The 57,671-nt window shown below is 45.7% G+C and carries 58 protein-coding genes and 2 pseudogenes (2 of these 60 cut by a window edge); 48 read left to right on the forward strand and 12 right to left on the reverse strand.

The window, feature by feature from the left end; all coding sequences use genetic code 11:
* The 4 genes from rpoC to CIK93_RS05325 all read left to right on the forward strand — a co-directional run.
* A protein-coding gene (rpoC, locus tag CIK93_RS05305; RefSeq protein ID WP_094446788.1) for a DNA-directed RNA polymerase subunit beta' crosses the window boundary here: on the forward strand, positions 1–1,476 show its end. The gene continues 2,853 nt to the left of window position 1, outside the view; 1,476 of the gene's 4,329 nt are visible here — the last part of the coding sequence; its start codon lies beyond the left edge, outside the window; it ends in the stop codon at positions 1,474–1,476.
* A 354-nt stretch (positions 1,477–1,830) separates the two neighbouring features.
* Positions 1,831–2,343 (forward strand): nitroreductase family protein, encoded by a 513-nt coding sequence (locus tag CIK93_RS05310; protein WP_094391138.1) that lies wholly within the window; start codon positions 1,831–1,833, stop codon positions 2,341–2,343.
* Between the two features lie 1,013 nt (positions 2,344–3,356).
* The gene (locus CIK93_RS05320) at positions 3,357–3,614 is read left to right on the forward strand and encodes a hypothetical protein (protein WP_094446790.1); all 258 of its coding nucleotides are present in this window, start codon (positions 3,357–3,359) and stop codon (positions 3,612–3,614) included.
* Between the two features lie 27 nt (positions 3,615–3,641).
* The gene (locus tag CIK93_RS05325; protein ID WP_256387575.1) at positions 3,642–4,259 is read left to right on the forward strand and encodes a fimbrillin family protein; all 618 of its coding nucleotides are present in this window, start codon (positions 3,642–3,644) and stop codon (positions 4,257–4,259) included.
* Positions 4,260–4,762: 503 nt separating this feature from the next.
* On the opposite strand, the gene CIK93_RS05330 is transcribed toward CIK93_RS05325, so the two are convergent.
* A complete protein-coding gene (locus tag CIK93_RS05330) occupies positions 4,763–5,413 on the reverse strand; it encodes a hemolysin III family protein (protein ID WP_094446792.1) in 651 nt (216 codons plus the stop codon).
* A 681-nt stretch (positions 5,414–6,094) separates the two neighbouring features.
* On the opposite strand from CIK93_RS05330, the gene rpsL reads away from it, so the two are divergent.
* The 36 genes from rpsL (at position 6,095) to CIK93_RS13625 (ending at position 27,974) form a co-directional block, all read left to right on the forward strand.
* Positions 6,095–6,475: a 30S ribosomal protein S12 gene (rpsL, locus tag CIK93_RS05335; RefSeq protein ID WP_094391143.1), complete on the forward strand. Its 381-nt coding sequence runs from the start codon at positions 6,095–6,097 to the stop codon at positions 6,473–6,475.
* A 150-nt stretch (positions 6,476–6,625) separates the two neighbouring features.
* Complete coding sequence (rpsG, locus tag CIK93_RS05340; protein WP_094446817.1) at positions 6,626–7,102, forward strand: 30S ribosomal protein S7; 477 nt, start codon at positions 6,626–6,628, stop codon at positions 7,100–7,102.
* Positions 7,103–7,126: 24 nt separating this feature from the next.
* Positions 7,127–9,253, forward strand: a complete 2,127-nt coding sequence (gene fusA, locus CIK93_RS05345; RefSeq protein ID WP_094434388.1) for an elongation factor G — start codon at positions 7,127–7,129, stop codon at positions 9,251–9,253.
* Between the two features lie 85 nt (positions 9,254–9,338).
* Complete coding sequence (rpsJ, locus tag CIK93_RS05350) at positions 9,339–9,644, forward strand: 30S ribosomal protein S10 (RefSeq protein ID WP_027448969.1); 306 nt, start codon at positions 9,339–9,341, stop codon at positions 9,642–9,644.
* 58 nt (positions 9,645–9,702) lie between these two features.
* Positions 9,703–10,317 carry a 50S ribosomal protein L3 gene (gene rplC, locus CIK93_RS05355; RefSeq protein WP_094391145.1) on the forward strand — a complete coding sequence of 205 codons (615 nt, stop codon included), beginning with the start codon at positions 9,703–9,705 and terminating at the stop codon, positions 10,315–10,317.
* A gap of 3 nt (positions 10,318–10,320) precedes the next feature.
* A complete protein-coding gene (gene rplD / locus CIK93_RS05360; protein ID WP_094446793.1) occupies positions 10,321–10,950 on the forward strand; it encodes a 50S ribosomal protein L4 in 630 nt (209 codons plus the stop codon).
* 14 nt (positions 10,951–10,964) lie between these two features.
* A complete protein-coding gene (gene rplW, locus CIK93_RS05365) occupies positions 10,965–11,324 on the forward strand; it encodes a 50S ribosomal protein L23 (protein WP_094391147.1) in 360 nt (119 codons plus the stop codon).
* 8 nt (positions 11,325–11,332) lie between these two features.
* Positions 11,333–12,160, forward strand: coding sequence for a 50S ribosomal protein L2 (gene rplB / locus CIK93_RS05370; RefSeq protein WP_094391148.1), 828 nt, complete (start codon positions 11,333–11,335; stop codon positions 12,158–12,160).
* Positions 12,161–12,184: 24 nt separating this feature from the next.
* The gene (gene rpsS / locus CIK93_RS05375; protein ID WP_094391149.1) at positions 12,185–12,451 is read left to right on the forward strand and encodes a 30S ribosomal protein S19; all 267 of its coding nucleotides are present in this window, start codon (positions 12,185–12,187) and stop codon (positions 12,449–12,451) included.
* A 35-nt stretch (positions 12,452–12,486) separates the two neighbouring features.
* Positions 12,487–12,888 (forward strand): 50S ribosomal protein L22, encoded by a 402-nt coding sequence (gene rplV / locus CIK93_RS05380; protein WP_094391150.1) that lies wholly within the window; start codon positions 12,487–12,489, stop codon positions 12,886–12,888.
* A 5-nt stretch (positions 12,889–12,893) separates the two neighbouring features.
* A complete protein-coding gene (gene rpsC, locus CIK93_RS05385; RefSeq protein WP_094391151.1) occupies positions 12,894–13,616 on the forward strand; it encodes a 30S ribosomal protein S3 in 723 nt (240 codons plus the stop codon).
* A gap of 24 nt (positions 13,617–13,640) precedes the next feature.
* Positions 13,641–14,069, forward strand: coding sequence for a 50S ribosomal protein L16 (rplP, locus tag CIK93_RS05390; RefSeq protein WP_091960123.1), 429 nt, complete (start codon positions 13,641–13,643; stop codon positions 14,067–14,069).
* A gap of 3 nt (positions 14,070–14,072) precedes the next feature.
* The gene (gene rpmC / locus CIK93_RS05395; protein WP_094391152.1) at positions 14,073–14,267 is read left to right on the forward strand and encodes a 50S ribosomal protein L29; all 195 of its coding nucleotides are present in this window, start codon (positions 14,073–14,075) and stop codon (positions 14,265–14,267) included.
* Positions 14,268–14,269: 2 nt separating this feature from the next.
* On the forward strand, positions 14,270–14,536 hold the full coding sequence (gene rpsQ / locus CIK93_RS05400; protein ID WP_094391153.1) for a 30S ribosomal protein S17: 267 nt from the start codon (positions 14,270–14,272) through the stop codon (positions 14,534–14,536).
* Between the two features lie 2 nt (positions 14,537–14,538).
* Positions 14,539–14,904 carry a 50S ribosomal protein L14 gene (rplN, locus tag CIK93_RS05405; protein WP_094391154.1) on the forward strand — a complete coding sequence of 122 codons (366 nt, stop codon included), beginning with the start codon at positions 14,539–14,541 and terminating at the stop codon, positions 14,902–14,904.
* 20 nt (positions 14,905–14,924) lie between these two features.
* Positions 14,925–15,242 (forward strand): 50S ribosomal protein L24, encoded by a 318-nt coding sequence (gene rplX, locus CIK93_RS05410; protein WP_094391155.1) that lies wholly within the window; start codon positions 14,925–14,927, stop codon positions 15,240–15,242.
* Positions 15,242–15,796, forward strand: coding sequence for a 50S ribosomal protein L5 (gene rplE, locus CIK93_RS05415; RefSeq protein ID WP_094391156.1), 555 nt, complete (start codon positions 15,242–15,244; stop codon positions 15,794–15,796). Before rplX ends, rplE begins: the two co-directional genes overlap by 1 nt.
* A 5-nt stretch (positions 15,797–15,801) precedes the next feature.
* Complete coding sequence (gene rpsN, locus CIK93_RS05420) at positions 15,802–16,104, forward strand: 30S ribosomal protein S14 (protein ID WP_094391157.1); 303 nt, start codon at positions 15,802–15,804, stop codon at positions 16,102–16,104.
* Between the two features lie 74 nt (positions 16,105–16,178).
* Positions 16,179–16,574: a 30S ribosomal protein S8 gene (rpsH, locus tag CIK93_RS05425; RefSeq protein WP_094391158.1), complete on the forward strand. Its 396-nt coding sequence runs from the start codon at positions 16,179–16,181 to the stop codon at positions 16,572–16,574.
* A 16-nt stretch (positions 16,575–16,590) separates the two neighbouring features.
* Positions 16,591–17,160, forward strand: coding sequence for a 50S ribosomal protein L6 (gene rplF, locus CIK93_RS05430; RefSeq protein ID WP_094391159.1), 570 nt, complete (start codon positions 16,591–16,593; stop codon positions 17,158–17,160).
* A 24-nt stretch (positions 17,161–17,184) separates the two neighbouring features.
* Positions 17,185–17,529, forward strand: coding sequence for a 50S ribosomal protein L18 (gene rplR / locus CIK93_RS05435; RefSeq protein ID WP_094434390.1), 345 nt, complete (start codon positions 17,185–17,187; stop codon positions 17,527–17,529).
* Positions 17,530–17,535: 6 nt separating this feature from the next.
* A complete protein-coding gene (gene rpsE / locus CIK93_RS05440) occupies positions 17,536–18,048 on the forward strand; it encodes a 30S ribosomal protein S5 (RefSeq protein ID WP_094391161.1) in 513 nt (170 codons plus the stop codon).
* Positions 18,049–18,064: 16 nt separating this feature from the next.
* Positions 18,065–18,241, forward strand: coding sequence for a 50S ribosomal protein L30 (rpmD, locus tag CIK93_RS05445; RefSeq protein WP_094391162.1), 177 nt, complete (start codon positions 18,065–18,067; stop codon positions 18,239–18,241).
* A gap of 26 nt (positions 18,242–18,267) precedes the next feature.
* Positions 18,268–18,714, forward strand: a complete 447-nt coding sequence (gene rplO, locus CIK93_RS05450; RefSeq protein WP_094391163.1) for a 50S ribosomal protein L15 — start codon at positions 18,268–18,270, stop codon at positions 18,712–18,714.
* Between the two features lie 5 nt (positions 18,715–18,719).
* Positions 18,720–20,063 (forward strand): preprotein translocase subunit SecY, encoded by a 1,344-nt coding sequence (secY, locus tag CIK93_RS05455; protein WP_094434392.1) that lies wholly within the window; start codon positions 18,720–18,722, stop codon positions 20,061–20,063.
* A gap of 5 nt (positions 20,064–20,068) precedes the next feature.
* Complete coding sequence (map, locus tag CIK93_RS05460) at positions 20,069–20,869, forward strand: type I methionyl aminopeptidase (protein ID WP_094446794.1); 801 nt, start codon at positions 20,069–20,071, stop codon at positions 20,867–20,869.
* Position 20,870: 1 nt separating this feature from the next.
* Complete coding sequence (gene infA, locus CIK93_RS05465; protein ID WP_094391166.1) at positions 20,871–21,089, forward strand: translation initiation factor IF-1; 219 nt, start codon at positions 20,871–20,873, stop codon at positions 21,087–21,089.
* Positions 21,090–21,106: 17 nt separating this feature from the next.
* The gene (gene rpmJ / locus CIK93_RS05470; RefSeq protein WP_094391167.1) at positions 21,107–21,223 is read left to right on the forward strand and encodes a 50S ribosomal protein L36; all 117 of its coding nucleotides are present in this window, start codon (positions 21,107–21,109) and stop codon (positions 21,221–21,223) included.
* A 103-nt stretch (positions 21,224–21,326) separates the two neighbouring features.
* On the forward strand, positions 21,327–21,707 hold the full coding sequence (rpsM, locus tag CIK93_RS05475) for a 30S ribosomal protein S13 (protein ID WP_092067126.1): 381 nt from the start codon (positions 21,327–21,329) through the stop codon (positions 21,705–21,707).
* A 43-nt stretch (positions 21,708–21,750) separates the two neighbouring features.
* Positions 21,751–22,140 carry a 30S ribosomal protein S11 gene (gene rpsK, locus CIK93_RS05480; protein ID WP_094391169.1) on the forward strand — a complete coding sequence of 130 codons (390 nt, stop codon included), beginning with the start codon at positions 21,751–21,753 and terminating at the stop codon, positions 22,138–22,140.
* Positions 22,141–22,184: 44 nt separating this feature from the next.
* Entirely contained in the window at positions 22,185–22,790 is a 606-nt protein-coding gene (rpsD, locus tag CIK93_RS05485; RefSeq protein WP_094446795.1) for a 30S ribosomal protein S4, read from the forward strand.
* A gap of 12 nt (positions 22,791–22,802) precedes the next feature.
* A complete protein-coding gene (locus tag CIK93_RS05490; RefSeq protein WP_094391171.1) occupies positions 22,803–23,795 on the forward strand; it encodes a DNA-directed RNA polymerase subunit alpha in 993 nt (330 codons plus the stop codon).
* Between the two features lie 33 nt (positions 23,796–23,828).
* The gene (rplQ, locus tag CIK93_RS05495; protein WP_094391172.1) at positions 23,829–24,338 is read left to right on the forward strand and encodes a 50S ribosomal protein L17; all 510 of its coding nucleotides are present in this window, start codon (positions 23,829–23,831) and stop codon (positions 24,336–24,338) included.
* 714 nt (positions 24,339–25,052) lie between these two features.
* Complete coding sequence (locus tag CIK93_RS05500; protein ID WP_094391173.1) at positions 25,053–25,964, forward strand: AEC family transporter; 912 nt, start codon at positions 25,053–25,055, stop codon at positions 25,962–25,964.
* A gap of 355 nt (positions 25,965–26,319) precedes the next feature.
* On the forward strand, positions 26,320–27,657 hold the full coding sequence (gdhA, locus tag CIK93_RS05505; protein WP_094391174.1) for an NADP-specific glutamate dehydrogenase: 1,338 nt from the start codon (positions 26,320–26,322) through the stop codon (positions 27,655–27,657).
* Positions 27,658–27,800: 143 nt separating this feature from the next.
* The gene (locus tag CIK93_RS13625) at positions 27,801–27,974 is read left to right on the forward strand and encodes a hypothetical protein (RefSeq protein WP_158215012.1); all 174 of its coding nucleotides are present in this window, start codon (positions 27,801–27,803) and stop codon (positions 27,972–27,974) included.
* Positions 27,975–27,981: 7 nt separating this feature from the next.
* Here the strand turns inward: CIK93_RS13625 and CIK93_RS05510 are convergent, their stop codons facing one another.
* The 9 genes and pseudogenes from CIK93_RS05510 to CIK93_RS05550 form a co-directional block, all read right to left on the reverse strand.
* Complete coding sequence (locus CIK93_RS05510; RefSeq protein WP_094446796.1) at positions 27,982–30,462, reverse strand: glycoside hydrolase N-terminal domain-containing protein; 2,481 nt, start codon at positions 30,460–30,462, stop codon at positions 27,982–27,984.
* 37 nt (positions 30,463–30,499) lie between these two features.
* Entirely contained in the window at positions 30,500–31,267 is a 768-nt protein-coding gene (locus CIK93_RS05515) for a hypothetical protein (RefSeq protein ID WP_094446797.1), read from the reverse strand.
* A gap of 140 nt (positions 31,268–31,407) precedes the next feature.
* Entirely contained in the window at positions 31,408–33,954 is a 2,547-nt protein-coding gene (locus CIK93_RS05520; protein WP_094446798.1) for a glycoside hydrolase family 9 protein, read from the reverse strand.
* 608 nt (positions 33,955–34,562) lie between these two features.
* Positions 34,563–36,455 carry a glycoside hydrolase family 13 protein gene (locus CIK93_RS05525; protein ID WP_371597641.1) on the reverse strand — a complete coding sequence of 631 codons (1,893 nt, stop codon included), beginning with the start codon at positions 36,453–36,455 and terminating at the stop codon, positions 34,563–34,565.
* A 64-nt stretch (positions 36,456–36,519) separates the two neighbouring features.
* Positions 36,520–37,346 (reverse strand): annotated as a pseudogene (locus CIK93_RS05530) (alpha-1,6-glucosidase domain-containing protein); the annotation flags it as partial.
* A gap of 51 nt (positions 37,347–37,397) precedes the next feature.
* Complete coding sequence (locus CIK93_RS05535; RefSeq protein ID WP_094446800.1) at positions 37,398–39,533, reverse strand: glycoside hydrolase family 97 protein; 2,136 nt, start codon at positions 39,531–39,533, stop codon at positions 37,398–37,400.
* 48 nt (positions 39,534–39,581) lie between these two features.
* Entirely contained in the window at positions 39,582–42,254 is a 2,673-nt protein-coding gene (locus CIK93_RS05540; protein WP_094446801.1) for a 4-alpha-glucanotransferase, read from the reverse strand.
* Between the two features lie 141 nt (positions 42,255–42,395).
* Positions 42,396–42,623 (reverse strand): annotated as a pseudogene (locus CIK93_RS05545) (MFS transporter); the annotation flags it as partial.
* A 91-nt stretch (positions 42,624–42,714) separates the two neighbouring features.
* Positions 42,715–43,746 carry a LacI family DNA-binding transcriptional regulator gene (locus tag CIK93_RS05550; RefSeq protein ID WP_094434408.1) on the reverse strand — a complete coding sequence of 344 codons (1,032 nt, stop codon included), beginning with the start codon at positions 43,744–43,746 and terminating at the stop codon, positions 42,715–42,717.
* Positions 43,747–44,612: 866 nt separating this feature from the next.
* Here CIK93_RS05550 and CIK93_RS05555 point away from each other — a divergent pair.
* On the forward strand, positions 44,613–47,621 hold the full coding sequence (locus tag CIK93_RS05555; RefSeq protein WP_094391185.1) for a PEP/pyruvate-binding domain-containing protein: 3,009 nt from the start codon (positions 44,613–44,615) through the stop codon (positions 47,619–47,621).
* 33 nt (positions 47,622–47,654) lie between these two features.
* Here CIK93_RS05555 and CIK93_RS05560 read toward each other — a convergent pair whose 3' ends face one another.
* On the reverse strand, positions 47,655–48,650 hold the full coding sequence (locus CIK93_RS05560) for a YqiA/YcfP family alpha/beta fold hydrolase (RefSeq protein ID WP_094446802.1): 996 nt from the start codon (positions 48,648–48,650) through the stop codon (positions 47,655–47,657).
* Between the two features lie 84 nt (positions 48,651–48,734).
* On the opposite strand from CIK93_RS05560, the gene CIK93_RS05565 reads away from it, so the two are divergent.
* From CIK93_RS05565 to CIK93_RS05590, 6 genes are all read left to right on the forward strand, one after another.
* On the forward strand, positions 48,735–50,273 hold the full coding sequence (locus CIK93_RS05565; RefSeq protein WP_094446803.1) for a glycoside hydrolase family 43 protein: 1,539 nt from the start codon (positions 48,735–48,737) through the stop codon (positions 50,271–50,273).
* 35 nt (positions 50,274–50,308) lie between these two features.
* Positions 50,309–50,986: an MIP/aquaporin family protein gene (locus CIK93_RS05570; RefSeq protein WP_094391188.1), complete on the forward strand. Its 678-nt coding sequence runs from the start codon at positions 50,309–50,311 to the stop codon at positions 50,984–50,986.
* 223 nt (positions 50,987–51,209) lie between these two features.
* Positions 51,210–51,755, forward strand: a complete 546-nt coding sequence (locus CIK93_RS05575) for a hypothetical protein (protein WP_094434418.1) — start codon at positions 51,210–51,212, stop codon at positions 51,753–51,755.
* A 232-nt stretch (positions 51,756–51,987) separates the two neighbouring features.
* Positions 51,988–52,989 (forward strand): class II fructose-bisphosphate aldolase, encoded by a 1,002-nt coding sequence (locus CIK93_RS05580; protein WP_094446804.1) that lies wholly within the window; start codon positions 51,988–51,990, stop codon positions 52,987–52,989.
* A gap of 275 nt (positions 52,990–53,264) precedes the next feature.
* A complete protein-coding gene (locus tag CIK93_RS05585) occupies positions 53,265–53,777 on the forward strand; it encodes a hypothetical protein (RefSeq protein WP_094446805.1) in 513 nt (170 codons plus the stop codon).
* 336 nt (positions 53,778–54,113) lie between these two features.
* Entirely contained in the window at positions 54,114–55,343 is a 1,230-nt protein-coding gene (locus CIK93_RS05590; RefSeq protein ID WP_094446806.1) for an L-serine ammonia-lyase, read from the forward strand.
* 15 nt (positions 55,344–55,358) lie between these two features.
* Here the strand turns inward: CIK93_RS05590 and CIK93_RS05595 are convergent, their stop codons facing one another.
* The gene (locus tag CIK93_RS05595; RefSeq protein WP_144007566.1) at positions 55,359–56,711 is read right to left on the reverse strand and encodes a tetratricopeptide repeat protein; all 1,353 of its coding nucleotides are present in this window, start codon (positions 56,709–56,711) and stop codon (positions 55,359–55,361) included.
* Positions 56,712–57,283: 572 nt separating this feature from the next.
* Here CIK93_RS05595 and CIK93_RS05600 point away from each other — a divergent pair.
* On the forward strand, positions 57,284–57,671 hold the start of the coding sequence (locus CIK93_RS05600; RefSeq protein ID WP_094446808.1) for a hypothetical protein. The gene runs 554 nt beyond the window's last position; the window shows 388 of its 942 coding nt (coding positions 1–388); it begins with the start codon at positions 57,284–57,286; its stop codon lies beyond the right edge, outside the window.

Below are 57,671 nucleotides of genomic sequence, written 5' to 3' on the forward strand. Positions count from 1 at the left end.
GTGGCTGCCAATGCTGCTGCCAATGCCAGCATCGTGGTGAAAAACGACTCTCGTATCGAATTTGAGGAAGTACGTACCGTACCATTTGATGAAGATGGTCGCGAATGTGAGATGGTTGTCAGCCGTCTGGGTGAAGTACGTTTCGTAGATCCCAATACCAATATCGTTCTTTCTTCGATGAACGTACCTTACGGTTCTTCTCTCTATTTCAAGCATGGAGCTTTGGTTAAGAAGGGCGACAAACTTGCACAGTGGGATCCGTTTAACGCCGTCATCGTTTCTGAATACGCAGGAACCTTGAAGTTCCACGATGTAATTGAAGGTATTACTTACCGTGCCGAGACCGACGAAACCACAGGTCTTACTGAAAAGATTGTCACCGAGTCGAAAGACAAGTCTAAGGTACCTACCTGTGATATTATTGACGCTAACGGTGAGGTTGCTGGAACATACAACTTCCCTGTGGGTGGTCACGTAGTAGTTGAAGATGGTCAGACTATTAAAACGGGTGAGACCCTCGTTAAGATTCCTCGTGCAGCTGCCAAGGGTGGTGACATTACGGGTGGTCTGCCTCGAGTAACAGAGTTGTTCGAGGCACGTAACCCAAGTAACCCAGCCATTGTATCTGAAATTGATGGTGAGGTAACCATGGGTAAGGTGAAGCGCGGTAACCGTGAAATCATCGTTACATCAAAGACTGGTGAGCAGCGCAAGTATCTCGTATCGTTGTCTAAGCAGATTCTGGTACAGGAACACGATGCCGTACGTGCAGGAACTCCGCTGTCAGATGGTGTTATTACTCCAGCAGACATCCTTGCTATCAAGGGTCCCACGGCTGTACAGGAATATATCGTGAATGAAGTACAGGATGTGTATCGTCTGCAGGGTGTGAAGATTAACGATAAGCACTTCGAGATTATCGTACGCCAGATGATGCGTAAGGTACAGATCAACGATCCAGGCGATACCTCATTCCTTGAGCAGGAGATTGTTGATAAACTCGACTTTGCAGAAGAGAACGATCGTATCTGGGGCAAGAAAGTTGTTGTAGATGCTGGTGACTCAGAGAACCTTCAGAAAGGTCAAATTGTTACCGCACGCAAACTGCGCGACGAGAACTCAATGCTGAAGCGTCGCGACCTTAAATTGGTTCAGGTACGTGATGCTGTTGCTGCTACCTCTACCCAGATTCTGCAGGGTATCACCCGTGCCGCTCTTCAGACCAAGTCGTTCATGTCGGCTGCATCGTTCCAGGAAACCACTAAGGTGCTCAACGAAGCTGCTATCCGTGGTAAGGTTGATTACCTTGAGGGCATGAAGGAGAATGTGATTACTGGTCACTTGATTCCAGCCGGAACTGGTCTTCGCGAATTTGAAAAGATTATCGTAGGCTCGAAAGAAGAGTATGAGCGCATGCAAGCTAATAAGAAAAATGTGCTTGACTTTGCCAACGAACCTGCAATGGACGAGAAATAATTCTCGCTCCTGACTAATATATCAAAGTGCTGCTATTGTCTGAAAGGACGGTAGCAGCGTTTTTTTGTATGTTATTTCTATATAGGCATGTTATTTCTATATAGGCATGTTATTTCTATATAGGCATCATGCTTAGTTGGATTTGGCTTCTCTGCAAAGTTCCTTTCAATTTGGTCCTGTCGATAGCATTGTTATCCCTTCGGATCATTCCTGGGTATTGAGTAAACTATTAAGAACGCATACATGATGCCTACTATAAATACTTGAATTATTCCTTTGTTATTAGCACGATTATTCGTAAATTCGCACATGAAAACTAATTCATGAAATGTTAAAAGTATAAATGAATTGAATATGGAGAATATGTTAAACTTGTGCCGAGAACGTTTCTCGGTTCGTAAATTTACTTCCGAGACAGTATCTCATGAGGATTTAGAATATGTGATGGAATGTGTGCGTATGGCCCCATCTGCTGTCAATAAACAGCCTTGGCATTGGATCGCGGTGAGGAGCGACGAAGGCAAAAGCAAGTTGCAGGAGTGTTATGATCGTGAATGGTTCAAGACTGCTCCGATGTATATTATCGGCATGAAGAATGTTGAGGAAAACTGGGTTCGCAAGTATGATGGTAAACCACATGGTGACGTTGATGTTGCCATTGCTGCAGAGCATTTATGTCTGGCTGCTACAGAGCGTGGACTTGGTACATGTTGGGTGTGCAATTATGATACAGATAAGATGCAACAATATTTTGGTCGTGACGGTTTTGAAGTTGTGGTGGTAGTTCCTATAGGACATGTTGCTCCTGACTGTCCGAAAGCGGAGAAAAAGCGCAAGCCATTAACGGATATTATGGATGTGATATAAAAATATCTGGTTTATCTGGGAAATGGAGTAATCAAATCAATATAGAACAAAACAAAACTGCTGAACATTTTTGTATATTTGAACAACCACAAACGAATATATGATAATGGACAGCAGTTTTCTTTTGTCATGCATGGGCTTTATAGTCTTGAACGTATAAAAAGACTTGTATAGTAGGTAGCCTCATATCAATCCAGAATTTGAGTTTTCGGAAATAAATCGAACATCGAACACTTGTCATGCCGTAATCTGTTGTATGATAGCGGTTTTAGATGGTGTTCGGCGTTCGTATTTTGAGGTTTTCCGAACACCAATCGAACACCAAAGAACACCCGCAAAACCTTCATGTCAACATTCCTATCATCTAAATGCAAGTTAATCAAAAGTGCGCTTTTATTATAAATAAGGTATAGCCCGATATTTTGCCAAAGCATTTCAATATTAGGCAAAAGTATTGCCCAACGTTTGGCAAGAGTGTTTTCAACGTTTGTTAAAGGTATTATCCAATGTTTGGCAAGAGTGTTTTCAACGTTTGATAAAGGTGTTATCCAACGTTTGATAAAAGTGTTATCCGACGTTTGATAAAGGTGTTATCCAACGTTTGATAAAAGTGTTATCCAACGTTTGGCAAGGTGTTGATAAATATCAAGCCGTTCATCATCAAGCAGGAACAACCAATTTCTCCAGAGATGCGATGGCTTACCAACAGATGATAGAAGGGTGGTCGATAATGCCGTTATAAGATTTTCGACCACCCACTTAATCGTATATCTTACAATGTGTTATCCCATATCGGTGGTCGATGGTCGATTATTTGCTACGTCGCGTGTGCGTGCATACGTGTGTGCGCACGCATACCTTATTATATGGATGTTATACCAAATATCATTTCATGGATGTATAATTTGTGGATAAAGAAAATAATGTATAACCTTGCATCCGGAAACGCTTATGTATTGGTGAAATGAGAAGAAATCAAAGAAAAAGTAGAATCTAACTCTTATTATTTTTATATGAAACAAAAATTAAACTGTTGCAAATTTGTTGCCATGCTCTTGGCTTTTACCGCCATCTCCTGCTCTGAGATCGATGGGTTGCAGAACAACGGTATGTCTGACAAGAAGATTTGCTTTACTGCTATGTTGCAGAAAGGATGGAACGAAGGTGAAAAAACTCGTGGGGCTGTGTCTGAGCCGGCAGCACTTGCCCAAGAGCAGATGGTGCTAGAGGCAGAAGACCAACTCGACACCCTCTCTATCGCATGCTATTGAAGCAGACAATGAAGAATTGAGGGGTTAATTACCCTCCCCTGTACACAAACCCGTTGCGCATTCAATGATGCCGCTGAGGTAGGGGATTTCGGCGTGAGTGCCGTTTACACCAAAGGTTCTACTATTTCTTCCTTGTATCATGATCAGCAAGTCACCAAGAGCGGTAACAACTGGTTTACCGCAGGCAACGAGATGTGGCCTACCGAAGGATCTCTGTCGTTTTATGCTTATGCACTTTATCAGCGTGCCGCCTTGTCTTATATATCTACAGCTGCTGATTTCGCCAAGAATAAAGTCATCCGCTACGTGGCAGATACGGATATAGACCATCACCCCGATTTTATTGTAGCCAAAAACGAAGCTATTGCTTATAACATTTCTACTGCCAGCAAACCTGTGGAGCTTGCTTTCAGCCATGCCCTTACTGCCCTTACCTTTGCCGTAGATGCAGAAATGATACCAGGAAAGGCGAAACGTATCACTATAAAAGGAGTGAATGGACAGGTTGACTATGATTTTGCTCCCATTCTCGTTAGGTTTGAACGGTTCCTCGTCGTGTCTTCGATAGTTTCTTGTTCGACTCTCGATCCTCTTTCGTTCGGTCTTCGACATATCCTCGTTCGGTTCTCGATCGGTCTTCGATAGACTAACGAATGACGAATGAGAAGCAATCGTGTGTTAAGCGAAAAAGCATGGTTCTTCTGTTGTATCCAGTTGGGGGCGTTGGAAGTGATGCCTGTTAATATAATTGCGTTGTTTTATATTGTACGATAAATGGCTTGTTGCAAAGGTATCTTTTTGTTTTGGAAATCATCCTTAGGTACGGTTGCAAAGATACAACATCACATAATCCAAATGTCCGTCCTTGTCCGTCTTTGAGATTATTTTTAGGTTCTATTAACTTTTCTACGGATTTTTTATAAGTTCTGCGCATTGAATAGCAAAACGCTTTTGATAAAGATCAGTAGTCAATCAATAAGTTGCCATATCGTTTATTGATAACAATCCTTAACCGGTTGTCTGATGGTCTGTGAGTATCATTTATCGCAGTTTGCAATCTTTAGTTCTTTATAATGCAATTCTGTTGGTGCAGGTATTGATGGCTTTATGGGAGTATATATAATGAAAATGGTCTTTTCTGCTTGACGTTAGAGATATTCCATCAGTACGTCCCATACGGCGATGATGTGGCAGATGCTGCCAGCTAAGACGAAGAAGTGGAAAACGCTGTGCATATATCGTTTCTTGTTGAGCGAATAGAATACTGCACCGGTAATATAGGCTACTCCTTCAGCAATAATCCATGCCACAGCAGCAGTAGATACGGAGTCGATCAATGGCTTGAATGCCACAAGAACAGAAAGGCCCATGCCTACGAAACAAAATGTCTCAAGATTAGAATGCTCCTTGAGCTTGATGAAACTGATGGCGGTGCCGACTATGGCACAAAGCCACACAAAGGTGAACAGCGACCATCCCCAGTAGCCTTGGCTGCGTAGCGCAATAAGTGTAAGAGGGGAGTAGCTGCCTGCTATGTGCCAGTAGATGGCAGCGTGGTCCCATTTGCGCAACCGTTCTTTCCACTTTGAATGTCTGGGGAGTGCATGGTATGCTGTGGATGCCATATATGATCCTAACATGCCAAAGAGATAGAGACACACGCCGAGGCGTGCCCAAGGGTTGTCACCTTTGAATACCATGACGAGAAACACAATGCCGAACGCCAAGCCTAATAGTATGCCGCCAGCGTGTGACCATGTGTTCCAAAGTTCTTCTTTATGTGTGTATCTTATAGCCATCGTTTGCAAAGATACGAAATATTTTTGGTTTATTAGGAAAATGAAGTGATAAAGTCTGAATAATAATATTTTGTTTCGTATATATTATATGGATCGCATGCTTCTATACGCGCGTACATTATATTATCGTGATATTATCGTGTATTCATTTGATAGAGTTTGAACTTACCTAAGGTTTACGTTGGACTTGCTTGGGACTTGCTTGGGACTTGCTTGGGACTTGCTTTGTACGTCTTCAGAAGTTTCGTGTGTAGAAAAGTAGTGACGACCCGAATGCATCCCGAATGCATCCCGAAGCCCGATGACGCTTGTGCGAGAAAAGGCGGTAAGGATTTCCTTCTTGTGCGAGATTGGCAAGTGCGGCTTGCTTTACTTGGAATGATGTGAGGACTGTGTTGCTGTGGGCGGAAACAGATTTGTGGTTGAGTTGACAAAAGCTTGCTGATGAGTTATGGTAATCCTCTCTTTCTCTGTTTTTATAGAACTTTTATCTGTTAAATATTGCAAAAACACTTATAAAATGTTAAATAATAAAAATGCAGGTGGTATTTGTCTCTTATATATTAGGTAGTTAGGCAAAAAGTTAGTACCTTTGCACCCCAAAAGCGCCTAATATCAATGGGGTAGCTATGTCAAGTTGAGTAATAACAAACAATATAATAAATTAAAAAACAAACAATTATGCCTACAATTTCACAATTGGTAAGAAAAGGCAGAAAGGTGCTCGTTGAGAAGAGCAAATCTCCCGCTTTGGATTCATGTCCTCAGCGTCGTGGAGTTTGCGTTCGTGTATATACAACGACTCCTAAGAAGCCTAATTCGGCTATGCGTAAGGTAGCCCGTGTACGTCTGACAAACCAGAAAGAGGTAAACTCTTACATTCCTGGAGAAGGACACAACTTGCAGGAGCACTCAATCGTTCTCGTTCGCGGTGGACGTGTGAAGGACCTTCCTGGTGTACGTTATCACATCGTTCGTGGTACTCTTGATACCGCAGGTGTTGCAAGCCGTACACAGCGTCGTTCTAAGTATGGTGCTAAGCGTCCTAAGGCCAAGAAATAATAGCCGGTGAGGGTTATTTGGCTCGAAAAATCAAAAGTAAAACGTTTTGCTGGAGAATTGTTATAGACAGGTTGAGTAAATGCTCATGTGAGAGCGTTGAAGAACAAGCAAGAACAGCCCCACGCAGACAACAAAACAAAAAAACAAAAAATGAGAAAAGCAAAACCAAAGAAGCGTGTGATCCTTCCAGATCCAGTCTTCAATGACAAAAAAGTGTCTAAGTTCGTTAACCATCTGATGTATGATGGCAAGAAATCAATCTCTTATGAGATTTTCTACAATGCTCTTGAAACCGTAAAGGATAAGATGCAGAATGAAGAGAAATCTGCTCTTGAGATTTGGAAGCAGGCTCTCGACAACATCACTCCTCAGGTTGAGGTTAAGAGTCGTCGTATCGGTGGTGCAACCTTTCAGGTTCCTACTGAAATCCGTCCCGATCGCAAGGAGAGTATCTCTATGAAGAATATGATTTCTTTTGCACGCAAGCGTAGCGGTAAGTCAATGGCTGACAAGCTTGCTGCTGAGATTATGGACGCATTTAACAATCAGGGTGGTGCCTACAAGCGCAAGGAGGACATGCATCGCATGGCTGAGGCTAACCGTGCTTTTGCCCACTTCAGATTCTAATTATAATACAAGGAGAAGAAAGAAATGGCAAATCGCGACTTACATTTGACTCGTAATATCGGTATTATGGCTCACATCGATGCCGGTAAAACCACTACTTCTGAGCGTATCCTTTTCTATACAGGAAAGACTCATAAGATTGGTGAGGTGCACGATGGCGCTGCTACCATGGACTGGATGGCTCAGGAGCAGGAGCGTGGTATCACTATTACCTCTGCTGCTACTACCTGTAACTGGACTTGGCAGGGTAAATCATTCAAAATCAACTTGATTGACACTCCAGGACACGTTGACTTCACTGCTGAGGTTGAGCGTTCACTGCGTGTTCTTGACGGAGCTGTTGCTACTTATAGTGCTGCTGACGGTGTACAGCCTCAGTCAGAAACTGTTTGGCGTCAGGCAGATAAGTACAATGTTCCACGTATCGGTTATGTAAACAAGATGGACCGTTCTGGTGCTGACTTCTTTGAGACTGTACAGCAGATGCGCGACATTCTTGGTGCTAACCCTGTAGTTATCCAGGTGCCCATTGGTGCTGAGGAGAACTTTAAAGGTGTGGTTGACCTTATCAAGATGAAGGCTATCCTGTGGCACGACGAGACCATGGGTGCTGAATATGATTTAGAGGAAATTCCTGCTGATCTTCAGGATGAGTGCGACGAGTGGCGTAATAAGCTGCTTGAAGCTGCCGCTGAATATGATGAGGCCTTGATGGAGAAATACTTTGATGATCCTAACTCAATCACTGAGGATGAGGTTATCGCCGCTATCCGTAAGGGTTGTGTAAGCATGGCCTGCACTCCTATGGTTTGTGGTTCTTCATATAAGAACAAGGGCGTACAGCCTCTGCTCGACTATGTTTGTGCATTCCTCCCATCTCCTATCGACATTGAGGTAGTTAAGGGTACTAACCCTGATACTGATGAGGAAGAAGATCGTAAGCCCAGCGAGACAGAGCCTACTTCAGCTCTTGCGTTCAAGATTGCTACCGACCCATACATGGGCCGTCTGGTATTCTTCCGCGTTTACTCAGGTAGCGTAAAAGCTGGTTCTTACGTTTACAATCCACGTTCAGGTAAGAAAGAGCGTATCAGCCGTCTGTTCCAGATGAACTCAAACAAGGAAATTCCTATGGAGTCTATCGACGCTGGTGATATCGGTGCGGGTGTTGGTTTCAAGGATATCCGTACTGGTGATACTCTCTGTGATGAAGATCATCCTATCGTACTTGAGTCTATGAGTTTCCCTGATACTGTGATTTCTATTGCCGTAGAACCTAAGTCACAGGCCGACATTGCTAAGCTTGACAATGGTCTTGCTAAGCTTGCCGAGGAAGACCCAACCTTTACTGTCCGTACTGATGAGCAGAGTGGTCAGACTATTATCTCAGGTATGGGTGAGCTTCACCTCGATATTATCATCGACCGTCTGAAGCGCGAATTCAAAGTAGAATGTAACCAGGGTAAGCCTCAGGTTAACTACAAAGAAGCCATCACCAAGACGGTTAACCTCCGTGAGGTTTATAAGAAGCAGTCAGGTGGTCGCGGTAAGTTCGCTGACATCATTGTTAATGTTGGACCAGTTGATGACGATTGGGATATCAAGGAGAATGGTGGACTTCAGTTCGTCAACGAAGTTAAGGGTGGTAACATTCCTAAGGAATTCATTCCATCAATCCAGAAAGGATTTGAGACAGCCATGAAGAACGGTATCCTCGGTGGTTACCCCGTTGATTCACTTAAGGTAGTTGTTGTTGACGGTTCGTTCCACCCAGTTGACTCTGACCAGCTCTCATTCGAAATCGCCGCTCAAATGGCTTATAAGGAAGCTTGTGCACAGGCTAAGCCCGTACTTATGGAGCCTATCATGAAACTCGAAGTTGTTACTCCAGAGGAGAACATGGGTGACGTGATCGGTGACTTGAACAAGCGTCGTGGCCAGGTAGAAGGAATGGAAGAAGGTCGCAGCGGTGCTCGCATCGTTAAGGCTCAGGTACCTCTGTCAGAGATGTTCGGTTATGTAACCGCTCTCCGTACCATTACTTCTGGTCGTGCAACCAGTTCTATGGAATATGATCACCACGCTCCTCTGTCAAGCACATTGGCTAAGGCTGTGCTCGAGGAAGTTAAGGGACGTGCCGATCTCGTATAATGCAATTTAGGAGTGCCGCTGAGCAAATGACTCTTTAGCGGCCTCCTTTCAATATTTTTATTCATCAATTTATAATTCAAGACAAATGAGTCAGAAAATTCGTATCAAGCTGAAGTCTTATGATCACAAGTTGGTTGACAAGTCTGCAGAGAAAATCGTGAAAGCTGTTAAGGCTACAGGCGCTATCATCAGCGGTCCTATCCCCTTGCCAACCCACAAGCGCATCTTCACTGTTAACCGTTCAACCTTCGTTAACAAGAAATCTCGCGAGCAGTTCCAGCTCTCAGATTACAAACGTCTGATTGACATCTATAGCTCTACAGCAAAAACTGTTGATGCTTTGATGAAGCTCGAACTCCCCAGCGGTGTTGAAGTTGAGATCAAGGTCTAGTAACGATTAAGTAAGATACAAAAACGAATTTATTTATTATTATTAAAAAGTAATTGAAATGCCAGGATTAATTGGAAAGAAAATCGGAATGACATCCGTATTCAGTGCCGACGGTAAGAATGTACCGTGCACTGTTATCGAAGCCGGTCCTTGTGTTGTTACTCAAGTAAAGACCGTCGAGAAAGACGGTTATGCTGCCCTTCAGCTGGCCTTTGGTGACAAGAAAGAAAAGAACACCACTAAGGCTATGCAAGGTGTATTCAAGAAAGCAGGTACAACACCTAAGGCTCACTTGGCCGAGTTCAAATTTGACGAAGAGCATAATCTCGGTGATGTTATCACTGTAGAGTTGTTTAGCGACAATGACTTCGTTGACGTTGTAGGAACTTCTAAGGGTAAGGGCTTCCAGGGCGTTATGAAGCGTCATGGCTTCGGTGGTGTTGGTCAGGCTACCCACGGTCAGGATGACCGCGCACGTAAGCCAGGTTCTATCGGTGCTTGTTCGTACCCCGCTAAGGTGTTTAAGGGAATGCGCATGGGCGGTCACATGGGTAGTGAGCGCGTAACCACGCAGAATCTCAAAGTATTGAAAGTAATACCGGAACACAATCTTATCCTTGTCAAAGGTAGTGTTGCTGGTTGTAATGGTTCAACCGTTTTAATTCAGAAGTAAGCAATGGAAATTAACGTATTAGATATCAATGGTCAGGAGACCGGAAGAAAGGTTACGTTAAACGAATCTATCTTCGGAATTGAACCAAATGACCACGTTCTTTATTTGGACGTAAAGCAGTATCTCGCTAACCAGCGTCAGGGTACACATAAGGCTAAGGAAAGAAGTGAGCATGCAGGTTCAACCCGTAAGCTCGGTCGTCAGAAAGGTGGCGGCGGTGCACGTCATGGTGATATTAACTCTCCTCTGTTGCGTGGTGGTGGTCGCGTATTCGGTCCCCGTCCGCGTGACTATCGTTTCAAACTCAACAAAAAAGTAAAGGTTCTTGCACGTAAGTCTGCTCTGTCTTACAAGGCACAGGAGAATGCAATCATTGTTGTTGAAGACTTCAATTTTGAGGCTCCAAAAACTAAAGATTTCATAAAAGTTGCTAAAAATCTTAAAGTTGAGGGCAAAAAACTGCTGATGGTTTTGCCAGAAGCAAATAAAAATGTATATTTGTCAGCTCGTAATTTGCAGCGCTCTGAAATTGCCCTTGCAGCACAGCTCAATACATACAAAGTTTTGAATGCTGATGTGATGGTGATCACTGAGAATTCGCTCAAGGCTATCGAGGCTGTTTTAAACAAATAAAGGAGACATAGAATATGACATATATCATCAAGCCTCTGATTTCAGAGAAAATGAATAATATCACAGAGAAGTCTTCTGCTGACAGAACTTTCAAGGCTAAGACCGGTGCCCACAAGGGTGAGATGGTTACTAAGAAGGCTCAGGCTAAATACGGTTTTATCGTAAAGCCTGAAGCCAAAAAGCTTGAGATTAAGTCAGAGATCGAAGCTCTGTATAATGTTACAGTAGAGAATGTGAACACACTTCGCTATGCCGGCAAGCGCTCTCAGCGTTACACCAAGGCAGGACTCGTGAGAGGCCAGAAGAATGCGTTCAAGAAGGCAATCGTTACTCTTAAGGAGGGCGACACTATTGATTTTTATAGCAATATTTAAAATAAAAAATGGCAGTACGTAAATTTAAACCCGTTACTCCGGGTCAAAGACACAAGATTATTGGCACGTTCGAGGATATTACTGCATCCGTGCCAGAGAAGTCTCTCGTTTACGGTAAGCGTTCTACCGGTGGTCGAAACAACACCGGTAAGATGACCGTTCGTTATATGGGCGGTGGTCACAAGAAGAAGTATCGTTTGGTCGACTTCAAGCGAGAGAAAGATGGTGTTCCAGCCGTAGTAAAGACAATTGAATACGATCCGAACCGTTCGGCTCGTATTGCATTGCTTTTCTATGCTGATGGTGAAAAACGTTATATCATTGCTCCTAACGGACTGCAGGTTGGTGCAACCTTGATGTCAGGAGAGGATGCAGCGCCTGAGGTAGGTAATGCACTCCCATTGGCTAACATTCCCGTTGGTACCGTCATCCACAACATTGAGATGCGTCCCGGTCAAGGTGCTAAGCTCGTTCGTTCGGCTGGTAATTTCGCTCAGTTGACTTCTCGTGAGGGCAGTTATTGTGTAATTAAGCTTCCTTCAGGAGAGACTCGTCAGATTCTCTCTGCTTGTAAGGCTACAGTAGGTAGTGTAGGAAACTCTGACCACGCACTTGAGCAGTCTGGTAAGGCTGGTCGCTCACGCTGGTTGGGCCGTCGTCCTCACAACCGTGGTGTTGTTATGAACCCGCATGATCACCCAATGGGTGGTGGTGAAGGACGTCAGTCTGGAGGTCACCCACGTTCACGCAAGGGCTTGTACGCTAAGGGTCTCAAGACTCGTGCACCTAAGAAGCTTTCAAACAAGTATATTATTGAAAGAGCTAACAAGAAGTAATCACGAAGTTAATTAGAGTAAATTATGAGTCGTTCATTAAAAAAAGGCCCTTACATCAACGTATCTCTCGAGAAGAAAGTTCTTGCCATGAATGAGAGTGGCAAAAAGAGTGTCGTTAAGACATGGGCTAGAGCTTCAATGATTTCCCCCGATTTCGTGGGACATACAGTTGCAGTTCACAACGGAAATAAGTTCATTCCTGTTTACATTACTGAAAACATGGTTGGTCACAAGCTCGGAGAGTTTGCCCCCACTCGTCGCTTCGGCGGACATGCTGGTAATAAGAAATAACAGGCTAATCCACCAGAAATAAAAAGAATAAAATAATGGGAGCAAGAAAAAAAATTGCGGCTAATAAAAGACAAGAAGCCAAAAAGACACAGTATTTTGCAAAGCTGAAAGGTGTTCCTTCTTCTCCACGCAAGATGCGCTATGTCGTTGATATGATTCGAGGCATGGAAGTTAATCGTGCACTTGGCGTACTGAGATTCTCGAAGAAGGCCGCTTCGGCTGACGTTGAGAAACTTTTGCGTTCAGCTATTGCCAACTGGGAAGCCAAAAACGATCGCAAGGCTGAAGATGGCGAACTTTACGTAACACGCGTCTTCGTTGATGAAGGTGTTACAATGAAACGTATGAGACCGGCACCTCAGGGTCGTGGATACCGCATTCGTAAGCGTTCTAACCACGTTACTCTGTTTGTTGATGCTAAAACTAATGATAAATAATAAGTATGGGACAGAAAATAAATCCAATTAGCAACCGTCTTGGAATTATCAAAGGTTGGGATTCAAATTGGTTCGGAGGCAAGGACTTCGGAGATAACTTGGTAGAGGATCAGAAAATCCGCAAGTACCTCAACGAACGTCTGGCTAAAGCTAGCGTATCAAAAATTGTCATCGAACGTACATTGAAGCTCGTTACCATTACTATTTGTACCGCTCGCCCCGGTATTGTCATTGGTAAAGGTGGACAGGATGTCGATAAATTGAAAGAGGAACTGAAGAAGCTCTATGATAAAGAGATTCAAATCAATATCTTCGAAGTGAAGAGACCTGAGCTCGATGCAACAATCGTTGCCAACAACATCGCTCGCCAGATAGAAGGCAAAATCGCTTACCGCCGTGCTATCAAGATGGCTGTTGCCAACACCATGCGTGCAGGAGCAGAAGGTATTAAAGTACAGATCTCCGGTCGTTTGAACGGTGCTGAAATTGCACGCAGCGAAATGATCAAAGAAGGTCGTACTCCACTCCACACTTTCCGTGCTGATATTGACTACTGCCAGGCAGAGGCTCTTACAAAAGTTGGACTGCTGGGATTGAAGGTTTGGATTTGCCGTGGAGAAGTTTACGGTAAGGTTGATCTGGCTCCAAACTTCACTCAGGAGAAAGGCATGGGTCGCTCTAATGGTGGTAACAATGGTGGCAGAAAGTTCCGTAATAGAAAAAAGTAATTAACGTTAAAGTAAGAAGCTAACATGTTACAGCCTAAGAGAGTAAGATATAGAAGACCTCAAGATGGACGTGGCAATAAAGGCAACGCTCACAGAGGTACGCAACTGGCCTTCGGTTCTTTCGGTATCAAGACACTTGACGCCAAGTGGATTGACAGCCGTCAGATTGAGGCAGCCCGTGTTGCTATCAACCGTTATATGAACCGTGAAGGTCAGGTATGGATCCGCATCTTCCCCGACAAACCTATCACCCGCAAGCCTGCTGATGTACGTATGGGTAAAGGTAAAGGTGACCCCGCAGGATGGGTTGCTCCGGTAACTCCCGGACGCATCCTCTTCGAGGTTGAAGGTGTTCCTTTTGAGACAGCCAAAGAGGCTCTTCGCCTCGGCGCTCAGAAGTTGCCTGTTAAGACTAAGTTTGTTGTTCGACGTGATTACGATAAAAACGCTTAATTTATGAAGACAAAGGAAATCAAAGAGCTCGAGACCAAAGAATTGGCCGAGAAATTGGAGACTGAAGTTGCCAAGTACAACATGATGAAGATTAATCATGCAGTAACTCCTGTGGAAAATCCATCTCAGATTAAAGCAGCACGTCGTGATATCGCGCGTATGAAGACGGAGCTCCGTCAAAGAGAACTTAACAAATAATAATGGTTCAGATGGAAACAAGAAATTTAAGAAAGACAAGACAGGGTGTTGTCATCAGCAACAAAATGGATAAAACCATTGTTATTGCCGCTAAGTTCAAAGAGAAGCACCCTATTTATGGTAAGTTTGTCCAGAAGACAAAGAAGTACCATGCTCATGATGAGAATAACGAGTGCAACGTAGGTGACACCGTTCTTGTTATGGAGACCCGTCCCTTGTCGAAGACAAAGAGATGGAGATTAGTACAAATCGTAGAAAAAGCTAAGTAATTATGATACAAGCAGAATCAAGACTGACAGTAGCAGACAACAGCGGCGCTCGCGAGGCCCTTTGCATTCGTGTATTGGGTGGTACACGCCGTCGTTATGCAAGTGTAGGTGATGTGATCGTTGTTGCTATCAAGAACGCCATCCCTACTAGTGATGTTAAAAAGGGTGCAGTATCAAAGGCTTTGGTTGTTCGCACAAAGAAAGAGATTCGTCGTGCTGATGGTTCTTATATCCGTTTCGACGATAATGCTTGTGTGCTTTTGAACAATGCTGGTGAGCTCCGCGGAAGCCGTATTTTCGGTCCTGTTGCACGTGAGTTGCGTGCTGTAAATATGAAGGTCGTTTCACTGGCACCTGAGGTTCTTTAACATTATAAAGTATTAAAGAAATGAGTAAGTTACATATTAAAAAAGGTGATGAGGTAATCGTCCTCGCTGGTAAGAATAAAAACAGCAAGGGAAAGGTGCTCAAAGTCTTGGTAAAGGAAGAAAAGGCTATTGTTGAAGGAGTCAATATGGTTTCTAAAAGCACTAAGCCTAATGCCCAGAACCCTCAGGGAGGTATTATCAAGCAAGAAGCTCCTATTCATATCTCAAATATTAGTCTGATTGACCCGAAGAGCGGTAAGCCTACTCGTGTTTCTATCAAACATGATGGCAAAAACGTAATCCGTGTCTCTAAAAAGTCAGGGGAGGAAATTAAGTAATGGATACAGCACAGTTAAAGAAAGAGTATAAGGAGAAAATTGCTCCAGCTCTCCAGAAGCAGTTCAACTACACTTCAGCCATGCAGATTCCTGTCCTGAAGAAAATTGTTATCAACCAGGGTTTGGGTGATGCAACTCAGGATAAGAAAATCATTGATGTTGCTATCAATGAAATTTCTACTATCGCTGGACAGAAGGCCGTTGCAACCTATTCCAAGAAGGATATTGCTAACTTCAAACTTCGTAAGAAGATGCCTATCGGTGTTATGGTAACTTTGCGTCGTGAGCGTATGTATGAGTTCCTTGAGAGACTCGTACGTGTTGCTTTGCCTCGTATCCGTGACTTCAAGGGTATCGAAAGCAAGTTTGATGGTCGTGGTAACTATACTCTTGGTGTTCAGGAGCAGATTATCTTCCCTGAAATCAACATTGACTCAGTGGACCGCATCCAGGGTATGAACATTACCTTCGTTACTTCGGCTACTACCGACGAAGAAGGTTATGCTCTCCTCAAAGCTTTCGGTCTGCCATTCAAAAACGCTAAAAAAGATTAATAGATATGGCAAAAGAATCTATGAAGGCTCGCGAGGTAAAGCGTGCTAAGATGGTTGCTCAATACGCCGAGAAACGTGCTGCCCTGAAGAAAATCATCGCAACAACAGAGGATCCCGCAGAAGCTTACGAGGCAGCTCGTAAACTTCAAAGCATTCCTAAGAATGCTAATCCTATCCGTCTGCACAACCGTTGCAAGATTACAGGACGCCCCAAAGGTTATATGCGTCAGTTTGGACTGTCGCGTATTCAGTTCCGTGAGATGGCCTCAAACGGTCTGATTCCAGGCGTAAAGAAAGCAAGTTGGTAATCAACATTTGAATCGAAAGAGATTATTTATTTAATATTGTCGGGGTTGTCCCGATTAATTAAACATTTTATTTTATGACAGATCCAATAGCAGATTATCTGACAAGACTCAGAAACGCAATTATGGCTCATCACCGTGTTGTTGAAGTTCCTGCGTCTAACTTGAAGAAGGAAATCACTAAGATCCTCTTCGAGAAGGGTTACATCTTGAACTACAAGTTCGTAGAAGATGGACCTCAGGGAAGTATCAAAGTTGCTTTGAAGTATGACCCTGCAACAAAGGCAAATGCCATTAAGTGTTTGAAACGCGTATCGACTCCAGGTCTTCGCAAATACACTGGCTACAAAGACATGCCGAGAGTTATTAACGGATTAGGTATTGCAATCTTATCTACATCCCAAGGTGTAATGACAGACAAAGAAGCTTCTGATTTGAAGATTGGTGGCGAAATACTTTGTTATGTATATTAAATTGGAGGAATAGCATATGTCAAGAATAGGTAAATTGCCAATTAGTATTCCTGCTGGTGTTACTGTAGCTCAGGGTCAGGATGGAATTGTAACCGTTAAGGGTCCCAAGGGTGAACTCTCTCAAAAGGTTGATTCTTCTATCAAGGTGACTATTGCTGATGGTCACGTTTCTTTCGAAATTGACGAGAATAGTCCTGTTAATCTCAAACAGAAACAGGCTTTCCATGGTCTTTACCGTGCCCTTGTACACAACATGGTTGTTGGTGTAAGTGAAGGTTATAAGAAGGAAATGGAACTGATCGGTGTAGGTTATCGTGTTTCAAACCAGGGTAATCTTATCGAGTTCTCTCTCGGTTATACTCACCCCATTTTCCTTCAGCTTCCAAGTGAAGTAAAGGTTGAGACTAAGTCTGAGCGCAACCAGAATCCTCAGATTGTACTTGAGTCTTGCGACAAACAGTTGCTCGGACTCATCTGTGCTAAGATTCGTTCTTTCCGTATGCCTGAACCTTATAAAGGAAAGGGTATCTTGTTCAAGGGCGAGGTTATCCGTCGTAAATCGGGTAAGTCAGCTTCAGCTAAGTAATAATCATTAAACGAATTGAAGATTATGACAACAAAGAAAGTAGAAAGACGAATTAAGATCAAATACAGAATTCGTAAGAACGTTTTCGGCACAGCCGAGCGTCCCCGCTTGAGCGTTTTCCGTAGTAACAAGCAGATTTATGCTCAGGTGATAAATGATTTGGAAGGTAAAACTCTTGCATCTGCATCTTCTCTCGGTCTTGAGGCTATGCCTAAGATCGAACAGGCTGAGAAGGTTGGCGAATTGGTAGCCCAGAAGGCCAAGGAGGCTGGCGTTGAAAGCGTGGTCTTTGACCGTAACGGTTATCTCTATCATGGCCGAGTAAAGTCTTTGGCTGATGCAGCTCGTAAAGGTGGACTTAATTTCTAAACGATTATGGCAATAAATAAAGTTAAAGTAAATAGTGACGTTGAGTTGAAAGACAGATTGGTTGCCATCAACCGTGTTACCAAAGTAACTAAGGGAGGTCGCACCTTTACTTTCGCAGCCATTGTTGTTGTCGGTGACGGCAACGGTATCATTGGTTGGGGTCTTGGCAAAGCTGGTGAAGTTACCGCAGCTATCGCCAAGGGTGTAGAAGCAGCCAAGAAGAATCTTGTAAAGGTTCCCGTACTCAAGGGAACCATTCCTCACGAGATGGAAGCACGTTACAGTGGTGCTCAGGTCTTCTTGAAGCCTGCTGCTGCTGGTACCGGTCTTGTTGCCGGTGGTGCTATGCGTGCTGTGCTTGAGAGCGTAGGTATTAAGGATATTCTGGCCAAGTCAAAGGGTTCTTCTAACCCTCACAACTTGGTTAAGGCAACAATCGTTGCTTTGAGCCAGATTCGTGATGCTTATACTATTGCCGGCACACGTGGAATCAGTATGGATAAAGTATTTAGAGGATAATAAGGAGATATTAACTATGGCAACAATTAAGATTAAGCAAATTAAAAGCAAAATCGGTTACCCTGTAGATCAGAAGCGTACTCTTCAGGCTCTTGGCCTTCGCAAGATCTCTCAGGTAGTTGAGGTGGAGGATACTCCTGTCATCCGTGGTATGGTACGTAAAGTCCATCACTTAGTGACTGTTATCGATTAATTATCATTTATTAAACAGATTCGAATATGAAACTTCATACTTTAAAGCCCGCTGAAGGCTCTACACATTCAAGCCGTCGAATCGGACGTGGTCCCGGTTCAGGTCTTGGTGGTACTTCTACGCGTGGACACAAGGGTGCAAAGGCTCGTTCAGGTTACAAGAGAAAGATTGGTTTCGAAGGTGGTCAGATGCCTCTTCAGCGCCGTGTTCCTAAGGCTGGTTTCAAAAATATCAACCACAAGGAGTATTTCGCAGTAAACCTTTCTACACTTCAGAAGCTTGCTGAAAAGCATGGTTATGCCAAGATTGGTGTTGCTGAACTCGTTGAAGCAGGTCTTACCAATGGTAAAGAGTTGGTTAAGGTTCTCGGAAACGGTGAACTGAAAGCCAAGGTAGATGTAGAAGCTAATGCATTCTCAAAAACTGCCGAAGAAGCAATCAAGGCAGTAGGTGGTAACGCAACAATTATCTAAAAAAGATGAAGAAGTTTATAGAGACACTGAAGAACATTTGGAAGATTGAGGATTTGCGTCAGCGCATCCTCATCACCTTCTTGTTTGTAGCAATATACCGTTTTGGTTCGTTCGTAGTTCTGCCTGGTATTAATCCTAGCATGCTCGACAAACTGCAGTCACAAACTCAAGGTGGCCTTATGTCACTTTTGGATATGTTCTCCGGTGGTGCATTTTCCAACGCATCAATTTTTGCGCTTGGAATCATGCCTTACATCTCTGCTTCTATCGTTATGCAGCTTCTTGCTGTTGCTGTACCTTATTTCCAAAAGATGCAGCGTGAAGGCGAGAGTGGCCGCAAAAAGATAATGACTTATACTCGGTATCTGACAGTAGGTATCCTGCTGTTTCAGGCACCGAGTTATCTCATTAACTTGAAAATGCAGGCTGGTCAAGCTTTGGCCTCGGGAATCAACTGGACGATTTTCTCAATCCCCGCATGTTTTATTCTCGCAGCAGGAAGTATGTTCATCCTTTGGTTGGGTGAGCGCATTACAGATAAAGGTATAGGCAATGGTATTTCTCTAATCATTATGATTGGTATCATCGCACGTCTGCCTCAAGCTTTCATCCAGGAAGTAGGCTCGCGTTTTACCGCTATTACCAGTGGTGGACTTGTGATGTTCCTTGTAGAGATTATCATTCTCTATGCAGTTGTTTGCGCATCTATCATTCTGGTACAGGGAGTTCGTAAGATTCCCGTACAGTACGCAAAACGTCTTGTAGGTAATAGTCAGGTTGGTGGTGCACGTCAGTACATCCCACTCAAGTTGTTTGCCGCCAATGTGATGCCAATTATCTTTGCTCAGGCATTGATGTTCATCCCCTTGGCATTTGTGCAGTATGCAGCTCCTGAGAATGCAAGTTGGTTTGTTCGTTCGTTGTTGAATCATCACAGTTGGACTTACAATATTATCTTTGCAGTTCTTATCATTCTATTCACCTATTTCTATACAGCTATTACGCTTAATCCAACCCAAATGGCTGAGGATATGAAACGTAACAATGGATTTATTCCTGGTATTAAGCCTGGAAAACCGACTGCTGATTACATCGACACTATTATGTCACGTATCACATTCCCTGGTTCGTTGTTTATTGCTTTCATTGCTGTTATGCCCGCTTTGGCTGGATTGTTGAATGTTCAGGATGCCTTCTCTCAGTTCTTTGGTGGAACATCTTTGTTGATTCTTGTTGGTGTTGTTATTGATACACTCCAGCAGATTGAGAGTCACTTGTTGATGAAACACTACGATGGACTATTGAGTTCTGGCCGTATTCATGGACGAGGCGGTGTAGCAGCCTACTAATCTGTATGAAGATATTTCTAAAAACAGAGGACGAAATAAACTTGATGCGCGATGCTAACCAACTTGTTGGTAAAACGCTCGGGCATCTTGCGAAATATATTAAGCCTGGCGTAACGACCCTTCAGTTGGATCAGATGGCAGAGGAATTTATCCGTGACCATGGAGCTATTCCGACTTTTAAGGGATTTCCAAATCCATATGGAGGGCCGTTCCCTGCCAGTATTTGTACATCAGTCAATGATGTCGTAGTTCATGGAGTACCTAATGCACAGACCGTATTAAAGGAAGGTGATATAATCTCCATTGATTGTGGTACGTTATTGAATGGATTTTGCGGTGACTCTTGCTATACGTTCTGCGTTGGAGAAGTCAGTGATGAAGTTAAGAAATTACTTCGCACAACTAAAGAATCTTTGTACAAAGGCATTGAAAATGCAGTTGCAGGAAATCATTTGGGTGACATCAGCAGTGCTGTTCAAGATCATTGTGAAGTACAAAATTACGGTGTTGTCCGTGAGTTAACCGGTCATGGTATTGGTCATGAGATGCATGAAGATCCTCCTGTACCTAATTATGGTCGTAGAGGAAACGGTATTCTCTTGAAGGCCAATATGTGTATAGCGATTGAACCGATGATAACGATGGGAAAACGCGAAATTTGGCTTGATGCCGATAAGTGGACCATTCGTACTCGAGATGGTAAACCTGCTGCACACTTTGAGCATACCATAGCAATTAGAAAAGGCAAGGCTGAAATTTTATCCTCATTTGAAGAAGTTGAAACGATAGAAGGAAAACAATATTAGTATGGCAAAACAAGGCGCTATTGAGCAAGATGGTACAATTGTCGAGGCATTGTCCAACGCAATGTTCCGAGTTGAATTGGCAAATGGTGTGCCCATTATAGCACACATTTCTGGTAAGATGCGTATGCATTATATCAAAATTCTTCCCGGAGACAAGGTGAAGGTTGAGATGAGCCCCTACGATCTTACTAAAGGACGAATTGTATTTAGATACAAATAAATAAGGAGAAAATTATAATGAAGACAAGAGCATCATTGAAAAAACGTACCCCAGAGTGCAAGATTGTACGTCGTAAGGGACGTCTGTTCGTTATCAACAAGAAGAACCCTAAGTATAAAATGCGTCAGGGCTAATGTTAAATAAGCATAAAGGATACATGAAGTTTCGCAAATTCTGTGTATCTTTGCATGCTTTTTAGCAGAAATTCGAATTTTAATTATTTATTTTAAGTAACAAATGGCAATTAGAATTGTTGGAGTAGATTTGCCCCAAGAGAAGCGTGGCGAAATCGCATTGACCTATATCTATGGTATTGGTCGAAGTAGTTCAGCAAAGATTTTGGACAAGGCCGGCGTGAGCCGCGACCTGAAAGTCAGCGAATGGAGTGACGACCAGGCAGCCAAGATCCGTGAGATTATCGGTGCTGAATTCAAAGTAGAAGGTGATCTTCGTAGTGAGATCCAGTTGAATATCAAGCGACTGATGGATATTGGTTGCTATCGTGGTGTCCGTCATCGTCACGGTCTTCCTGTTCGTGGTCAGAGCACCAAGAACAATGCACGTACCCGCAAGGGTAAGAAGAAGACTGTTGCAAACAAGAAGAAGGCCACGAAGTAATTCACAATTCACAAAAATCAGTAACAGTTAAGAATTAAGAATTATGGCAAAGAAAACAGTCACTTCAAAGAAAAGAAACGTGAAAGTAAATGCCCTTGGTCAGCTTCACGTACACAGTTCTTTCAATAACATTATTGTATCATTAGCCAACGATGAGGGTCAGGTTATTTCTTGGTCTTCAGCAGGTAAAATGGGTTTCCGTGGTTCTAAAAAGAACACTCCTTATGCTGCACAGATGGCTGCTGAGGATTGTGCAAAGGTCGCTTTTGACCTTGGTCTTCGCAAGGTTAAGGCCTATGTGAAAGGTCCCGGTAACGGTCGTGAGTCAGCTATCCGTGCGGTGCATGGTGCAGGAATTGAGGTTATCGAGATTATCGATGCAACTCCACTGCCACACAACGGATGTCGTCCTCCGAAGCGTCGTCGTGTATAATTGAAAGGAACATTATTATTATTTATTAGACATCTATTAAGATTATGGCAAGATATATTGGACCGAAATCAAAAATTGCTCGTCGATTTGGTGAAGCCATCTTCGGCGCAGACAAAGTTTTGTCCCGCAGGAACTTCCCTCCGGGACAGCATGGCAACAATCGCCGTCGCAAACAGTCGGAGTATGCTGTCATGTTGGCAGAGAAGCAGAAAGCCAAGTACACCTATGGTGTTCTTGAGCGTCAGTTCCGTAATTTGTTCGAGAAGTCAGCTAAAGCAGCTGGTATCACCGGTGAGGTTCTTCTCCAGCACTTGGAGAGCCGCCTTGACAATGTGGTGTTCCGCTTGGGTATTGCTCCCACTCGTGCCGCTGCCCGTCAGTTGGTTAGCCACAAGCACATTATCGTTGATGGCAATGTTGTGAACATTCCTTCTTATGCTGTTAAGCCTGGTCAGATTGTTGGTGTTCGTGAGAAGTCTAAGTCTCTCGAGGTTATCGACGCTGCCCTTGCAGGTTTCAACCACAGCAAATATCCTTGGATTGAATGGGATGAGCAGACCAAGAGTGGTAAGTATCTCCACGTTCCTGAACGTGCCGACATTCCTGAGAACATTAAGGAGCAGTTAATCGTACAGTTGTACTCTAAATAAATCATTAAATTAATGGCGATATTAGCATTTCAAAAACCTGATAAAGTCGTAATGTTGGAGGCCAATGACAAGTTCGGCAAGTTCGAATTTCGTCCTCTTGAGCCAGGTTTTGGTGTAACCATTGGTAACGCCTTGCGCCGCATTCTTCTTTCATCGCTCGAGGGTTATGCAATCAACACCATTCGTATTGCTGGTGTTGAGCATGAATTCTCTTCAGTACCTGGTGTAAAGGAAGATGTAACCAACATTATCTTGAATCTGAAGCAAGTAAGATTCAAGCAAGTAGTGGAAGAATTCGAGAACGAAAAAGTCTCTATCACCGTTGAGAATTCTACCGAGTTCAAAGCTGGAGATATAGGTAAGTATCTGACTGGATTTGAAGTGTTAAATCCCGATTTGGTGATTTGTCATTTAGATTCCAAAGCTTCGATGCAGATTGATCTAACAATTAATAAAGGTCGTGGTTACGTTCCCGCAGACGAGAACCGTGAGTATTGTACCGATGTTAATGTAATAGCAATCGATTCAATCTACACCCCAATCCGTAACGTTAAGTATTTTGTTGAACCTTATCGTGTTGAACAGAAGACAGACTACGACAAGCTTGTGCTTGAAGTAACAACGGATGGTTCCATTCACCCGAAAGATGCTTTGAAAGAAGCCGCCAAGATATTGATTTATCACTTCATGCTTTTCTCTGACGAGAAGATTACATTGGAGAATAATGATGTTGAAGGCAACCAGGAGTTTGACGAGGAAGTATTGCACATGCGTCAGTTGCTCAAGACTAAGTTGGTAGATATGAACCTTTCGGTTCGTGCGCTTAACTGTTTGAAAGCAGCCGATGTCGAGACCCTTGGTGATCTTGTACAGTACAACAAGACCGACTTGCTTAAATTCCGTAACTTCGGTAAGAAATCGCTCACTGAGCTTGATGATTTGCTCGAGAGTCTGAATCTGTCGTTTGGAACCGATATTACAAAGTATAAACTGGACCAGGCATAATAAGGCCATTAGTCCTCTAAGAAAAAACGAAAAATGAGACACAATAAGAAATTCAATCATTTGAGCCGTACTGCAGATCATCGCGCAGCTATGCTTGCCAACATGGCTATTTCGCTGATCATGCACAAAAGAATCACTACGACTCTTGCCAAGGCAAAGGCCCTCAAGAAGTACGTTGAGCCCCTGATTACACGCTCAAAGGACGATTCAACCAATTCACGTCGTGTAGTATTTAGCTACCTTCAGAATAAGGAAGCTCTGAAAGAGCTCTTCGGAGTTGTTGCAGAGAAGGTTGGTGACCGTCCCGGTGGTTACACCCGTATCATCAAGCTCGGAACCCGTCAGGGTGACGCTGCTTCTGTAGCTTTCATCGAGCTTGTTGACTTTGATGAGAACATGGCCAAGACCGTTAAGTCTGAAGCTAAGAAGACTCGCCGTTCACGCAAGTCAACTGCTGCTAAGACTGAGGCTCCCGCTGAGGCACCTGTTGCAGAAGCTCCCGTAGCTGAAGCACCTGCTGCAGAAGAGGCAAAAGCAGAGTAATCATCGATTAATATCAAATAGTAGAATCCCGCTTACATAAAGTGAGCGGGATTTTTTTAGATGTTATTTTTGCTTTTATTGCCATTAAGCCAATCAGGTTACAGTGCTTTTATGTATGGTTTATGATCTCTTATATTAAGTTTAATACACCATGTTTAGCGGATTGAAGTCGCTGTCTTTAATTATTGTCGCAGACACCTTATTATATCGGAGAAGTTGCCTTTTGGTATTGGCATATAAGGATCAATGATGTTGCGATGGACTTTAAGCTATGGAACTGTGACTTTGAACCTAATGTAAGTGCTTTATATATCTCTTGAAGGTACCGTTCAACGATGGTATAAGTGGCATCAAGTAATGAAGAAGTTGTTCTACTGTATATGTAAAACAGTCCTTTTGCAAAGGTGTCATAACGCATATAATTGCGATGACAGCCTTTTATGATAAGCGGCATATTTTTTTCAAATGGTTTTATAGCTGCTAAAAAATAAGTTTATAGATAGTATGGGATAACAAGAAACGGAATCGGTATTTGAATGAACATGTTTGAGGTAGAAATCTTATTGTCCTTTCTGTCTTTAGTTGCTGCATTGATGGCATTTGTTCTACATTGATAGAACCAGTCTTAGTTACAATAAGAAGATAACGCAATTCAAAGAATAGCAATGATCGTCATAAGTATGTGTAGATACCGTAGATAATAATAATGATTGTATGATAGAGAATGTAGAAGTGATGGTGATTTTGTTCATCATGGTGATATTAGGCTATGTGCTTTATAAGTTGGGTTACATGGGTGATAAATTCGAACAGAAGTTATCTGCTATTGTAATCGATGTGACGTGCCCTGCGCTTATCTTATCGTCCGTTATGGGTTCAGAAATTCCCGATCGTAGTCTTATTCTTCCTTTGTTGGTTACAGGGTTTCTTACCTATATATTGTTATTGGTCTATGGTTTCTTAGTTCCGCGTTTTATCACGCAAGATCGTGATGCGCGTGGGATGATAGGTTTTGCATTGATGTTTGCCAATGTCGGCTTTATTGGATACCCCATAGTTGCTTCGATATTCGGTGTTAAAGCCGTATTTTACGCAGCCTTATTGAACATGCCCAACACCTTTTTTATCTTTACCGCCGGTGTAATGCTTGTAAAAGGCGAATACAGTATCAAGAGTATCAATCCCAAGTTGCTTTTTTCACCTGCAATGATAGCAGCATTTGTAGCCGCCTTAATGGTTGCATTCGGTATTCATACCCCTGCTATGATAGCTCGTCCCATGACGATGGTAGGTAATATTACAGTTCCAGCCTCATTGATGATCATCGGTTCTTCTATGGCGCGTCTCTCGTTAAGAGAGATAGTAGGCAGCCCGAAGGTATATGTAGCCTCCGTTTTGCGTTTGTCAGTTGTGCCTTTATCCGTTTATTTTCTGTTCAAGATATGTGGTGTAAGCGATGTCATCAACAATATCAATACCGTTGTTATTGCTATGCCCGTAGCATCTTTCGGCACAATGTTCTGCATGAAATACGGTCGCAATCCATCTTTGATGACCGAGATGACCTTCATTACCACTGTAGCCTCCATTCTGAGCATTCCATTAGTAACACTCTTATTCAAATAAGTGTTATTGTAATGTCAGTCGTTATGTGTTTTGAGTCATGCTGACGCGTCATTCATCCGATATATACCTATTCCATTCATCTGATGTATTCCCATCGTAAATGTGATAGCTGTACGAAGTGTGGTAGTCTTTCAATAATCTTGTTGAAAGATGCTTTTTTTGAACTATTAAGCCCATAGAAAACAATTGTTGGGTACGTGCACAGCGTAAATAAGTGTGCAAAATTAACATAATGTAAACATTGACTTTAAAATATTTCGTATTTTTCTTTGAAGTTTCGGGAAAGATACCTATATTTGCATTGTCTTAATGACACATTGCAACAAAGTTACTAAAATATAAAATCCTTAAAACTATGAATGTAGAGAAAATCATGCAAGACCTGGAACATAAGCACCCAGGTGAAGCCGAGTACTTACAGGCAGTCCGTGAAGTGTTACTCTCTATTGAGGAAGTCTATAACCAGCATCCTGAGTTTGAGCGCGCGAAGTTAATTGAGCGTCTTGTTGAGCCCGAACGTATTATCACTTTCCGTGTTCCTTGGACTGATGATAAGGGTGAGGTGCATGTAAATATCGGCTATCGAGTACAGTACAATAGCGCCATTGGCCCATACAAAGGCGGTTTGCGCTTCCATCCCTCTGTAAACCTCAGTATTTTGAAGTTCTTGGGATTTGAGCAGACATTTAAGAATGCACTGACCACATTGCCTATGGGCGGTGGTAAGGGAGGTTCTGACTTCTCTATCCGTGGTCGCAGTGACAACGAAGTGATGCGTTTCTGCCAAGCATTCATGACCGAACTGTATCGTCATATTGGTCCAGATGAGGACGTTCCCGCTGGTGATATCGGTGTAGGCGCTCGTGAAATTGGTTTCCTGTATGGTCAGTATAAGAAGTTGACCCATCAATTCCAGGGTGTTCTTACCGGTAAGGGCATCGAGTGGGGCGGTTCAAAGATTCGTCCAGAAGCAACAGGCTTTGGTGCATTATACTTCGTCAATCAGATGATGCAGACCCATGGTCTCGACATCAAGGGCAAGACCGTTGCTATTTCAGGCTTCGGCAACGTAGCATGGGGTGCCGCCAAGAAGGCTACCGAACTTGGTGCCAAGGTAATCACTATCAGTGGACCTGACGGCTATATCTACGATCCTGCCGGTTTGGATGCAGAGAAGATTGCTTATATGCTTGAGCTTCGTGCTTCAGGTAACGATATTTGCTCACCTTATGCCGAAGAGTTTGCAGGTTCTGAATTCTACGCAGACAAGAAGCCTTGGGAGCGCGAGGCTGACATTTATCTGCCTTGTGCTACTCAGAACGAACTCAATGGAGCCGATGCCGACCAGATTTTGGCCCACAAGCCACTCTGCGTAGCTGAGGTATCTAACATGGGTTGCACAGCAGAAGCAGCAGAAAAGTTCATTGCTGCCCATCAGCTCTTTGCTCCTGGTAAGGCTGTCAATGCAGGTGGTGTTGCCACTTCTGGTCTTGAAATGACCCAGAACTCTATGCGTTTGGGTTGGAGCGAGGCAGAAGTTGATGAGAAACTCCACTACATCATGTCTAATATCCATGAGCAGTGCGTGAAGTATGGCAAGCAGGCTGATGGCTATATCGACTATGTGAAGGGTGCAAACGTAGCAGGTTTCATGAAGGTAGCCAATGCTATGATGGCTCAGGGTATTGTTTAAAAAACTCTCTTTACTAAGCACTCCGATTACAAGTAGTCGGAACATATCCTTGGGAGGGAAGTCGCAAGACTTTCCTCCTTTCTGTTTTTTCTTGCGTCAAAGCAGCTTTGCAAATCAGCTTTATTGCTTTGCTGAGTGATATTATGACGCGTCCTTCCATGATATGCACAGCAGTTCATTGTGCAAATGCGACATGCGAGCGTGATGTACGGCTGTTGCTTTGGTGTCTGATGTTGTTGATGAAGGGAAATAAATCAGCCTCTGCTCAGAACTTACGCTCCGTGGCAGAGGCCGACTATATGGGTATTATGTGTTAGCGATTGCTTATTTTGCAGTGATGGTAACAACCTGTCCGGGTTGCGTCATGATGTCGTATTCATAGACCGAAGGAATGTTTGCATCTACCCCATCGTCTATGCGTTTAGCCACAATGGGCTTTGCAATGACCGCAGGGGCATAGAGCATGTTTGGACATTGTCCCTTTGCTTTGCGTAGCTTCTTGCCTTTCAATGGCACAGCCGAACGCAGACGGAGCGTTCCGCCGATAGTAGAATGGATGGTAGCCTGTGTCAACTGATGGTTGTTCCATGTCATATCCACTTCAAATCCGCCTCGTGCACAAAGTCCGTTGATGCTTCCTTTCGTCCAATCATCGGGTAGGGCAGGCAAGAGATGCACCGCACCATCATGGCTCTGAATAAGCATTTCTGCCACACCAGCCGTTACACCGAAGTTTCCGTCAATTTGGAACGGCGGATGTGCATCGAAGAGGTTAGGGTAGGTGCGACCTTCCGGATACAGCGCCGCCAGTTTATCAGAAGGCAAAAGGTGCAACATGTTTCGTATAATACGAAATGCATGATTGCCATCGAGCATACGTGCCCAGAAGTTAACTTTCCATCCCAGGCTCCATCCTGTAGCCATATCGCCACGCTGATGCAGTGTGTTAGCAGCCGCACGGAACAGTTCTGGATGAGAGAAAGGCGATATCTGGTTTGAGGGATAAAGTCCGTAGAGGTGCGAGATATGTCTGTGCTCGTTGTGAGGGTCGTCAGCATCGATGAGCCATTCCTGTAGTTGTGCATATCGTCCGACGTGCATTGGAGGTAGCAAGTCCCTCATTTTCTTCATTTCCTGACGTAGCGGCTCGTCTATTGCGAGCACTTCAGAGGCCTGAATTGCATTCGACAGTGCATCGAAAGCAATCTGATTGTCCATGGTGCAACCAGCCGTTACCGCCGTATGCTTGCCTGTTGGTCCCTGTTCCGGGCTTACTGACGGCACTGCAACACGCCATGTTGTTCCCGGCATGGGTTGCAGATAGTCGAGATAGAACTCCGCTGCGCCCTTAATCACTGGATACCATTGCTTCAAAAAGTCCTTGTTGCCCGTGTAGAGATAGTGTTGCCAGAGATGTGTGGTGAGCCATGCCCCACCGTTGGGAAACATTCCCCATTGTGCTCCGTCTATTGGTCCTGCTATGCGCCAAATATCCGTATTGTGGTGAGCCATCCATCCTCGACATCCATACATCTGTTTTGCCGTTGTCGTGCCCGTGACGCTGAGGTCTTTGATCAGTGAGAACAGTGGTCCCACGGTGCTGCGTAGATTGGTCACCTCCGCCGGCCAGTAGTTCATTTCCGTATTGATATTGATGGTATATTTCGAGTCCCACGGTGCATGGGTATTATCGTTCCATACGCCCTGAAGGTTAGCAGCCTGTCCTCCCTCCTGCGATGATGCGATCAGGAGGTATCTGCCATAGTGGAACATGAGAGCCACCATTGCCATATCCTTGCTTTCTGCAAAGTGAAGCAGTCGTTGATCTGTGGGCAGCAAAGCGTTGCTGTCAGCATCGAGTGTGAGCTTCACGTTGCCAAACTGCCTTTTCCATTCCTTTTCGTGTTGTTCCAAGAGTTGGTTATAGGTGAGTGCTTCTGCAGCATTAAGCCATTCGTTATTGCGCTTTGCAGCGTTTCCCGATACATCGTGATAGTTGACGAAATTGGTAGCCGCGCTCAACAGCATGGTTACCTCCGATGCTTTTTCCACGTGTAAAGCATTCGCAGTGTTGCAACTGTCGTTCAAACATTTCTCCACGACCTTTCCATCGGTTCGAATCTCAGCCACACATTCAGCGGTGAGCGCTGCGTCAATGCCTTCCTGCTTGCATCCTTTCACGCTCATTGTAATCTGTTTGCCGTCAGCCTTTGTTGTATAGTCAAACGGTGCATCGAGTGTGGCTGTCATGTTGATAGCTCCTTTCCGATCCGCCGTCAGTCTTACCACGAGCACTTTGCTTGTCATTGAGGCAAACACGGTGCGTGTATAGTTCACGCCGTCAATCTTGAAATGTGTTTCCGCCACCGCACGGTCCAGTTGCAGATTGCGCTGATAGTCGGTAGCCTTACCGTTTCCGTCCATTTTCATCCGCAGATGTCCCATCGGCAGAAATCTCATACCGTGTGGTCCAACGATGAAGTCTTGGTTGATGAGCTTTGCAGCCTCCTCCTCTTTGCCGTTGAAAATGAGGTTGCGCACCTCCGCCAAGCGCCCCAGCGACCTTGTGCTGTTGTTTTGGTGAGGTCCGCCGCTCCAGAACGTCTCTTCGTTGAGTTGTATGGTCTCGTCGGTTGTACCTCCATAGACCATAGCGCCCAAGTGTGAATTGCCCACTGGCAATGCTTCAAGCCATTGCGTAGCCGGCCGATCGTACCATAGTTGCATAAGTTCACGGCGGTCGTCGCGTGCTGAAACAGCCACCGCCACGACCGCCGTGATAATCAGTGATAATGTTTTCTTCATATTTTTTTAATTTGTAGTATTTCGCATTGTTTCCACCTCATCGCCTTCTGCGAGTGGTGATGGTGAGCGTCTTTCCGCCCTCTTTCACCTCTTGGTTGCCTATTGCTGCGCCCACTCGGATAGTCACTGTACCGTTTTTCAGTTTTCTATCCGCCAGTATCGTCGCCGTATAGCGTATTCCGGCATTGGGCGAAATGCGCTCCACGTGGAGGTTTGGCGATATGTGGATGTGCTTATTGTTGCTCTCGTCGATGACGAGTGGTTGCACGTCATATACCGTTTCGTTGCTACAGTTCATGATTTCAAACTGTATGGTGCACTCATCTCCGGCACATACCACCTCATCCATTCCCGCATAGCTGATGCGTATTTTTCGTATGTCGAGTGTCGGCTCCGCTTTCGGTTGGTAGCTGTCCGTCTGCTGCATCTCCTTTGGTCCCTGTCCATCGAAGTCGATTACATCGTTGTTGCCTGTTGTATCCACGCTGTATGCGCTGTCGTCGTTAGGTTGCATGGGCTCACACCGTGGGTCGTAAACATCGGCATCGGCCTGTTGCTGCCGTCTGTTCTCCATTTCCTCCTTGTCGTCAGCCGCCTGTCCAACTGCAGCCCCGATAGCACCCCCGCCCGCCATGCCTATCACGGTTCCGATGTCGCTGCCTCTCGGTCCTCCGATAATGCCACCGATGGCAGAACCGAGGATCGTTCCAAACTGTGCTCCCACATAGGTTCCTACCGCAGCGTTGTTAGAGCAACTGCTCATCATGATAGTTGCTACTATGATTGCGAAAACTGTCTTTTTCATACTGTTACGTGTTATGATCTATTGTTTTTCGCAGGCAAAGTTAACAAATTTCTGTCAGATGGCAAGAAAAAATCCCCATCATTGCATAGGGGAATCCCTAATTCTGTAGCAATGATGGGGTCAGCTGTTACCCTGATGTATTATTTCATGAGGTGCTTAGCAGCGAGCACCAAGAACATATAGTCAGACGATCCGCCTCCCAACACATATTCTGTTTGCTGCCAGAGGTATGGAAATTCCAGCAGTTCGGGGAAGTCTGGGCGTATGATGGCTGTGCCCGAAACCACGCCACCCGGCACGTACGACCAGTCAGCGCGTGTAGTTCCGTAGGCCACGGTAGCCGACTTTGCACCCACACCCGATGCAAACGATGCCGTGTTGGAGCCCGGATGACATCCCAATATAAAGTCGAGTGCACTGTAAACCGGCTGTGGTTCGAACAGTTCGGGATAGTATTTTGTGAGATAGTAGTATTTCACACCGAAACTCTGAATACCCCATCCTGCTCCCCAGATGCTTGGTTCGTAGGGCACACCGTATGGAGTTTTCGCTGCTTCGTTCTTCATTTGTTCCACACAGGCAGGTAGTGCTTTGCGGAATGTTGCAGCAAAGCGACGTTCCTGCTTGTCGCCTTGTTGTTCCCACTGTCGTGCGAGTCGTGCCAGAATCGGTGCGCTTCTACCGATGTTCTTGATCACTGCCGCCTGATTTCGCAGGATGTAGTTGCGATAAACAGCATCACCAGTGGTCAGATAGAGTTCCACGGCAGCGTGCAGTTTAGCCCCAGCCACTGGTTCTTCGCGTGCAAAGAGTGCGCGTGCCATTTCCAGGCACTGTGCCGCCAAGGTATCGTTATGCAGTTTCAGCACTCGTGTGGCACCCGCCAGATGTGCAGCTGTAGTCAGGTCGCGCATTGGATTGTCCTCGGTATATACCCATCTGTCGTCATCGTTGCCTTTGATACCATCGGTCATGGCGGCAGCATCGCCCAGCATGGCATATTGCCTGAGGTCGTGACTGATGATGCCACGGTAGGGGCGGCCCAGTGCGCGATATGCTGCACATACCGACAATGCGCCGTGTTCTATCTGTTGCAGGATGTCGTTCTTACCGTCAGCTTGGTGAATCTCCGTCAGATGCTGCTGTTGATCGATGGTCGTCACATCTATTTCAGGCTTAAACTGCTCGTATATCATCGCCAGATTGTAGGCTTCGCCAATCTGCGACTCGATGCGAAGGTCCAGGTCGCCAGCATCGTGCCATCCGCCCACAGCCAGTCCATCCACCTCTTCTTCCTCAGCAAAAGGAGACAGTCCCGGTTTCTGATCATAGCCATCTATACCGTTTTCGTTGCGTGCCATGCGTGCATCGTCCATGTGACATCTGTCGTGCCAAACGCGATATTTCTCGTTGACCCTCATGTGACACATCTGATTAGGCAGGAAATATTCTATCACCGGTTGCCATACACCACGGTCAAACACGGTATCGTCGATTCTAAATAGCGACGACTGCACATTGCGATAGCGTATCTTGTAGAGTCCCGGAGTGACAATGTCAGAGAAATCGAGACGTGCATACTGGTAGCGCAGAAAATTTCCCCACTTGTTGAGTGGCATGGTGCGTACCACTTTCTCGCCTTCCGCGCCAATGTATATGAGTTCGGCAGCGCCCTCTGCACCGTCTCGGCTGTCCATTTCCACTACCGCCACCTTCTGTTGGTGAGTGAGATATCCCACCTGTGAGGTTTGTATCACGGGTTGGTAGCGCCATCCTTTCACCACAGTAGGTGTGATAATCCATTTGATAGCCCCTTTGGTTTTGCCCGCAGGAATCTCCGATCGTAACACAAACCAACCGTTGTTATGGTTCATGCGACCGTCGTAGAGCTTCAAATCTGCTGTCATGCTCTCTATCGTCACCTTATTGTAGTTGTCGTCAGGACGCGACACAAAGCGCCTGCCGACGCAGTATGGCTCGGCAATGATGTCGTCGGCAATGATAGGATTGTAGCCCTTATCGGTGCGCGTCAGGCGCTTGAAGTCAATGATCGATTTGCCTTTTTGGTGGAAATCGCCCGTGCGCAGATAGTTGGGTGTGGTTGTAGCGAGCGGAGAGTTCGGTTGCCGTGGGAAAATGCCCGATTGACTGTCCATCAGCCAAGGCTTTCCGAAGAGCGCCCCTGGATAGAATTCAAGGTTGAATCCCACTTTGCCCAACCATTCCTCTGGTATCGGACGATCTAAATCCACGGTTACTTCCACGTGGTTCCCCACAGCCTCAGTTGTTACCGTGTAGCGCAATTGCAGGTCGGGATATATCATCGGGTTGAAGCCCGTGAGGTGTCTTGACGAGTCTGGATAAGCCAGTTCAGCCACGATGGTGTTGCCTTTCGCCTCGCGTCGCAGTTGTTTCGGCACCGGTTGCCATTGTCCTGGAGTAGCTTCCATACGTATATCGCCGTTTGTTGCCACTCTGTTTCCGTTCATCAGGATAGACACTCCGCCTTGATGTCCCTCTGGATAGAAGTCGTAGAATGCCATCACATCGACTCCTTCACACTGGAAGTATCCACCTTCAGTCAGTTTAAAATCTTGTGCTTGAATACCAATGGCATATGCCAATGCGACAATCGTCGGTACGAAACTTCCGACATTAGTTTTGAATAGATGCTTATAATTCTTCATAGTGAGTAGGTTGTTCTATTGTGCTTGAAAGTAGTAGTATTGGACATGATCTGCGCTATTGCGCACCATCTTTAGTTATTTCGTTGCAAAGATACGCTTTTTCTATCAACTCCACAAGTATTTGAGGTTAAGTTACCATTCATTTGAAACATGATAAAAAAGGTTTGAAACAATAGTGCATGTCTCATGCTTTATTTCTTCACACTGTCCTTATGTCATTCATGTATGTTGTATGGTAGAGTGGTTGACGTTGCATACTTTGCCCTGCAATGCCATCTTTCTGTCTTGTCGATATTCTCTTTTTCAGCAAATCAAATTGATTTGCAGACCAAATCAAATTGATTTGCTAACCAAAATAAATTGATTTGCTGACCAAAGTAAATTGATTTGCTGAGTAAACTCATTGAAATTGCAGCGTAAATTGATATTTGCAGCTCACAAATGCTTGATACTTAGACAGCTTTCGGATTATGGCAAATCATCGTGAAAAGCATCCTTTTCACAGCGGCGCAATAGTACTTCGCTTGACGCACATCGTGATGTGGCGTAAAACCAAACATGCCCACCTTTGGTGAAAGGTGGGCATGAGTGTAGAGTATGCAGTGGAATTAAAATTCCAGAATCATCGTCTGACGTGGGCGGAGCTTCACATTCTTGTTGAGCGATACATGTCTGCCAGTGGTCACATCGGTGGCTTTGACCGTCTCGCCTATGATTTCAGCATAGCGCTTAACGTCGAGCTCGGCAGCTTCGCGCTTACCGTTGATCACGGTCATCACGCTCTTGCCCTTATACTGACGGGCTACGACATAGACACCCTTGTAGGTGATGAACTGAGTCTGACTGCCTTTGGTAATCACTTCGTTGCCCTTGCGCCAGTGGAGCAAGTTGCTAATCCAGCGGAACATATCGTTTTCCGCCTTTGTTCTACCTTCGGCAGTAAACGCGTTGTGCTTGTCTGAAGCCCATCCGCCAGGAAAATCCTGACGCACATAACCATCGGTAACAGTCTTCGTGCCGTTCATCATCACCTCGGTGCCATAGTAAAGTTGCGGTATGCGATTGATGGTAAGCAGCAGCGCCAATGCCTGTTTCAGTGCAACGGAATCTTTTCCCTCGCCCAAGAAACGGTCGGTATCGTGGTTTTCCACAAAAGCCATCACGCTTTTTGGATTTGGATAGAGGTAGTCGTAACACAACACATTATAGATGCGGTTCATGCCGTTCCACCATTCGTCGGTATCTTCGTTCTTCGCCTGATTGATGCGATCGAAGAAAGCAAAGTCCATCACAGTAGGCAGATAACTGTTCTTCTCAGACAACTTGCTATCTTTCTGCCATGCAGCTGTATAGGCAGGCTCGGTAACCCATGTTTCACCCACGGTGTTGAAATTAGGATATTCCTCGCCAAGCACTTTCATCCAGTGTGCCATAGCATCACGGTCAGCATAAGGATAGGTATCCATACGTATGCCATCAATGCCTACGGTCTCTATCCACCACTCGCTGTTTTGGATGAGATAACGTATCACATGGGTGTTGCGCTGGTTGAGGTCGGGCATAGAAGGCACGAACCATCCATCCACAGTCTCGTGCAGATCCACCTTGCTGGCGTATGGGTCGATCACTGGCGTCAGTTTATAACTGGTCTGGAGATACTTGTCGTTCACCTTAGCCACACCATCTATGGTGCCTATGTTCTTCTGATGCTCCGCAGTTTGATTTTCTGGAGCAAGCCATTCCGATGTGTTGAACCAGTCTTTCGATGGCATGTCAGCCACCCAAGGATGGAAATATCCGCAGTGGTTGAATATCATGTCCATCACAATCTTCAATCCTTTGCTGTGGGCTTCATCTGCCAAACGACGGTAGTCAGCGTTGGTGCCGAAGCGTGGATCTACGCGATAGTAGTCCGTAGTGGCATAGCCATGATAGCTACTGCTCTTTCCGTCGCTGGGACTGTCATTTTCCAAAACCGGTGTAAACCACAGTGCTGTGACACCCAGTTCGGTGAAATAGTCGAGATGTTGACGGATGCCTTCCAAGTCACCACCGTGGCGCAGACTGGGTGCCTGACGGTCGATGGTCTTATCGCGCATGGTCTTGTAGGCATTGTTGTTGGGGTTCCCATTTGCAAAACGGTCGGGCATCAGCATGTACAGTACGTCGGCATTGGTGAATCCCATGCGGCGTTCGCCCGCCATTTCGCGGTTTTTCAACATATATTTCACCTTCTTCTGCTGTTTGCCCACCTTGAAGTTGAGAGTCATCTCTCCTGCCTGTGCATCTTTCAGATTGAGATAAACCAGCAAGTAGTTGGGCGAGTCGAGTCGTATCAACGAGTCGATAGCCACACCGGGATAGTCGGTAGTGACGTTAGTCTCGCGGATATTGGGTCCATAGACCATCAGTTGCAGTGTTGCATCCTTCATGCCCACATACCAATCGGTGGGGTCTATGCGGTCTATCTTTACCGCAGCCGAAGCGGAAATCATGCTCATAAGCATCAAAAAGGATAAGAAAATTTGTTTTATTTCGATTGTCTCTTAGTTAAATTAGGTGTAGTTATTGACGGTAGAGAATCAGTGCCGACTGACCATCGACGGTAGTTTTACCACCGCTGACGGGCATGCCGATGCCTGCTTCACTAATCACTCCATTGCAGCAAGCCACGCGGTATTCACCTTCGGGAATATCGACAGTCTTGGTGTCGCGGTTGCCGTTTAGCACCACGATGATGTCTTTCCAGGTGTCAATGCCTTCCAGATCTTTCAACTGGAATGCAATGAGACAGTCCGAGGCGGTTAGGAATTGCAGATGGCGCACCACCCTTTCAGCCTTAGCGAGGCGGAAAGCAGGATGATTCTTACGCAGTTGTATTAGGTTGCGATAGTATTCAAACACCTGAGGATACTGCTTCAGGTTGTCCCAGTTGAACTCATTGATGCTGTCGGGCGATGAGAAACTGTTGTGAACACCCTTCTTGTGCGCAACATCTCCTCGCCAGCCAACATAAACGGAACGCCCTGAGAGGTGAAAACTGCCGTTTGTGCCAACAAATCGAGACGTATCAATTCCGCCGTGCGGTCGTCTTTTGACTTTGACGTATCGGTGAGGCTGGGCACACTTGTCTTCAGTCTATCCACCAGATACATATCGTCGTGACAGCTCACATAGCTGATTTGCTGCGTTGGATGGGTAGCCCAAGGCTTCTTGTCGTAGTTCACACGGGTCATATCCACCTGCGGGTGGGCTATACTGCCCACGATTCCGAACTTGATACTCTCTTCCTCGCCAGCGATACCTGCAAGGAATGCCCCCTTTGTATCATCAGAGAAAGGACCGCGAAGTCCGTCGCGCATATCGTCGCTGAAGGCTCCGATACCGTTCATCAGTGCAGATAGAATATATTTTCCATTCATATTGATTGCTTCAATAGGGGATTATTTAGCCATCAGCGAAATAGCAAAACCACCGCCACGTGCCTCTTTGATCTTCAGCACATCGCCACGCTTCACAGTCTTGTGGATAATCTGATAGGCTTTGGGATTACGCTCATAGTCGGCATCCTTACTATCCTGATAGATGGCGCAATCGTACTTACGACCCTTATCAAGGAAGTCCAGACGTACTACGGCGGTGCGTGCTTCGGCATCGGTCTTACCGCCAACAAACCAGTTGTCGGTGCCTTTGGCCTTGCGGGCTACGGTAATATACTTGGCAGGCTCTGCCTCAAGATACTTAGAGTCATCCCAGTCGCAAGCTACGTCGCGGATAAACTGGAAGGCATCATCATATTTCTCGTAGTGTTCGGGCAGGTCGGCTGCCATTTGCAATGGACTGTACATCACGAGATAGAGTGAGAGCTGACCGCAAAGGGTGGTGTGTACGAAACTTGTGTTACTGCTCCATTCAGAGAGTTTGGTTTCGAAAATACCGGGAGTGTAGTCCATCGGACCGCCTTGCAAACGGGTGAAGGGCAACATCACAGTATGGTAGGGCACACTACCGCCGAAAGCTTCATACTCGGTGCCGCGTGCGCTCTCGTTGCCTACAAGGTTAGGCCATGTGCGGCAGATACCTGTAGGACGTGTGGCTTCATGGGCATTGACCATGATATGATGCTTGGCAGCAGTCTCTATCACACGCTGGTAGTGGTTGTTGGTGAGTTGGCTGTAGTGGTATTCGCCACGTGGGATGATGTCGCCCACATAACCGGTTTTCACTGCATCATAACCATATTTGTTCATCAACTCAAAGGCTTTCTCCATGTGGCGCTCGTAGTTGAGAGTGGAAGCTGAGGTCTCGTGGTGCATCATCAATTTCACGCCTTTCGAGTGAGCATACTCGTTGAGGGCCTTGATGTCGAAGTCGGGATATGGAGTGACAAAGTCAAAGACATCCAATTTCTGATGGCCGAACCAGTCCTCCCAGCCTTCGTTCCATCCTTCCACAAGTACTTCCTGAAGTCCGTTCTTGGCTGCAAAGTCGATATAGCGCTTCACTTCTTCGTTTGTAGCACCGTGTGTACCGTTGGGCTTACACTTCTTATAGTTCGTTTGACCTAAGCGTACTGATGGAAGATCGTTGGTATAGCTCCATGTTTTAGTACCCACAATCATGTTCCACCATACTCCGCAGTATTTTGTGGGGTGAATCCATGAGGTGTCTTCTATCTTGCAAGGCTCGTTGAGGTTGAGCGTCAGCTTGCATGACAGCATGTCGCGGGCATCGTCGCTGACGAGGATGGTGCGCCACGGTGTGTTGAATGGAGTGTGGATGAATCCTTTGCGACCTACAGCATCAGGGGTGAGCCATGATTCAAAGACGAGGTTTTTATCGTCCAAATTCAGGTGCATCGTGGGATAATCAAGGCATGCTGCTTCGTGGATGTTGATATACAGACCGTCGGCAGTCTTCAGTTGGAGCGATGTCTGAACACCGGTGTCCGAGAATACTGTGGTCGATGAATTGTTCTTATAGCTTTCGCGATTCTTGGCAATGACCTCGCGAATGCCGGTAAGTGGAGTAATCTGGTATTCATACTCCTGTGTGTCGTAGTCGCCAGGAATCCAGTAAGCAGTGTGGTTGCCCGTCATGGCAAACTGAGTGTGCTCTTCTTCTATCACAAAATAGTTGAGCTGATTCTGTTGGGGAAACTCATAACGCAGTCCCATGCCGTAGTCATAGACCCGGAAACGAATGGTCATGTCGCGACCAGATGTGGGCTGGTTGAGGCATACCGCCATTTCGTTGTAGTGGTTGCGGATAGTGGCTGTCTCTCCCCAAACGGGGCGCCATGTCTCGTCGAAAGTAGAGGTTTGGGTGTCCTTCACCTTGAAACCTTCCATGAGGTCGGTTTCATTCATACCTTTCGACGCATGTTTGTCGCATGCAAGAGCCAGTCCAAGGTGTGAGGGATTAACCACTTTCTTGCCTTTATACGACATCTCATAGGTCGGTTGACCTTGTTCTGTCAGCGAGAAGGTCAGTGTGACATTGCCATTGGGTGATGTCACAGTCTGCGCAGCTACCATCATGGGCAGCAGCGCAAGTACAGTCATTATTGTTTTCAGCATGTGGATTGTTATTTTATGAATATTGTCTCTCGGTTGTGATGAGGAGCTTTACGACCTGCCAGTCTGTCGGATAAGGGTGCTGATGGTGTCGGTCAGCTTGCTGTCGGCCATCAAATCCTCAATGTTGAGATGCATGCGGTAGCGCCAATAGTGTTTCGGATTGGCTGGAATATTGATGCGCTCGGCATCGGCATCGGGTAGGCGGAGACGTTCATCCATAGCCAACCAGTCCTGAATGCTTAGGATGCAGAGCATGGACGGGCATGCCAAATGACGTGCGATGATGTCTTCTGCCAACCATCCGGGGAGTGGATGGGGAGCAACGCCGTCGCGATAGAGCATCGTGTTGTAGTAGTCTTGAGTGCGGTTGTAATCTTCGTCCCACCACTGGCGAAGGGTCGGCATGTCGTGACTTGATATGGTGCAGACCGAACGGTAGTGATTGCTGCTGAGATGACCAAAGCGCACTGTGGGCGACTTGGGCATGCTTTGCAGTTCCAGACTGAGTATCTTCAACTCGTTCATCACCCAGGGCACGCAGTCGGGCACCATACCCAAATCTTCTGCGCATACCAACATGCGGGTGGCTTGTACCAACTTAGGCAGTTTCTTCATTGCCTCGCGATACCAGAACTGGTTATTGCGGCGATAGAAGTAGTCGTTGTAGAGTCGGTTGAAAGCCGCCTTATCGTTGTCGTAGAGCGATTCATAGATGAAGTCGAGCTGGGCGGAAATGCGTGGATGGAACATGTTGGGATCGCGGCGGTCGCGAACAAAAAGTACGTCGCTTGCCAAGACATATAGTCCATCGCGCAACCATAGGTCTTCCTGACAGGTTGTCTTTGCAAAGCGTGCTTCTATCTTGCGCTGTGTATCTACCTCAGCTTTCATGCGGTAACGCTCGCCATCGATGCGTTCGAGATAGGTTTGGCGAACCTCATCAGCACGCTCGTGGAAGATTCGGTCCAATACCCAGTCGGTAATGAAAGGTTCGGTGAAGCGTTGCTCTTGGAAGTTGAAACCATACTGTGCTATCTCTTCGCGGCTCATGGCCTGCGAAGGAGAAAACTGTCCGAGAAGTCCGTGAACGCTGTCGGTGGGGATTTCCCAAATGCGGAAGAATCCTAAGACGTGGTCAATACGGTAGGCATCGAAGAACTGTGACATGTTTTGGAAACGACGAACCCACCATTGGCAGTCGTCTTTCAGCATTTCATCCCAGTTGTAGGTAGGGAATCCCCAGTTTTGACCGTTCACCGAGAAGTCGTCGGGTGGTGCACCGGCCTGTCCGTTGAGGTTGAAATATTTGGGTTCCATCCATACATCGCAACTGTAACGGTTGACACCGATGGGGATATCGCCCTTGAGAATGACACCTTTCTGCTTGGCATAGTCGTGCGCTGCTTTCATCTGTGATGACAAAACGAACTGCACGAAATAGTAGAAGGCTACCTCCTCGTAGGCTTTAGTGCGAGAGTTTGATAAGTTTTGGCGGTCATCCTCATTCCATGTGTTGTGGTCTTTCCATTGAGTAAAATCGGCTGTACCATACTTATCTCTCAGATATGAATACTGAGCGTATGGTACGAGCCAATTCTGAGTCTTCTGGAAGAATGCCTTAAATTCGGCACTCTTCATCGTCTTTTTACCTTCTTGAAGATAGAGTTTCTGCAAATATGCTAATTTAAATCTGTTTACTGCTTCGTAATCAATCTGTGGCAAAGCGTTCAAACGCTGGCGCTCTGCCTCGGAAGACTTGCGATCTGCCTCATCTGCCAATGCGGGTAAAGCGCGAAGATCGGCATACTGAGGATGGATGGCAAAGATGCTGATGCAACTGTAGGGATAGGAGTCGGTCCAGGTGTGCGTAATGGTTGTGTCGTTGATGGGCAACAACTGCAATACGCGCTGACCAGTCTTGACTACCAAGTCTATCATCATCTTCAAATCGCCGAAATCACCAACACCCGCACTGCTCTTGCTTCTCAGCGAGAATACGGGTATCAATGTGCCTGCCAGTTTGTGATTGTAAATCTCGAAAAATGCCTGATCGAGATGATATACCACTACTTGGCCCTTCGACATGGTGGGCAGACTGATGCTACGGTTGTAGCCACATTCCCATAGTTGGATGCTGCCTGAAGCGTCGGTGATGACGAACTTCAGTTCTACAGGACCGTTGTGCAAGGGTGCTGCATCAATGTCAATTGCCCATTCACCATAGTTATGGAGGGTCATGGGGAGTGACTTCTCAGGATTCCAACCGCCCAATGAGGGAGCAGAACCTATTACTGCCAATCGCTCGCCATTGCGCAACTGTGGCGCACGAACGGTGATCCGCACTGTTTGGGCGAAAGAGGTAGCCTTCATCTGTTGAGGCTCCTGGTGGTTGATGCAGTCTGTAAAGGCGCTACTGTATAGATATGAGTCATCGGGCATACTGTTCCATCGGTCGTAGATGGTATATTCAGTAGCCGTGGTGCTGGTCATGTCCAACAGGTGTCTTACCATCTGCCATTCGTAACGGTCGCCGTTGCTGCCGCCAGACACCTTATAATAATAGGTGAGGGTAGTGGCTTTGCTCTGTGCTAAATCGCAGTACCAATCTGTGCCGTTGATGGTTGTCATGCGGTACGACTTCACCTCATGGCCTTCTATGATGTTCAGCGATACTTCTTCGCCGAAGTTTGTATTGTATTCAATATGGAAATGTAGAGTCATATTTATATGAGTTATTGGGTTTCTCGGTGCGAAAGTAAGAAAAAAAACTGTACCTTCTGGTGCTCCAATCAAACTATTTTTATCTTAAGACGTGCAAACGTTTGCATTACTTACGCTCCCTTTTTGTCTATCAAAGACACAAAAACGGCACCACGTCTTGTCGCTGAGACTACCAACTATCGGTTGTACGAGGATTCCCATCAATGGTGGGAGAATCCAGAATTAACTCAAATCGTGGGAGTCTGCTCCTAAAGTAGCAAAAATACGCGAGATATTTGCGCTTTGCAGGGCGTAGGCAATCTGTACACCGAAGAATCCAAAACTCAAATTCCAGAGATTCCAGAATGAAAGATCAGGTTTTTGTGTCATTGTTATTATTGTTTTTTTTTGTTTAACGTATGAATGAATGTTTTGTGTCGTATGGTATCATGTTGCTTGCCGTATATTATAATATGCTATGTTAGCGTGTCGTACCTCTGATAACCAGTCGGGTACGAACTACACGCAGTTCTACTTCGTCCTTGGGAATACTGCCTTCCACTTGTCCTATTAGAATGTTGGCAGCCTCTTCGCCTACGGCAATACCGCGCTGCTCTACTGTTGTCAGCATTGGGTCGCTGGCTTTGGCACGGTCACTATTGGTAAATCCGCAGATACTGATGTCAGTAGGAATGCGGAATCCCATGTGCTTGGCGGTATAGAGTATGCCGATAGCCGTGTCATCGTTGATGGCAAAGAATGCATCGGGTCTTTCGCCTTCTGGTAATGATAGAATTTCTGGTGTAATAGCCTCGGCTTGTGCGCGGTTGTCACATAGTTTAACGAAGCCTTCATGTTCTTTCAAACCATGTTTTGCCAAGGCATCGTGATAGCCGTTATAGCGGTTCTTCGACAGTTCGAGATTCATGGGAGAACCATAGAAAGCAATGCGTTTGCAGCCGGTATCTATCAGATGGGTCACGGCTGTATATGCTCCCATATAGTCATCTACCACAACTCGCGAACCATTCACACCTGTACAGATGCGGTCGTAAAATACCAAAGGTACGCCATTGTCCATCAGTTTGCGGAAATGGTCATATTGCTTGGTGTCCTTGGCTTGTGACACAATGATGCCACACACCTTATTCTTATAGAAGGAGTCGCAGATAGCCACTTCCTTATCATAGCGCTCGTTGCTTTGTGCCACCATCACACGATAGCCGCGTGCACGTGCTTCTTCCTCAATGCCCGAAAGTACCGACATGAAATAGTAGTGCACAAACTCAGGAACAATTACTCCTATCACCTTCATGGGCTGTATCCTACTGTGACGCAGGGCTTCACCAATGACATTAGGATAGAAGTTGCGCTCCTTTGCGTAGGCTTGGATGCGTTTCTTTTGCGATGCGCTAATGCGTGGACTGTCCTTCAAGGCACGGCTCACGGTAGCTACGGAAACGCCCAATTCGCGGGCGATATCCTTCATTGTTATAGGTATTTTATCACTCATGGTTTTCAGTTGTTGGCACAAAAGTACTTATTATTTTTGAAAACAAAGGTGATTTTTGACGTAAATCAATAAAATCAGATGCATACGTTTGCATTAAAAAAACATCGGATTTGACCTGAAATACTTTTGCCAAACATCTGAAACTCCTTGGCAAAACATGATCTGCAAATACCGATCAGTTTCATTTCTATGCGATATTTGTTGCTTTTGATGGAGAAACAGCAGCACCACAGATACGCTTATGGCCATGTTGTGGTCGAAGTGTGGTCGAAATCCCATGATTTGAGCATTCGACCACAGCGTAAGGTACTAACAGATAGGATATTGCAAATATCTGTGGTCGTGTGGTCGAAATTTCTTAAAAACTAAATTAACTATGTGCGAGAGTATGGCTGCTTATTCGTCATGACTTCTCATCACTAAACCGATGGCAACAGGGTGTTCGAATATTCCTGTGTTTTTAGAATCGAACACCGATATAATGTGCAGTAATACACGAAGTTATTTCAATGTGGTGTTCGATGTTCTATCAGAAACAATAAACTAATTCGCGTGCGCACGTGTGCGCATGCGATACATTATTATCTGATTTCAGATGAAGAGATGCTACGCATCTGAGGTACTCACGTTCAAAAATACTCAAATAAATTCGGCATTTTCTTCACTTAATCGTACCTTTGGTCTTACAGACCTTAGGTACTCACGTTCAAAAATGCTTAAATAAATTTGGCATTTTCTTCACTTAATCGTACCTTTGGTCTTACAGACCTTAGGTACTCACGTTCGAGAATCCAAAAGAAAAAACGAGTTTTCTTTTGTATTCTTCTCACTTAATCGTACCTTTGTAATCAAATAAACGTACTACAATGAGCACAGTACCACAGCAATGGAATCAGTTTTATCTGAAAGACGTATCGTTTGTCAACCTCATGACACGACGCATCTTCAATGTACTTATAGTTGCCAACCCCTATGACGCCTTTATGTTGGAGGACGATGGCAGAGTGGATGAGAAACTCTTCGACGAGTATATGGAACTCGGCATGCGCTATCCACCATCGTTCAGTCAGGTGTCAACCACCGAAGAGGCAGAGCAAGTGCTTAAAACAACCGATGTCGATCTGGTGATATGTATGCCAGGTAATGCCGACAACGATGCCTTTGCTGTGGCGCGTGACGTGAAACGCATGGCACCACAGATTCCCTGTGTGGTGCTGACACCATTCTCACACGGTATCACCAAACGTATAGAAAACGAGGATATGTCTATCTTCGACTATGTGTTCTGCTGGTTGGGAAACACCAACCTCATACTCTCTATCATCAAACTGATAGAAGACCGGATGAATATCGAGCACGATATCAACGAGGCTGGCGTGCAGATGATACTCCTCGTAGAGGACAATATACGTTTCTACTCTTCTGTATTGCCCAACCTCTACAACTATATTCTGGCACAGAGCAAGCGCTTTTCTACCGAAGCGCTCAATCCACATGCTGCAGCACAGCGCAAACGAGGACGCCCCAAAGTGGTGCTTGCCACCAACTACGAGGATGCGATGCGCATCTATGAGAAGTATCATGAAAATACCTTGGGCGTCATCAGCGATACCCGATTCCCCATGCATACCCCACACGGACAGTTGGCACAGGTGCAGGATGGCGATGCTGAGGCTGGACTGAAACTGTTGCGCGAGATACGCAAGCGCGATGAATATGTGCCACTCATTCTGCAAAGTAGCGAAAGCGAAAACCGCGCAAAGGCAGAAGCCGAGGGCTTTGACTTCATCGACAAGAACAGTAAGAAGATGAATGTTGACCTGCGACAGGTGATAGAAGAACACATGGGATTCGGCGACTTCATCTTCCGCGATCCGCAAACCCATGAAGAGGTGTGTCGTGTGCGATCGCTGAAGGAACTGCAAGACAATATCTTCAAGATTCCCAACGACTCGATGCTCTACCATATATCGCGCAACCACATGAGCCGCTGGCTCTGTGCAAGAGCCATCTTCCCCGTATCGGCATTCCTCAAACATGTCACCTGGCACAAGCTACAGGATGTCGATGCCCACAGACAGATTATCTTCGATGCCATCGTGCAGTATCGACACATGAAGAATATCGGCGTGGTGGCAGTATTCGACCGTCTGAAATTTGACACCTACAGCCACTTTGCACGCATTGGAGAAGGTTCGCTCGGAGGAAAAGGCCGTGGCCTGGCATTCCTTGACAACATCATCAAGCGCCATCCCGAACTCAATCAGTATCCTAATGCGCGAGTCATGATACCGAAGACCGTTGTGCTCTGCACCGACTACTTCGACCAGTTTATGGATAAGAACAATCTCTGGGGCATAGCCCTCAGCGATGCCAGCGATGACGAGATACTCCATCACTTCCTCAAAGCACAGTTGCCCGATGCACTCATTGCCGACTTCTTCACCTTCTTCGATGCGGTCAAGTCGCCAATCGCTGTGCGCTCGTCGTCGCTGCTGGAGGACTCCCATTATCAGCCCTTTGCCGGTATCTACAGCACCTATATGATTCCTTATCTCGACGATAAGTATGAGATGCTCCGTATGTTGGCATGTGCTATCAAAGGCGTGTATGCATCGGTCTATTATAAAGATTCGAAAGCCTATATGACGGCTACTTCCAATGTGATCGACCAAGAGAAAATGGCTGTCATACTACAGGAAGTGGTGGGCAAGACCTATGGCGATAAATACTATCCGACCTTTAGCGGTGTGCTCCGATCACTCAACTATTACCCGATAGGCGATGAGACTGCCGAGGAAGGTATTGCTTCGCTCGCCCTTGGGCTCGGTAAATATATTGTTGATGGAGGGCAGACGCTGCGCGTTTCGCCCTATCATCCCAATCAGGTGTTGCAAACCTCAGAGATGGAAACGGCACTCCGTGAGACCCAGACACGCTTCTATGCACTCGATATGAGTAGGGTGGGCGATGATTTCCAAGTGGATGATGGCTTCAATATCAAGAATCTGAGAGTGAAAGAAGCCGATAAGGATGGGGCGCTCACCGGTATTGCTTCCACCTTCGATCCCTACGATCAAGTGATTCGCGACGGTATCTACGAAGGTGGACGAAAGATTATTTCCTTCTGTGGCGTACTCCAACACGGGGTGTTCCCACTGCCAGAAATATTGCAGATGTCGGAGCGCTTCGGTGCCGACGAAATGCGCCGCCCGGTGGAAATAGAGTTTGCTTGCAATCTGGAGAATGGCGAACAAGGCAAGATGAACGGCAATTTCTATCTGTTGCAGATACGACCTATTGTCGATTCCAAGCAGGTGCTCGATGCCGACCTCGATGTCATCAGCGATGAGAAATGCTTGTTGCGATCTGCCAACTCGTTAGGACACGGCATTTCGGAAGATGTTACCGATGTGGTATATGTCAAGACCAACGATGATTTTACGGCTTCAGAAAATCCGTATATCGCCGACGAGATAGAACAAATCAACAGACGATTCCTCAACGAGGGACGCAACTACGTACTGGTAGGACCGGGACGATGGGGATCAAGCGACTATTGGTTGGGCATTCCCGTCAAGTGGCCACACATCTCTGCAGCACGCGTTATCGTGGAAGAGGGACTCAAAAACTATCATGTCGATCCCTCGCAAGGCACTCACTTCTTTCAGAATCTCACCTCCTTTGGCGTGGGTTACTTCACCATCAATACCTATACGGGTGATGGCCTATTTCAGAAAGAGGTGCTCGACAGTATGCCTGCTGTGGAAGAGACACCACATGTGCGCCATGTGCGCTTCGACAAGCCGTTGAAGATCATGATGGACGGCAAGAAGCAGAAGGGTGTTGTACTTCTGCCCGATGCCGAACAGTAAACGGAAATAGGCTGTGGGAAGGGGTGACCGACTTTACTGTCCGCCCAAACGCGAGAAGTATTCTATCACCTCTTCCCATGTCTTGAAGGTGTCGCTGCCGTATTCCAATAGCGTGGCCATGGTGTCGGGAGTTTTCTCGCGAGCTATCAGATAGTCACCATAGAGCAGATGGCGCTGGTTGGTAAATACGGTGTGACCCCAGGCAGGAACACCCACATACTGCGTCAGCCAGTCGGTAGTGACGGCATACTCGGCAGCATCGCTACTGGGCGATGGTGCTACGAAATACACCTGATAGTGCTCAATGAGCATGCGGATAGCTTTTGCCATCGAACTCGTTGGTTTGTTGTAACTGTCGGCAAGAGTCTCAGTACCTATATATATAATAGGTCGTTCGCGTTGCTCCTGGCTGTCGTCAATCCAACGGATGACCGGCAGCACGGAGTGCATAAACGATTTGTCGTTCATGCGGTGCTCACCATGGAAATGCAATGCCTGGCGATAGTGATCATGGAAGTCGGCATAACCATCTACGGTTGTGTCTTCATCGCCAAACAGTCCATAGACCAGCGATTGCTCATCGTCGGTCACTCCCTCAAAACAGTGTTCACAGAAGTCTTTATACTCTTTAGCCAATGCCTTGGTCACGATAAACTCCTGCACTCCGTCCTGTCGGGGGTTCTGAAAAGTCTGTGCCCCGATCATGCCATGACTCTTCATCGTGTCGCCCATCTGTAGGGCAGGGTTTACACAGATGCGAGCATAGCCATAGAGACGCTCGGCATACATGCCACCCATCGATGTGCCGATAATCAGATGAGGCTGCTCCTTCTGGCAGATGTTCTGTAGCAAGGCGATGGCTTCATCGGGATGCAAAGGCAGATCGGGTGCAATCACATGGGCGTTGGGCATCACTTCGCGAAGGCGTGCCACAGTGCCCGACTGTCCGCTTGAAGCAAAGCCATGAACATAGAGTACGGTCTTTCCCGACATCAGTTCGGGATATTGTTGAATGTAAGGATTTTCCATTGAAGTGAAATTTTTTGCAAAGTTACTGATTATTTGCGAAATATTTCGTAACTTTGAACCCAAATATGACTAATAAATCGTAACATGAGAAAAGTATTTCTACTATTGATGACATGGGTGGCTGCTGTGACCGTTTCTGCTCAGCCCCTGCGCAACCCTATCATTCCAGGTTATCATCCCGACCCAAGTATCTGTCGTGTCAACAACGACTTCTATCTCGTCAACTCTTCATTTCAATATTTTCCAGGTGTACCCATCTTCCATTCCACTGATTTGGTCAATTGGAAGCAGATTGGCAATGTGCTCGACCGTTCCTCACAACTGAATCTGAAGGGTGCGTCGTCATGGTTGGGCATCTATGCACCTACCATTCGCTACCATGAAGGTGTGTATTATATGATCACCACCAATGTGGGTAATGGCGGCAACTTCATGGTAACAGCCAAAGATCCAAAGGGCCCATGGAGCGAACCGATATGGCTTGAGCAGCAAGGCATCGATCCATCGCTGTGGTTTGAAGATGGCAAATGCTATATGATGTCTAATCCCGACAATACCATCATGCTCTGTGAGATAGACCCTGCAACGGGCAAACAACTCACCGAGAGCCGCCCACTGTGGCAAGGCACTGGTGGACGCTATCCCGAAGGACCGCACATCTATAAGAAAGATGGCTATTACTACCTGCTCATCTCTGAGGGTGGCACCGAATTGGCACACCGTCTGACCATAGCACGCAGCAAAGATATCTATGGTCCCTACGAGTCGAATCCCGCCAATCCGATTCTCACCAACTGCAACATGAAGGGACAGACGATGCAAATACAAGGCACCGGACATGGCGATTTCGTTCAGGCTGCCGACGGAAGTTGGTGGATTACCTTCTTGGCATACCGCAATTTCGGCGGTTCATACCATCATCTGGGCAGGGAAACCTATCTTGCACCCGTTGAATGGAAGAAGGGTGAATGGCCTGTGGTCAATGGTGGTAACGCTATCGATACACTCATGCAGGTGCCGGCGCTCTTTGGCACACTTGCCGACAGCGTGAAGAGTCAGCATGACATCAATCCCAAAGCCCCACAATGGGTGTATATCCAGAATCCCATCGCCGACAACTATCGCTTTGCCAAAGGTGGTGTCACACTGAAAGCGTCAGCCAGTACGCTGACGGAGAACAGTCAGCCGACATTCATCGGACGCCGACAGGAAAACAACACCATGGTTATGGAGACCGAGATTGATGTGGCTTCGCTGGATAAAGGATGTGAGGCTGGCATCACGGTCTATCAGATCCATGACGGACACTTCGACCTTGCACTCGTCAAAGACGACAAGGGTGGGGTGGAAGTACAAGCTGCCTATACCATCAAGACACTCCATCAGGCGCAGAAGGCAATGCTGGCAAAAGCCAAGAAGGTGCGTTTGCGTATCACTGCCGTTGCCGACCACTATGTGTTTGAATATGCTGCCGACGGTGCACCGTTCACAACGATGTCCCGTCAGGCCTGTTCGTTGGTCAGCACCGAAGTGGTGGGTGGCTTTACCGGAGTTGTCGTTGGCATGTATGCCCAAGGCAAAGGCGCTGCCCGTTTCAATTATTTCGACTATATAGAAAACTAATCATCAACAAATATATTCACTAAACACGTAACACGATGAAGAAGTACTTAGCAGAAATGGTAGGCACATTCGTGCTGACCTTCTTAGGCTGCGGTGCAGCAGTAAGTTTGAATTGTGGTGTCGATACGGCATCAGTAGTGGGAACGGCTATGGCTTTCGGTATCTCGGTCATTGCCATGGCATATACCATCGGCGGCATTTCCGGTTGCCACATCAATCCTGCTATTACGCTGGGTGTATTCCTCAGTGGACGCATGAATGGCAAGGATGCCGGCATGTATATGGTGTTTCAGACCATTGGAGCCATCATAGCTGCTGCAGTACTATCGCTCCTGGTATGGACCGACCCCAGTTTGGTGGAAGGTACGGCAACTGGCGCAAACGCATGTGCTTCCAATAATGTGTTCAACGGATTGTTGGCAGAGGTGTTGCTCACCTTCCTTTTCGTCCTCGTGGTGTTGGGTGCTACCAGCAAGACCAATGGTGCTACCAACAATTTTGCAGGTCTTGCCATCGGTTTGTCGCTCATCCTCATCCATCTCGTAGGTATTCACTATACCGGAACATCTGTGAATCCCGCTCGTTCCATCGGTCCTGCCCTCTTCCAAGGCGGTCAGGCATTGAGCCAACTCTGGGTTTTCATCGTCGGTCCGTTTGCCGGTGGCGCATTGGCAGCAGGGGTGTGGAAGATGATTGCACCCGATGGAAAATAAGTATATCGGCTCTGTAGCAACAGAAACAGTTTGATGCGGTCGTTCTGACTGTCATCCATCAATATGGCGTGGCTCCTGCAGAGGGAGTCACGCCATTGCTATGTTAAGCAATGTCAATGGCGCACAGTCATCATGGGGTGCTGTGTAAACAGAGTGAAAAGAAGTATAACAATACTTGCAAAACGATGGTGTTGGGCAGAATCTTTGTATTTTTGCCGATGAAATGGAAGCACAAACATATCATACAGGCATTGCCCTGACACTGCTCACACTACTGTTGGCAGTGGTGGAAAGTCATGCAGAAGAGGCTGACAGCTGTAGCCATCAGCGCCAACTGGTAGTGGTCGATATGGAAACGGGTGTTCCGCTGCGCAACGTGGAGGTATCTACCGACGACGGACAGCACATGCGTACACCGTGGAATGGTGTGTTCTGTCTGCGCAATGGTTATAAAAGAGTTGATCTGGCTTGCCCCAACTATCAGAGTCGCTATCTGTTTCCCGACGAGGTGAAAGGCGACACCATCGGACTGTTGCCCAATCTTAATGCCCTGCGCGAAGTGATAGTCTATGGGCATCGGCGCGACAAAACGGCAGCCATCAATGCCCATCTCAACAAGGTGGATGCTCAGTTGATGCAGAAAATACCTGTCGGTTTCAATCCTTTGGCATTGGTGGGATGGGCCATCGGCAAGATAGTTGGTCCGAAGGGACCTTCCAAAGCTGAGCGCCAACGGCAGAAGCAGCAGGCTCTGCTCGATAATTATTAACCCACCTTCGGGTGTCTAAAGCGTAAAGTGCAGGTGGCGGATGGATATGAAGAATGGCAAAAAATGGAATGTGGATTTTGCAAAATGGCAATTGACCAACTGATATATATTAATAATGTGTAAAGATGAGCTACAAACGGATAACTTTTTGTTACCACATCTGACACTTTCAAATATTTTTTTCTACCTTTGCATCAGAATTTAACTAACATATATAAAAATATAAAAGAATATGGTAAATTACAAAGACCTCGGCCTCGTAAACACTCGTGAGATGTTTAAGCGTGCCGTTGCTGGCGGTTATGCTATCCCAGCATTCAATTTCAACACTATGGAGCAGATGCAGGCTATCGTACAGGCTGCTGTTGAAACAAAGTCTCCAGTTATCATGCAGGTTTCTAAAGGTGCACGTAACTATGCTAACGGAACTATCCTCCGCAACTTGGCTAAGGGTGCTGTAGAGTATGCAAAGGAACTCGGTTGCGAGCATCCTGAGATTGTGCTCCACCTCGACCACGGAGATACTTTCGAGCTCTGCAAGGATTGTATCGACAATGGCTTCTCTTCTGTAATGATCGACGGTTCATCACTGCCTTACGAGGAGAATATCGCACTGACCAGAAAGGTTGTTGACTACGCTCATCAGTTTGATGTAACTGTTGAGGCTGAGCTCGGCGTACTTGCAGGTGTTGAGGATGATGTAGTTGCTGCTGAGTCACACTATACCAAGCCTGAGGAAGTTATCGACTTCGCTACACGTACTGGTTGCGATTCACTCGCTATCTCTATCGGTACTTCACACGGTGCTCACAAGTTCACTCCAGAGCAGTGCACGCTCGTGAACGGTGTGCTCGTTCCACCGCCACTCGCATTCGACGTACTCGCTGAGATCGAGAAGAAACTCCCCGGATTCCCCATCGTTCTCCACGGTTCTTCATCAGTTCCTATGGAAGAGGTTAACACTATCAACAAGTACGGTGGTCACCTTGAGGCTGCTATCGGTATTCCTGAGGATCAGCTCCGTCAGGCTGCTAAGTCTGCTGTTTGCAAGATCAACATCGACTCAGACTCTCGTCTTGCCATGACTGCTGCTATCCGCAAGCACTTAGCTGAGCATCCTGGAGATTTCGATCCACGTCAGTATCTGAAGCCTGCTCGTGAGAACATGAAGAAGATGTACATCCACAAGATTGTGAATGTGCTCGGTTCTGATGGCAAACTGGCTCAGTGCTAAGTCTATTCATCGCGTAAGCGATAGATAACAATACTATAAATCACTCTGTTGTCCGATGGATGGCAGAGTGATTTTGTTGTTTTGTTAATAATTGTTCCTTTGCTGTTAACGATTGTTCTTTATAGCATCAGTCCTCTATGTTGTCGTTAAATTACAATAATACGCTGAGTTAAAAGATGATAAACCAATAGATACTGATATAAATAGATGTAATTTTGCGCTATCGATGACATGTTGCATCGGTATATTTTTTTAATAACAAATATATTAGCATTATGAAAAAGATTGGTATTATGATGTTGCTTTGCATGCTGGCGATAGGTGTGCAGGCACAGGAAGAGCGTTGTCCACTGCATTATGAAGGTTCGTTCTCTATGGGAGCATCTTCCAAAGATTTGTCTTTTATGGGTGCAAACATTGATTTGGGCTATTCCCCCATCGACAGGTTGTCTATCCATGCACTGGCACACTCCGATTTCTTTATCCCCAAACTTGGTGCAACCAAAGACTATAACAATGCCGTTAACTTAGGAGGCGGTATCGGCTATCAGTTGCTCAACAACAAGAATTGGCGTATGGGAACACTCGAACTCCGAGGAACACTGACAACATCGTTGGGAAGTTCTACGTATAAGAATACTTCGTATGGTGTGGGACTGTATTTCTATAAGCATTCCAATGCACAGCGCTTCCAACCTGTTATTGGTATAGGTTTTAATGCCAGAAACTTCCATGGTAATGTGCCAAACTTCTATGGCCCCTATGCATCGTTGGGTATTCGCTTCTGATGCTGTGATATTCGCGCTTTGTAATGCGCATTAGACCATGATAGGAGGTGGCTGTCGTTAGACAACACCTCCTCTTTTTATTTAGGTACTCACGTTCGGAAATGCAAAATAAAAGCGAGCATTTATTTTGCATTTCACTCACTTAATCGTACCTTTGACGTATTGCATCTTAGGTACTCACGTTCGAGAAAACAAAAAGAAAACGAGTTTTCTTTTGTTTTCTTCTCACTTAATCGTACCTTTGGTCCTATGGACCTTAGGTACTCACGCTCGGAAATGAAAATAAAAGCGAGCATTTATTTTGCATTTCACTCACTTAATCGTACCTTTGCAAACATGAAATCATTAAGAGAACTATACCGAATAGGTAAGGGTCCATCGAGTAGTCATACGATGGGACCACAGAAGGCTGCGCAAATCTTTGCCAGTCATCATGGCGACGCCCATTCTTTCGAGGTGACACTCTATGGCAGTCTGGCTGCTACGGGACGTGGCCACATGACCGATGTGGCTATCAAAGAAGTGCTTGAACCCATCGCTCCGTTGCAGTTGGAATGGCAACCGCAGGTGTTTCTGCCGTTCCATCCTAATGGAATGAAGTTTGTGGCGCGCGACGCGAACAATAATATAATAGATGAGTGGATCTGTTATAGCGTGGGAGGCGGTGCTCTTTCAGAAGGCGAACACCCGCGCTGGTTTGCTGATCAAAGTGAAGTATATGAGCTGAATACCATGGCTGAGATTCAACAGTGGTGCGAGAAAAGTGGTCGCAACTATTGGGAATATGTCGGCGAATGTGAGGATGAAGGCATCTGGGACTATCTTGCTGAAGTTTGGAAAGCCATGCAGGAGAGTGTGGAGCGCGGCATCGACCACGAAGGCGTATTGCCCGGTCCGTTGCATCTGCCTCGCAAAGGTCCTACCTACTATGTGAAAGCCAGCGGTTATAAACAGTCGTTGCAAACCCGTGCCTTGGTTTATGCCTATGCACTGTCGGTCAGTGAGGAGAATGCTTCAGGTGGTACCATCGTTACCGCCCCCACTTGCGGATCGTGTGGCGTATTGCCTGCCGTGCTCTATCACTTGTCTCGCGGTCATAAGTTTAGCGATATTCGTATTCTCCACGCTTTGGCTACTGCCGGTATCTTTGGCAATGTGGTGAAACGCAATGCTTCTATCTCTGGTGCCGATGTAGGTTGTCAGGGCGAAGTGGGTGTGGCTTGTGCCATGGCATCTGCCGCAGCTTGTCAATTGTTTGGTGGTAGTCCGTCGCAGGTGGAGTATGCAGCCGAGATGGGATTGGAGCATCACCTTGGAATGACATGCGATCCGGTGTGCGGTCTGGTGCAGATTCCATGTATTGAACGCAATGCTTTCGCAGCTACCCGTGCTCTCGATGCCAACCTTTACGCTGCTTTGTCAGACGGTAGCCACCGTGTTTCGTTCGACCGTGTAGTGAAAGTGATGAAGCAGACTGGTCACGACCTGCCGTCGCTCTATAAGGAGACGAGTGAAGGTGGTTTGGCGCGTGCCTATCAGTTGCACAAAGAGGAACGCAGAGACTGACAAGAGAGCGGAACACTACTGCTTATTGTTTTTGACTCTGGATTTATAGGTGCGCAGCGAGTCTTCGCTCACGCAGAGAGCTTTCGCTATTCTTTCTTTTGAATAGCCCATGTGGACGAGTGTTTTAAACATCATCAAACGAGGTGACGAAATCTCATCTTTGCTCTCCAACTGTTCCACGAAAGATGCATCCTGCATGCGATAGTATTCCATAAACGCTGTGAAGTCGGGCTTACGCCATAGCAGAGTGTTGCCTCCTTGTTGGATTTCCTCATAGCGTTGTTTGCCTTTGGCAAGCAGTTGCGACTGATTTTTGCGCAGCATATCTACTTCCTTATGCAGTAGTTTGATATCTTTTGCAGATTGTTCCGAGGCCTGTAGTACGCTTTTTAGTTTCTCTCGATTCTGCAATGCATCATTTTTGTGGAGGACGATTTGCTTCCGATAGTGTCTATGTCGGATGACATAGACGCTGGTGACAATGCCGAAGAGCGCCAGCAATCCGCAACAGATGGATAACAGTTTATGGCGTTCTTCGCGTGTTTCTTGTGCCATATATTCCTGTTCCATCATTCTTTGTATCTCTTTGATGCTGTCTTGTTGTTGAATCAAGGCCATACTGTCCTTTAAAGCAATGATTCTTTTGGCTACCTGATGGGCATCATGTTCGCGACTTTGTTCGGAAAGGTATTGGTGTTGCTTTTCAAGAACGTTTATTTGAAAGCTGAGGTCGGGAGTGCTGAGTGCTTTGTTCCACAATATCATTGCCTTTCCTTTTTTGCCTTGTTGGTAGTATGCATCAGCAATGAATCCATATAGTTTCGGGTCTTTAAGTTCGAGTAGTGCTTTTTCATATAGTGAAATGGCTCGCTGAGGATCGATTTTTTCCAAGGTCCTGCCCATGTTCCCCAAAAGATAATTTCTTTCTTCTTGGGGCATGTATTTGGCAAGTGGTAGTGACATGTTGATATAATGGCAGGCGCTGTCTATGTTTTTGTATTCAAGATATAAAGAAGCAAGTTCGTTCAATGTAATTGCTTTCCAAAGGTTGTGGTCTATTTTGTTAGCACTATATAGCTTTTTCCTGCAGTATTTTTCCGCTTCTTGAAAATTGTTATCTTCGCTGTTGTAATAGAAAAGATTGTTATATATCTTGATGTTGAGTAGATCGTCTTGAAGATTTTTTGCGATTAGCTCTGCCTTTTTCTCCAATGCAATGGCTTGTTTTTTTCTTCCTTTTATGTATAAGATGCCGCTTTTGTAGTGGTATGCGTTGGCCAATCTTTTTGGATCTTTGTGTTGTTCATAGTATTTAATGGCGAAATTGATAATGGAATCATCTTTGAAGGGTTCTTCTTTTTGCCACATAATTTCTGTTTTTAATAAATAGTATAAAGCAGAATCAGATGTGGTTTTTTCTGTTGATAATTCAATTTTATTGAATGTCGTGTATGCCGAGTCAAGAAGGTCTTGGTTGAGAAGCCCTTCTACGATTTGAAGTTCCTGATTTGCTTTATTGTCACAACAGATGTTGCAGTATATCATTAAAGCAATGAATGTAATTTTGATTGTTTGAATAGTCCTCATAATTGTGTTAATGTATGACAAAGGTAGTGAAAATAGAACGATGTTGCAAGCAATTTGTGACAATTTAATAATAGGTAGTATCACGCATGGATTGTAAATGTCAGAATGATAAATAGATAGGTTTTTTTAAGAATGTTGCAAAATAAATGTTAAAATATAGGGTAGGGCGTTTTGACGCGAATTAAGTTGTAATTTTGCATCAACAAATGTGGCGCATTTGTAGGTTAATGCTCCATATTGTTTAGATCAGAATACCGATTCGTATTATAGCGCACTGATTGAAGAAGGTATTAATTAAAAAAAAATAAAGTGACTTAAGAATGCGCTTGATTAGGTTGTTAAGAAGAATAATTATGAAAGGAGTTGTTTTTTATGTGACTATTATCTTGTTAGTCATGTCGTGTGTTTCAGAAGACCAAACGAAAGAGTTGGATCAGATGGTGTCAACAACGCAAACAACTGTGTTGCCTCCAGAATTCGTTGAACTTAAAGCCCAGATGGAGACTCTTAATGTGGAGGTGTCCAAAGGGAATGAGCAAGTAATCACAAGAGGGGGTTGGGTTAAATGGTTTAAAAAAATCATCGGTGTTACTGTAGCTGACGCAGTAGGCGGAATCGTATGTTCGTGGTTTGGTCCTGCTGGAACTGCAGCGGGTGCAACTGCTACATCAGGTTTGGTTGCTGCATTTCTTGATGAGCCAGTTATAGAAATATATACTCGCTCAAAAGGTGATGATGAGT

The sequence above is a fragment of the Prevotella sp. P3-92 genome (assembly GCF_002251205.1).
In the GTDB taxonomy this organism is placed as follows: Bacteria; Bacteroidota; Bacteroidia; order Bacteroidales; family Bacteroidaceae; genus Prevotella.

Coding starts and splice junctions, on each gene's coding strand:
- rpsC (WP_094391151.1), top strand. CDS start 12,894: ATGGGACAGAAAATAAATCCAATTAGCAACCGTCTTGGAATTATCAAA.
- rplP (WP_091960123.1), top strand. CDS start 13,641: ATGTTACAGCCTAAGAGAGTAAGATATAGAAGACCTCAAGATGGACGT.
- rplN (WP_094391154.1), top strand. CDS start 14,539: ATGATACAAGCAGAATCAAGACTGACAGTAGCAGACAACAGCGGCGCT.
- CIK93_RS05585 (WP_094446805.1), top strand. CDS start 53,265: ATGAAAAAGATTGGTATTATGATGTTGCTTTGCATGCTGGCGATAGGT.
- CIK93_RS05320 (WP_094446790.1), top strand. CDS start 3,357: ATGAAACAAAAATTAAACTGTTGCAAATTTGTTGCCATGCTCTTGGCT.
- rplV (WP_094391150.1), top strand. CDS start 12,487: ATGGGAGCAAGAAAAAAAATTGCGGCTAATAAAAGACAAGAAGCCAAA.
- CIK93_RS05580 (WP_094446804.1), top strand. CDS start 51,988: ATGGTAAATTACAAAGACCTCGGCCTCGTAAACACTCGTGAGATGTTT.
- secY (WP_094434392.1), top strand. CDS start 18,720: ATGAAGAAGTTTATAGAGACACTGAAGAACATTTGGAAGATTGAGGAT.
- rpsJ (WP_027448969.1), top strand. CDS start 9,339: ATGAGTCAGAAAATTCGTATCAAGCTGAAGTCTTATGATCACAAGTTG.
- CIK93_RS05535 (WP_094446800.1), bottom strand. CDS start 39,533: ATGCTGAAAACAATAATGACTGTACTTGCGCTGCTGCCCATGATGGTA.
- rplO (WP_094391163.1), top strand. CDS start 18,268: ATGAAACTTCATACTTTAAAGCCCGCTGAAGGCTCTACACATTCAAGC.
- CIK93_RS05520 (WP_094446798.1), bottom strand. CDS start 33,954: ATGAAGAATTATAAGCATCTATTCAAAACTAATGTCGGAAGTTTCGTA.
- infA (WP_094391166.1), top strand. CDS start 20,871: ATGGCAAAACAAGGCGCTATTGAGCAAGATGGTACAATTGTCGAGGCA.
- fusA (WP_094434388.1), top strand. CDS start 7,127: ATGGCAAATCGCGACTTACATTTGACTCGTAATATCGGTATTATGGCT.
- CIK93_RS05515 (WP_094446797.1), bottom strand. CDS start 31,267: ATGAAAAAGACAGTTTTCGCAATCATAGTAGCAACTATCATGATGAGC.
- gdhA (WP_094391174.1), top strand. CDS start 26,320: ATGAATGTAGAGAAAATCATGCAAGACCTGGAACATAAGCACCCAGGT.
- CIK93_RS05565 (WP_094446803.1), top strand. CDS start 48,735: ATGAGAAAAGTATTTCTACTATTGATGACATGGGTGGCTGCTGTGACC.
- CIK93_RS05570 (WP_094391188.1), top strand. CDS start 50,309: ATGAAGAAGTACTTAGCAGAAATGGTAGGCACATTCGTGCTGACCTTC.
- rplW (WP_094391147.1), top strand. CDS start 10,965: ATGACATATATCATCAAGCCTCTGATTTCAGAGAAAATGAATAATATC.
- CIK93_RS05590 (WP_094446806.1), top strand. CDS start 54,114: ATGAAATCATTAAGAGAACTATACCGAATAGGTAAGGGTCCATCGAGT.
- rpsM (WP_092067126.1), top strand. CDS start 21,327: ATGGCAATTAGAATTGTTGGAGTAGATTTGCCCCAAGAGAAGCGTGGC.
- CIK93_RS05595 (WP_144007566.1), bottom strand. CDS start 56,711: ATGTGGCAAAAAGAAGAACCCTTCAAAGATGATTCCATTATCAATTTC.
- rplQ (WP_094391172.1), top strand. CDS start 23,829: ATGAGACACAATAAGAAATTCAATCATTTGAGCCGTACTGCAGATCAT.
- rpsE (WP_094391161.1), top strand. CDS start 17,536: ATGGCAATAAATAAAGTTAAAGTAAATAGTGACGTTGAGTTGAAAGAC.
- CIK93_RS05510 (WP_094446796.1), bottom strand. CDS start 30,462: ATGAAGAAAACATTATCACTGATTATCACGGCGGTCGTGGCGGTGGCT.
- rpsN (WP_094391157.1), top strand. CDS start 15,802: ATGGCAAAAGAATCTATGAAGGCTCGCGAGGTAAAGCGTGCTAAGATG.
- CIK93_RS05490 (WP_094391171.1), top strand. CDS start 22,803: ATGGCGATATTAGCATTTCAAAAACCTGATAAAGTCGTAATGTTGGAG.
- rplX (WP_094391155.1), top strand. CDS start 14,925: ATGAGTAAGTTACATATTAAAAAAGGTGATGAGGTAATCGTCCTCGCT.
- CIK93_RS05555 (WP_094391185.1), top strand. CDS start 44,613: ATGAGCACAGTACCACAGCAATGGAATCAGTTTTATCTGAAAGACGTA.
- rpsL (WP_094391143.1), top strand. CDS start 6,095: ATGCCTACAATTTCACAATTGGTAAGAAAAGGCAGAAAGGTGCTCGTT.
- rpsS (WP_094391149.1), top strand. CDS start 12,185: ATGAGTCGTTCATTAAAAAAAGGCCCTTACATCAACGTATCTCTCGAG.
- CIK93_RS13625 (WP_158215012.1), top strand. CDS start 27,801: ATGACGCGTCCTTCCATGATATGCACAGCAGTTCATTGTGCAAATGCG.
- CIK93_RS05540 (WP_094446801.1), bottom strand. CDS start 42,254: ATGACTCTACATTTCCATATTGAATACAATACAAACTTCGGCGAAGAA.
- rplB (WP_094391148.1), top strand. CDS start 11,333: ATGGCAGTACGTAAATTTAAACCCGTTACTCCGGGTCAAAGACACAAG.
- rplD (WP_094446793.1), top strand. CDS start 10,321: ATGGAAATTAACGTATTAGATATCAATGGTCAGGAGACCGGAAGAAAG.
- CIK93_RS05560 (WP_094446802.1), bottom strand. CDS start 48,650: ATGGAAAATCCTTACATTCAACAATATCCCGAACTGATGTCGGGAAAG.
- rplF (WP_094391159.1), top strand. CDS start 16,591: ATGTCAAGAATAGGTAAATTGCCAATTAGTATTCCTGCTGGTGTTACT.
- rplR (WP_094434390.1), top strand. CDS start 17,185: ATGACAACAAAGAAAGTAGAAAGACGAATTAAGATCAAATACAGAATT.
- rpmJ (WP_094391167.1), top strand. CDS start 21,107: ATGAAGACAAGAGCATCATTGAAAAAACGTACCCCAGAGTGCAAGATT.
- rpmD (WP_094391162.1), top strand. CDS start 18,065: ATGGCAACAATTAAGATTAAGCAAATTAAAAGCAAAATCGGTTACCCT.
- rpmC (WP_094391152.1), top strand. CDS start 14,073: ATGAAGACAAAGGAAATCAAAGAGCTCGAGACCAAAGAATTGGCCGAG.
- rpsQ (WP_094391153.1), top strand. CDS start 14,270: ATGGTTCAGATGGAAACAAGAAATTTAAGAAAGACAAGACAGGGTGTT.
- CIK93_RS05550 (WP_094434408.1), bottom strand. CDS start 43,746: ATGAGTGATAAAATACCTATAACAATGAAGGATATCGCCCGCGAATTG.
- CIK93_RS05310 (WP_094391138.1), top strand. CDS start 1,831: ATGGAGAATATGTTAAACTTGTGCCGAGAACGTTTCTCGGTTCGTAAA.
- map (WP_094446794.1), top strand. CDS start 20,069: ATGAAGATATTTCTAAAAACAGAGGACGAAATAAACTTGATGCGCGAT.
- rpsK (WP_094391169.1), top strand. CDS start 21,751: ATGGCAAAGAAAACAGTCACTTCAAAGAAAAGAAACGTGAAAGTAAAT.
- CIK93_RS05330 (WP_094446792.1), bottom strand. CDS start 5,413: ATGGCTATAAGATACACACATAAAGAAGAACTTTGGAACACATGGTCA.
- rplE (WP_094391156.1), top strand. CDS start 15,242: ATGGATACAGCACAGTTAAAGAAAGAGTATAAGGAGAAAATTGCTCCA.
- rpsH (WP_094391158.1), top strand. CDS start 16,179: ATGACAGATCCAATAGCAGATTATCTGACAAGACTCAGAAACGCAATT.
- CIK93_RS05575 (WP_094434418.1), top strand. CDS start 51,210: ATGGAAGCACAAACATATCATACAGGCATTGCCCTGACACTGCTCACA.
- rplC (WP_094391145.1), top strand. CDS start 9,703: ATGCCAGGATTAATTGGAAAGAAAATCGGAATGACATCCGTATTCAGT.
- rpsD (WP_094446795.1), top strand. CDS start 22,185: ATGGCAAGATATATTGGACCGAAATCAAAAATTGCTCGTCGATTTGGT.
- CIK93_RS05500 (WP_094391173.1), top strand. CDS start 25,053: ATGATAGAGAATGTAGAAGTGATGGTGATTTTGTTCATCATGGTGATA.
- CIK93_RS05525 (WP_371597641.1), bottom strand. CDS start 36,455: ATGAGCATGATTTCCGCTTCGGCTGCGGTAAAGATAGACCGCATAGAC.
- rpsG (WP_094446817.1), top strand. CDS start 6,626: ATGAGAAAAGCAAAACCAAAGAAGCGTGTGATCCTTCCAGATCCAGTC.